We start from the raw sequence: 57,671 nt of genomic DNA on the forward strand, positions 1-57,671 counted from the left end.
GCGTGTATAGATGCAAGACAAATTTGTTAAAAAGTAAATCTAATGGCAAAACGTACAGACATAAAATCAATTCTTATCATCGGTGCAGGTCCAATTGTAATTGGCCAGGCTTGTGAATTCGACTACTCAGGTGCTCAGGCATGTAAAGCGCTGCGTGAAGAGGGTTACCGCGTAATCTTGGTGAACTCTAATCCGGCAACGATCATGACCGACCCGGAAATGGCCGATGCCACTTATATTGAGCCAGTGACTTGGCAAGTGGTTGAGAAGATTATTGAAAAAGAGCGCCCAGATGCATTGCTGCCTACCATGGGCGGTCAAACTGCATTAAATTGTGCTTTAGATTTAGACAAACACGGTGTGCTTGCTAAATTTAACGTTGAGTTAATTGGCGCATCTAAAGAAGCTATTGATAAAGCGGAAGATCGTCAAAAGTTTAAAGAAGCCATGACCAAAATTGGTTTGGGTTCAGCACGTTCTGCCATTGCACACAGCATGGAAGAAGCATTGCAAGTACAAGCTAGCATTGGCTACCCAGCGATTATTCGCCCATCATTCACTATGGGTGGTAGCGGCGGTGGTATTGCTTACAACCGCGAAGAATTCATCACTATTTGCGAACGTGGTTTAGATGCTTCACCTACTAATGAATTGTTAATCGAAGAATCTCTACTCGGCTGGAAAGAGTATGAGATGGAAGTGGTGCGTGACTCTGCTGACAACTGCATCATTATCTGCTCAATTGAAAACTTAGACCCAATGGGCGTGCATACCGGTGACTCTATCACTGTGGCGCCAGCACAAACATTGACTGATAAAGAATACCAAATCATGCGTAACGCCTCATTGGCGGTGTTACGTGAAATCGGTGTGGATACTGGCGGTTCAAACGTACAGTTTGCTATTAACCCAGATGATGGCCGTATGATTGTGATTGAGATGAACCCACGTGTGTCCCGTTCATCAGCGCTTGCTTCAAAAGCGACAGGTTTCCCAATTGCTAAAGTTGCAGCTAAATTGGCGGTAGGCTTTACCTTAGATGAACTGCGTAACGAGATTACTGGCGGCGCAACACCGGCATCATTTGAGCCAAGTATTGATTACGTTGTGACCAAAATCCCTAGATTCGCCTTTGAGAAATTCCCACAGGCTGACTCTCGTTTAACTACACAGATGAAATCTGTGGGTGAGGTAATGGCGATTGGCCGTACATTCCAAGAGTCATTCCAAAAAGCATTGCGCGGCCTTGAAGTAGGCGTGGATGGTTTGGACGAAAAGACAACAGATTTAGACACCATCACCAAAGAAATTGGTGTGCCGGGTCCTGAGCGTATTTGGTACGTAGGTGATGCATTCAGAATGGGCTTGAGTGTTGATGAAGTATTCAATATTTCTAAAATTGACCCATGGTTCTTAGTGCAGTTGAAAGATATTATTGACCGCGAGCAGGCGCTAAAAGGTAAGCATATTGCTGACTTAGACAAAGCTGCCTTGCTGCAACTGAAACGTCGTGGTTTTTCTGACAGACGCCTCGCTAAATTGTTAGATACTGATCAACATGCTGTGCGTGCTTATCGTCAGGCATTAAGTGTACGCCCTGTATACAAGCGTGTAGATACTTGTGCAGCAGAGTTTTCAACCAATACCGCTTACATGTATTCAACTTATGAAGAAGAGTGTGAAGCAGCGCCAACCAATAAAAAGAAAATTATGGTATTGGGTGGCGGGCCGAATCGTATTGGTCAAGGTATCGAGTTTGATTACTGTTGTGTACACGCTGCGTTTGCAATGCGTGAAGATGGTTATGAAACCATTATGGTGAACTGTAACCCTGAGACTGTTTCTACCGATTACGATACATCTGACCGCTTGTATTTCGAGCCAGTAACGTTAGAAGATGTATTAGAAATCGTTGCACTGGAAAAACCAGTAGGTGTGATTGTGCAATACGGTGGCCAAACGCCATTGAAATTAGCGCGTGATTTAGAAAAAGCTGGTGTGCCAATTATCGGTACAACACCAGACGCAATTGATAAAGCAGAAGACCGCGAACGCTTCCAAAAAATGTTGCAAGAGTTGGGGTTGAAGCAACCGCCAAACCGTACGGCAAGAACGCCGGAAGAGGCAATTCGCTTGGCAATGGAGATTGGTTACCCATTAGTAGTACGCCCTAGTTATGTACTAGGCGGCCGCGCGATGGAAATCGTACAAGAGCAGAGCCAGCTTGAGCGCTATATGCGCGAAGCTGTTAAAGTTTCTAACGAGTCACCAGTATTGTTGGACCGTTTCTTGAACGATGCGCTGGAAGTTGACGTAGATGCCTTGTCTGATGGCGAAGAGGTCATCATTGGCGGCATCATGGAACACGTAGAACAAGCCGGTGTACACTCAGGTGACTCAGCATGCTCATTGCCACCATATAGCTTATCTGCTGCGCTACAAGATGAGTTACGTGTACAAACCAAACAAATGGCAAAAGCCTTGGGTGTGGTTGGCTTAATGAATGTGCAGTTTGCGATTCAGGGCGAAACAGTTTATGTGCTGGAGGTAAACCCGCGCGCATCACGTACTGTGCCTTTCGTATCTAAAGCTTGTGGCTTGCAGTTAGCTAAAGTTGCAGCACGTTGTATGGCGGGCCAAACGCTTGCATCACAAAATGTGACGCGTGAAATCATTCCACCATTCTTCTCAGTAAAAGAAGCGGTATTCCCGTTTATCAAGTTCCCAGGCGTAGATACGATTCTTGGGCCTGAGATGAAGTCAACTGGTGAGGTGATGGGCGTAGGTAGTACTTTTGCTGAAGCGTTCCTAAAATCACAACTAGGTGCTTCTACCAAACTGCCAGCAGGTGGCCGTGCTTTTATTAGTGTACGTAAAGAAGACTATTTGAAAGTAGTGGAAATCGGCCAACAATTGCATCAACTAGGGTTTGAGTTGGTAGCTACCAAAGGCACTGCAGCAGCGTTAACTGAGCATGGCTTAAAAGTACAGGCTGTGAATAAAGTTGCTGAAGGCCGTCCACACATCGTTGATATGATTAAGAACGATGATATTAGCTTTATTGTGAATGTGACTGAAGATAAGCGTGCGGTTGCTGACTCTTATGAGATCCGCCGCTCAGCATTGCAAAATAAAGTGACTTACTACACAACAATTGCAGGTGCTAAAGCTGCATGTATTGGTATGGCACATATGCAAGAGATACAAGTAGAGTCACTACAGAACTTGCATAAACAATTAAGCTAAAATAAACTAAAGCTAGTTTACTAATATAATTTTACTTCTGGAACCACGCTCATGTGAGTGTGGTTTCTTTTTTATTTGAGGGTGTAGTATGGCATTGAGTCAATTTCCAGTAACTGTTCGTGGTGCAGAATTGTTAAAAGAGGAATTACAACGTTTGCGCGGTGTTGATCGTCCTAATATTATTCAGGCAATTGCTGAGGCGCGTGCGCAAGGTGATTTGTCTGAAAATGCAGAGTACGAATCAGCAAAAGAGCGTCAAAGTTTTATTGAGGGCCGCATTGCCGAGCTAGAGGCAAAGTTATCTAACTTGCAAATTATTGACCCGCAAACACTAAATGCAGAAGGTCGCGTGGTATTTGGTGCAACTGTGAACATTGAAGATTTGGATTCTGGTGACAATAAAACCTATCAAATCGTAGGTGAAGATGAAGCCGATATTAAAAATGGTAAGATTTCTGTGAGTTCACCAATTGCGCGTGGCTTGATTGGCAAGTCTGCTGGTGACATTGCTGAAGTATCTGCACCAGGTGGCGTTAAAGAGTATGAAGTGCTTGATGTACTGTATATCTAAATAATAAGGTGATGACCATGGCTTCCCGACTATCTTTGATTCTGATTGCCTTGTGGGCTGGTGCATTATGGAGCACTGGAATCAGTGCATATGTGCTGTTTGATGCGCTGCAAGATAAGCAGTTGGCGGGTAGTCTGGCTGGTAAGCTATTTAACGTAGTGACTTACATTGGTTTTGCAAGTGCATTTTACCTGTTGATTCATCGCTTAGCACAGTTTGGTACAGCGGCCTTGAAGCAAGGATTCTTTTGGGCGGTGTTTGTGATGCTGCTGTTGGTGCTGGCTGGGCATTTTGGTATACAGCCAATTTTAGAGGGCTTGAAGTCGCAAGCTTTCCCTGCGGATGTGATGCAAAGTGTATTTGCGGATAGATTCAGAAACTGGCATGGTGTTGCCAGTTTAGCTTATGTGTTCGAGTGCGTACTTGCTATAGTGATGGTGCTGAAAGCGCGTTAGTTGATAACAAGACTTTAAACGCTATTAGCAAGTTAAGCATTCGGCCTGGTGATAAAACGCAGGCCGAATGTTTTTTAAAGTTTAGGAATGATTACCTTGGCACTTTCTTTTACGGTGCTGCTTGCTCTGTAAAACACCAATTGTTTTCCAATGTGATGTACAGCAACAGCATTAGTAAGTTTGCAGATTTCATCAAACATGGCTTTGCGTGCCACGCGGTCATCACCTGCTACCTGTACTTTAATGAGTTCATGGACGTTTAAGTTAAGCTCGATTTCTTTAACTACATTTTCCGTTAAACCATTGTTGCCTATCATGACAACTGGGTTTAAGCTATGAGCAAGGCCTCGTAGGTGCGCGATTTGTTTAGTACTTAGTTTCATATTTTTTAACAGAATTAATTAGTTAACTATTTTAACACGAAGCAATGTTTATTTGATGGCAAAGTATCAACGATGAAACCTACACGTACCAGTAAAGCTTGGATGCAAGAGCATTTAAACGACCCATATGTAAAACTCGCACAAAAAGATGGCTATCGTGCGCGAGCAGCCTACAAGTTAATGGAAATTGACGATAAAGATAAGTTAATCAAGCCAGGCATGACGATTGTGGACTTGGGCTCGGCGCCTGGCAGCTGGTCGCAGGTGGCGGTGCAACGTTTGAAAGGCCAAGGTAAAGTGATTGCGCTGGATATTTTGGAGATGAGCCCTATTGGCGGTGTTACTTTTTTACAAGGTGATTTTCGTGAAGATTCAGTACTTAAATTATTGGAACAAACATTAAATAATGTGCAAGTGGACCTTGTAATTGCGGATATGGCCCCCAATATCAGTGGAGTGAAAGATGTTGACCAAGCCGGCGCTGCTTATTTAACAGAGCTGGCACTGGATTTTAGTAAAGAATGGTTGAAACCAAGTGGAAACTTTCTGGTCAAGGTATTTATCGGTGCTGGCTTCGAAGAGATCTTGCAAAATATGCGTCAGATGTTTGATAAAGTAGTGACGCGTAAGCCTAAGGCGTCACGCGATAGAAGCAGTGAAGTTTATTTGCTAGGAATAGGTCGTAAACCTTAAAAAATTGGGTTAAACTGCTTTTGTAAGATCGAAAATGCTTAAGAAATTTTAAGCGTGATTGTTGTTGATAAAGGAAAAGATTTTGAACAACGTGTTTAAGAATGTCGCTATTTGGATAGCAATCGGCATGATACTTGTGGCGGTATTTAACTTGTCCGGTGTTAAGGGTGGCGCGGACAACCAAATCGTATATTCGCAATTTATTCAAGATGTTAAAGGTGGGCGTGTTGCCAAGGTGCAGATTGATGGGCGAGTTCTGCACGGTACAACGCAAGATGGTAAGAAATTCAATACCTATGCACCTTCTGACCCATGGTTAGTATCTGACTTACTTAAATATAATGTTGCTGTAGAGTCAAAACCAGAAGAAGAGCAATCATTGCTCATGAGTATCTTTGTGTCATGGTTCCCGATGATTTTATTGATCGGCGTGTGGATTTTCTTTATGCGCCAAATGCAAGGCGGCGGCAAAGGCGGTGGTCCATTCTCATTTGGTAAGAGCAAAGCGCGTCAGCTAGATGAAGGTAACAACCATACTACCTTTGCTGATGTAGCTGGCTGCGATGAAGCTAAAGAAGAAGTATCTGAATTAGTAGAGTTTTTACGTGACCCATCTAAGTTCCAGAAACTAGGTGGCCGTATTCCACGTGGTGTATTAATGGTGGGTCCTCCAGGTACAGGTAAAACCTTGCTGGCACGTGCGATTGCAGGTGAGGCTAAGGTTCCATTCTTCACAATTTCAGGCTCTGACTTTGTAGAGATGTTTGTGGGTGTCGGTGCTTCACGTGTGCGTGATATGTTTGAAAATGCTAAAAAGAATGCACCTTGCATTATTTTTATCGATGAGATTGACGCGGTAGGCCGTAGTCGTGGTGCCGGTACTGGTGGCGGTAACGATGAGCGTGAGCAAACACTTAACCAAATGTTGGTGGAAATGGATGGCTTTGAGGCTAATTCAGGTGTGATTGTGATTGCAGCTACTAACCGTGCTGATGTGTTGGATAAAGCGTTGCTGCGTCCAGGCCGTTTTGACCGTCAAGTGATGGTAGGCTTGCCTGATATTAAAGGTCGCGAGCAGATTCTATTAGTTCATATGCGTAAAGTGCCGATTGATCCAGATGTGAAAGCGGATATCTTGGCACGTGGTACACCTGGTTTCAGCGGTGCGGATTTGGCAAATCTGGTGAATGAGTCTGCCTTGTTTGCAGCACGCCGTAACAAGCGTACTGTAGATATGCAGGATTTTGAAGATGCTAAAGATAAGATTTTCATGGGTCCTGAGCGTAAATCTATGGTGATGCGTGAAGATGAACGTCGCAATACCGCTTACCATGAATCTGGTCACGCAGTGGTTGCTAAGTTGCTACCTAAAGCTGACCCTGTGCATAAAGTAACGATTATGCCGCGTGGTTGGGCATTAGGTTTAACCTGGCAGTTGCCTGAGTTTGATCGCATCAGCAACTATAAAGACAAAATGTTGGAAGAGATTTCTATTTTGTTTGGTGGCCGTATCGCTGAAGAAATCTTTATGCATCAAATGTCGACTGGCGCATCAAACGACTTCGAGCGTGCGACAAAACTGGCACGTGACATGGTGACTCGTTATGGTATGAGCGATGCGATGGGTACGATGGTGTATACCGGTAACGAGCAGGATTCATTTTTTGGCAGCATGAGTTCTAAAACTGTTTCGGAAGCAACGCAGCAAAAAGTAGATGCTGAGATTCGTCGGATTTTAGATGAGCAATATGCAATCGCTCGCCATTTATTGGAAGATAACCGTGACAAAGTTGAGGCAATGACAGCAGCTTTGCTTGAGTATGAAACCATTGATGCTGATCAGATTAATGACATCATGGCTGGCAAGCCTGTGCGCGAGCCTAAGCCTAGACAGGCGCAGGTGCCACCAGCCTCTGGTTCATCAAACTCAGGTTCAAGTCCAGCAGCTACGGGCGAACCGCAGCACTCTGCCAATACTTAAATTGATTAGGTAGTTTTATTCTAAAAAGGCTAGCGCAAACTAGCCTTTTTTATTGCCAAAAAAATGCATGATTACTGCTATCTCGATGTGTGTACATACAAATGTCCTAAGATAGAGCTTTACTTCCTAACGACTTTAAGTCGGATTTAGTATAATTAACATATGCAGACTCAATATCAATTTAATTGCGGTAAATACCAGCTTTACCTAAACCGCCCACATGTAATGGGTATCGTTAACGTGACGCCTGATTCATTTTCAGATGGCGGCAAATATACCAGTATCGATTTAGCAGTGGCGCATGGCTTAGAGCTGATTGCAGAAGGTGCTGATATTTTGGATATCGGCGGCGAATCTACAAGGCCCGGTGCTGCACCTGTGAGCCTAGATGAAGAGTTGCGTCGCGTGATTCCTGTGATTGAGGCCTTGAGCGCAGTTTCTACTGTGCCGCTATCTATCGATACGTATAAACCAGAAGTGATGCGTCAATCAATTGCGGCGGGTATTGATATCGTGAATGATGTGCGAGCGCTACAAGAAGAGCACGCCGTTGAAATTGTTGCGAACAGCAATGTAGGCGTGTGCTTGATGCATATGCAAGGCATGCCGCAGACTATGCAGCTTGCGCCTAGTTATCAAGATGTAGTCGCCGAAGTGAAGCAGTTCTTACTCGAGCGGATGCAGGTAGTGATGTCGGCTGGCATCGCACAAGAGCGTATCGTGTTAGACCCAGGTTTTGGTTTTGGTAAAACGACAGAACATAATATTGCGTTGATACAGCATTTGGGTGAGATTGGCGAACTAGGTCCTTTGTTGGTTGGTTTATCTCGCAAGTCAGTATTGGGAAAAATTGCAGGCGGTGATGAGCTGCAGCGCTTGCACGCAGGGTTGGCTGCGTCCGTTATATCAGCCATGAAGGGTGCAAAAATTCTGCGTGTGCATGACGTTAAGGCCACGGTAGACGCGCTAAAGGTTGTGACAGCTGTACTGCCTGCTTAGCTTGCCTATGGGTAAGCTGCTAACGAACCTATAATTGTAATTAAACGCTTGAAAGAAACATGAATGAGTAAAAAATACTTTGGTACAGATGGAATTCGTGGTCGCGTAGGGGATGCACCGATTACGCCAGAATTTGTGATGCGTTTAGGTTATGCGGCAGGGCGAGTGCTGACCAGTATTGATAGCAACTTGGCGAAAGGCGCACACCCTGCGGTGTTAATTGGTAAAGATACGCGTATTTCTGGCTATATGCTGGAAGCTGCGTTAGAAGCCGGTTTGTCAGCGGCTGGTGTAGATGTTTTGCTCACGGGCCCTATGCCAACACCAGCAGTGGCGTATTTAACGCGAGCATTGCGTGCGCAGGCTGGCATTGTGATTTCTGCATCGCATAACCCTTATTATGATAACGGTATTAAGTTCTTCTCGAGCCTAGGTACCAAGTTACCAGATGACGTTGAGCATGCGATTGAAGCGGCATTAGATGAGCCTATGCAGGTGATGGAGTCTGCAAAATTAGGTAAGGCGCGTCGTATTGATGATGCAGCAGGACGTTATGTTGAGTTCTGTAAAAGCACCTTCCCTAACCATTTAGATTTACGTGGTTTGAAAATTGTGTTGGATTGCGCACATGGCGCTACTTACCATGTGGCACCACCAGTGTTTCATGAGTTAGGGGCGGAGATTGTCGTCATTGGTAACCACCCTGATGGTTTGAATATCAATGAACAAGTTGGCTCTACCCATCCGCAAGCATTACAGAAGGCGGTAGTCGAGCATCAGGCAGATTTAGGTATCGCTTTTGATGGCGATGGCGATCGCGTGATGATGGTGGATCATACTGGCCGCTTGTTAGATGGCGACCAACTGCTGTACATCATTGCCGCTGCGCGTCAGCAGGCTGGTTTGTTACAGGGCGGTGTAGCCGGGACGCTGATGACCAACTTAGCGTTGGAGCATAAATTGGCATCGATGAGTATTCCTTTTGCCCGTGCTAAGGTTGGGGATCGTTACGTGCTTGAATTATTGAATCAAAATAATTGGCAACTGGGCGGCGAAAACTCAGGCCATATTTTAACGCTGGACAAGCACAGCAGCGGTGATGGCATTATTGCGGCGTTGCAAGTGCTGCATGCAGTGATTCAGACTGGCAAAACTTTAAGTGAGTTAGGTGCGGACTTAACACTTTATCCGCAGGTGTTAATTAATGTCACTACCAAGCATAAGATTGATTTGAGCAACACCTTGATTCAAGCTGCGGTTAAACAGGCTGAAGCTGAGCTCAAAGACTCAGGGCGCGTGCTCTTGAGAGCCTCTGGCACTGAGCCAAAAATTCGCGTGATGGTGGAGGGTGAAAATCAATCACAAGTCACCACGTTGGCGCAAAGCATTGCGGATGTAGTCAAACAGGTTGCGTCTTAAGCACTTACGTATCAGGGTGATGTAGCTCACCAGATCACCTTACAGTCATTTGTAGGCGGCTCATAGTAATCCTGTGGCTGCCTATCTCAATAGCTTTAGTTGGATGAACATTTAGTTGCTTAAGTGTCTTCGATTCAACAAAGCTTCATCTCTGTTTCATCAATTGTTCACATTACGGTGACAAGCTAGCCTCACTTTAGCTAAGTTTTGGAACTAAACATTGGAGGTGAATGATGACATCTAGAACACGTTTATATCTGCACCGCATGCATCAGTTTGATAGCAATGTTTGCGTAGCAGTTAACCATACCAGCCGCTATCGCTTGGTTCGCGATAGCTTTAGATTAGCGAGCCGGCTGGGTGATGGCGTATTTTGGTATGTGTTAATGGCAACCGTATTACTGGTGTATGGCAGCGATGGCATGGTGCCGGTATTACACATGGGGTTGGCCGGGCTATCTGGTACTTTGTTTTATAAATGGTTGAAAGGAAAAACCCTGCGCCCACGCCCATACGAGGTGAGGCAAGATATATGGTTAACTGGTAAACCGCTTGATAAATTCAGCTTTCCATCTGGCCATACCTTGCATGCAGTGGTATTTAGCATGGTGGCTTTAAGCTATTATCCACAGCTAGCTTTTATACTGGTGCCGTTTACAGTGATGGTAGCGCTGTCACGTGTGGTGCTGGGTTTGCATTACCCAAGTGATGTGTTGGCTGGTGCGGCAATTGGTGCATCAATCGCAGGCTTGTCTTTCTTGATTGTATAAGGCTTTAATGGCTGTGTAGTGTTAAGCATGTGATGTAGCAATATGCTTACACTTAACTTAGTGTGCAATTGCTAGTTGTTAGTGTTTTTGGTGTGTGAAATATTGCACCGGCTGTGGGTGCATATGCTGTAAATGATTCAAGCACTGTTCACGCCAGCATTCTAATTGTTCTATGCTGATATTCTTTAATTCAGCGTCAAATTCTGGTTGATTCCCGTCCAATACCTTACCTATGTCCTCTAACGCAATTTGCGTTTTTGAGATGTAATACACAAAATTTTGGCTAAGGCTGCGATCAAACAAACGTGCAAAGCCATGAATAAACTGCGGTAGCTTCACCAGCCTTAATAATGCATCCCCTAATGCTAGGCGTTTAATCGCAGCACTGGTCATGTCTTCAGCACAATTAAAGTGGGTGCTGATGAAGCTGGTAATGATAATGTGGTGTTTGCTCAACAACCGATGCGGTGAGGTTTTGATGAGCGGCATTAAATACGCATCCATGGCCCACTCTGAGGTGATATGGGTGAACATCGTGCTTTTAAACCACATAGCTTCATGGGCGGGCACGAAGTGATGATGCGCAATGACATCAATATATAAATGACTGGCGTAACCAATTGCAATCGCTATTTCTTCATCAGTTTCTGCTGCATCAAGTAGCTGATGCGCACTTTTCCATGCGTGGGTATTGTTAAATGGTTGACTCACTATCGCTAGGTCAGGAATACATGCGCCGGCCATGACTAAGTCTGGAAACTTCTTGATGGCAGCTTGCAGCTTAGGGTCTAGCAGCGGCATGGCCCATAACAGTGATTGTGCAAAGTAGAGGTGGGTCATCAGCCCCCAGGCATTGGCATCCGCCGAGTATATGCAGCATGGCAGCCACCAGTAATATTGTTTGATTATTTTAGGTACTTGCATGCTAGCCACTGTGCTCGTGCCATATTAAATAAAAATGACAATATGATGATGTTTTATGGAAAACGCATCACACATTACCTGCATGTTAGTTAGTTGTTTTGGAGGTGTTGGCCGATTTTTTCTTTCATTAAAATGTCATAAAGCATGTTTATATTGTTAATAACGGATTGAATTTATTAACAGATGGGTGAACAGCACGCATGAAAATACTATTTATATCTGATGTATATTTCCCACGTATTAATGGCGTTTCAACCTCGATTAGAACTTTTGTCGAGCAGATGCAGGGCTTGGGGCATGAGGTGCACTTGATTGCGCCAGATTACGGTATTGCTACCGAAGATGAATCATGGATTAAGCGCATCCCGGCACGCAGTATTTATTTTGACCCAGAAGACAAGCTCATGAAGTATGGCGAAGTGCTGCAGCGTTTGCCAGGGCTACGCCGCGAAAGGTATGACCTTGTGCATATACATACCCCGTTTGTTGCGCATTATGTAGGCTTAAAGCTGGCGCGTGAGTTAAATGTGCCGTGTGTAGAAACCTACCATACGTTTTTTGAAGATTACTTACACCATTATTTACCGTGGATTCCTAAGACCATGGCACGAGGTGTTGCCAGAATGATCTCTAAGCGCCAATGTAATGCGGTTGATGCGATAGTGGCACCGTCGCAGCCTATGCTGGATGTTTTGCGTGGCTACGGCGTTAAGGTGAATGCAGAAGTTGTACCCACAGGCCTGCAAATGCACAGCTTTAAAAGTGCGGATGGTAAAGCGTTTAGGCAAAAGTACGAGATACCTTTAGAGCGACCTATGCTGTTGTATGTAGGCCGCGTTGCATTTGAAAAGAATATTGCTTTCTTGTTGGAAATGCTGAAAGTATTAGTGCAAGACGTGCCAGATGTACTACTGGTTATTACTGGTGAGGGCCCTGCTGAAGCAAGCTTGCATCGTTTAACTCATGAACTGGGGCTTAAACATAACGTGCAGTTTATTGGCTACCTAAATCGTGAGTTAGAACTTAATGCCTGCTATCAGGCGGCTGATGTATTTGTGTTCGCCTCAAAAAGTGAAACACAGGGCTTGGTGTTGCTCGAGGCTATGGCACAAGGCACACCGGTGGTTGCGATTGCCGAGCTTGGCACCGCCTCAATATTGGTAGATGGGCAAGGGGCTTTGATCGCACCAGATGATGTGGCGGGCTTCTCCGACAAAGTGAAACATTTGTTAATGTACCCAGAAGAGCGCTTTGATCTGGGGGTACAGGCTAGGTCTTATGTGCTTGCCAAGTGGACGGCCTCTATACAGGCCGAGCGTATGGTGCAGTTTTATGGGGCGCTAATTAATGCACGGCCTGCTGTCGATGGCGCGTATGTGTCAATCGCCTAACTGCTGCGGTACCAACTGTGAGTGAAGCGGCTACAGTTTCGTGTGGGAATCTGCGTTATTTTCTATCAAGAGTTGATGAAAGCAGATGATACGAACGCAATCTCTTTTATACTGTTAAGCAATACAACAAATCAAGTTATTGCTTAAATTATGGAAATAGAATCTAGCGCTACCCCAAAAACTATTTATCTAAGAGACTATACGGCTGCACCGTATCGGGTGGGGCATGTAAACCTCTCATTTACGTTGTTTGAAGACAAAACAATTGTGAGGTCTGAGGTGCAATATATTAAAAAGCCAGACGTTTTATCTGGCGACTTGGTTTTAAATGGGCAAGACCAAGTGATCACTGCTGTAGAGATGGATGGCGTTAGTTTTGATGCGTATACCATTAATCAACAGGAAATGACTATCAAAGATGCCGGTGAAAAATTCACCCTGACCATTATCTCCGAGATTGATCCTGCATCTAACACTGCGCTTGAGGGTTTATATAAGTCCCAAGGCAGCTATTGCACACAATGTGAGGCCGAAGGTTTCCGTCGCATTACTTACTTTCAAGATCGCCCAGATGTATTGAGCACGTTTTCAGTACGTATCGAGGCAGATAAAAACAAGTATCCTGTGTTGCTATCTAACGGCAATCTGGTCGATGCAGGTGAGCTTGCTAATGGGCGCCACTTTACTGCATGGAATGACCCATTTCCTAAGCCTTGTTACTTGTTTGCGCTGGTCGCTGGCAATTTAGTGCGAATTGAAGACTCGTTCCAAACCATGTCTGGACGCAAGGTGGCTTTGCATATTTATGTGCGCGCTGGTGATGAGCACCAGTGCGATCATGCCATGCAGTCGCTTAAAAAAGCGATGCAGTGGGATGAAGAAAAGTACGGCCGTGAATATCAGCTGGATTTGTTTAATATTGTCGCGGTGAGTGATTTTAATATGGGAGCGATGGAGAACACGTCACTCAATATTTTCAACACGAAGTTAGTACTAGCTCACCAGGAGACTGCGACTGATACAGACTTTGACAGTGTGGAAGCCGTAATCGGCCATGAGTACTTCCATAACTGGACCGGTAACCGTGTTACCTGTCGTGACTGGTTTCAACTATCGCTTAAAGAAGGCTTAACCGTATTCAGGGATCAAGAGTTTAGTGCTGATATGAGTTCGCGTGCGGTGAAGCGTATTGATGATGTGGATCAATTGCGCCGTCTACAATTCTCAGAAGATGCTAGTCCTTTGGCACATGCCGTGCAGCCTGATAACTTTATCGAGATCAGCAACTTCTACACGACGACCGTGTATGAAAAAGGCGCCGAGCTTATCCGCATGCAGCATACTTTGCTGGGCCCAGACACTTACCGTAAAGCGACTGACCTATATTTTGAGCGTTATGACGGGCATGCCGTTACTTGTAATGATTTTGTGCAGTGTATGGCAGATGCCTCCGGGCGCGATCTGTCACAGTTCTTCTTGTGGTACAAGCAAGCCGGTACTCCTACATTAAAGGCCTCTGGTCAATATAATGCAGCGCAGCAGCAATACACTTTAAGCTTAACGCAATCGCAACCTGATACCGCTGGACAAATCAATAAAAAACCATTGCATATACCTGTTGCGGTAGGGCTGCTAGATGCGCTGGGTAATGAAACACATGCAACACAGGTCCTTGAAATGACCGAGCGTGAACAAAGCTTCACTTTTGATCATGTGTCGTCACGTCCAGTGCCATCTATCTTGCGTGGCTTTTCTGCACCAGTAAAACTCACAACTGATTTAAGTGATGACGACCTACGTCTGCTACAGTTGAAAGATACGGATGGCTTCAATAAATGGGAGTCTGGCCAAACCCTTGCACTGCGCAATATTGAGCGTGTGATGGCTGACGCCACGGCTGATATCTCACAGTTTGTGAATGATTTTGGCATCATCATTGAGCAAGCGATCGCGGGTGCAGGTGATAAAGCGTTACTAGCCAGAGCACTCACTTTGCCTACAATCGCCGTGATTGCACAAACTCAAACCGTGATTGACCCTGCAGCGATTGATCAAGCGCGCACCCATATCCTTAAAAGCATTAAACGTGCACACAAAGATGCCTTAGCACGTTTATATGATGATAACGCTAACATGGGCGCTTTCTCAGTGACACCAGCGGCCATGGGACGTAGGGCATTGCAGAATGTTGCACTTGAGTTACTCACAGTGACTAATGGCACCGGATGCGCTGCTAGAGCCAAAGCGCACTATGATGGCGCTAATAATATGACCGACCGTGTTGCGGCACTGGCTTGCTTATCAGACAGCACGCAGCCTGAGCGTGAGTTAGTGTTTGCTGACTTTTACGAACGCTTTAAAGATTACCAACTGGTGGTTGATAAATGGTTTACGCTGCAAGCGATGGCGAATAGATCAGCCATTTTTGATGACTTTGCAAAACTGCGTCAGCACCATGAGTTTAATATTAAAAACCCAAATCGCGTGCGTTCACTGTACTCTGCCTTTGCGCTTAATAACCCTGTGCAATTCCACCATCCTAGTGGGCAGGGCTATGCCATCTTAAGGGATGCCATTATTGAGTTAAATGCGATTAACCCGCAAATTGCGTCACGCTTGGTAACACCTTTGCGTGAATGGAAGCGCTACACACCAGTGCTGCAAACGCAGATGCAAGAAGCCTTGCAAGCGATTATGAATACACCGAACCTATCGAATGATGTGTTCGAGTTAGTGAGTAAAAGTTTAAAAGGCTAGGGTGATTTGCTATGTTGGTTGTCGTCTAGTGTTCTGAACATCACTAGTGCATCAACATAGCCTTGTGATGGGTGCTTGAACGCTTGGGGCAGTTTGCCTACCACTTCAAAACCTTGAGATTGCCACAACAGCACTGCGCGGTGGTTAGTGCTGACCACAAAGTTGAATTGCATGGCAAGATAACCTGCTGACTTTGCATAATCAATCGAGTGCTGGCACATGGTACGCGCTACTCCTTTGCCAGTCGCGTGCGCTGAGGTCATGTAGCCGCAATTACAAACGTGGCTACCTCCCCCTGTTTGATTGGTGCGTATGTAATAGGTGCCCAGAATCTCTCCGTCGTTTTCTGCAACGAAGGTGGTTTTGTCTGCACCTAGCCAATAGTTAAGGGCGTCAGCACTGCCCATTTTTGAATCTAAGGCATAGGTTTCGCCCGCGCTGATAATGGGTTCAATAATGGCTAAAATGGAGGCGCGATCTTCATTGGTCGCTAGACGAATTTTCATACACTACCTGCTGATACTCTAAGTTATAAAACGGTGAAATGGGCTATCGCCTTATTATAGGTAATATTTCAGCACTGCACCTACGATTGTAGTGTTAGCTGGATTTTCGTATTCGCGCCACCCAAACAATAAAAGCCAACATTGTTGGCTTTTATTGTTTGGGTCTAGCAACTAAGGTTAAGCGTTAGCCGAACTTGCCCGTAATGTAGTCTTCAGTTTCTTTACGTGAAGGGCGGGTGAAAATGCGATCAGTCTCGCCATGCTCAATCAACTCACCTAAGTACATATACGCTGTGTAGTCAGAAACACGCGCAGCTTGTTGCATGTTGTGCGTCACCACCAGAATCGTAAGTTTATTGCGTAACTCACTCATCAGCTCTTCAATATTTGCGGTGGCGATTGGGTCCAGCGCTGATGTAGGTTCGTCAAACAACATGATTTCAGGGTCGGTTGCCAAGGCGCGTGCAATACATAAGCGTTGTTGCTGACCACCAGATAAATTAAAAGCTAGGTCTTGCAGGCGGTCTTTTACCTCATTCCAAAGTGCAGCACCTTTTAATGCTTCTTCTACCTTGTCATCCACAACGCGACGGTTTTTTTCACCACGTACGCGTAAGCCGTAAGCTACGTTTTCGTAAATAGATTTTGGAAATGGGTTCGGCTTCTGAAACACCATGCTAATACGCATGCGCACTTCAATCGGGTCTACATTTTTTTCTAAAATGTTTGTGTCATCCGGATGCATGATAATTTGACCGTCGTATTTATTACCAGGGTACAAGTCGTGCATACGATTAAAGCAGCGTAAAAATGTAGATTTACCGCAACCAGAAGGTCCAATCAATGCCGTGATTTTATTTTCATACAAAGGCATTGAAACATTTTTAACTGCGTTGTGGCCACCGTTATAAAAAAAACTGAGGTTACGTGCTTCAGCTTTTACTGGTGTAGTTGTCGTCATCATGAGAATTTAGATTCCTGTTGATAGATATATAGAGATAAGCCGTGAATTACCACTTGATGTTCTTACGCATTTTGTAACGCATTCTGATGGCAAAGCCGTTCATAATCAGGGTTACTAAAATGATGATCACACCTGCCGCCGCGGCGTTTACATGGAACGCTTCGCTTGGGCGAGATAGCCAGCTAAACATTTGAATCGGCAATACAGTAAAGCCAGATGATAGCCATTCAAAGTTAAGGAACGGTGCTGATGTAGTCACTGGCGATGGTGGTAAGAATGCAATGAACGTTAGCGCGCCAATCGTAATGATCGGTGCAGTTTCACCAATCGCACGTGCCATGCCGATAATCACGCCGGTTAGAATGCCACCAAAAGAGTATTTAATCACATGGTCGTACACAACTTGCCATTTGGTTGCGCCAACAGCGTAAGCTGCCTCGCGAATCGCAATTGGAATACTGCGTATTGATTCACGTGTAGCAACAATCACAACCGGCAGTATCAGTAAGCCCAGTGTCAGGCCTGCGGTAACGATACTTTGACCAAGGTCTAATATATAAACAAATAAGCCCAGTGCTAGCAAACCGTAAATAATTGAAGGCACAGCAGCTAAGTTAGAAACGTTAATCTCGATAAGATCCGAAAACCAGTTTTTAGGAGCGTACTCTTCCAAGTAAATAGCAGCCATAACACCGACCGGCACTGCTGAGATGAAAGTGACCAGCATCACCAGCGATGAGCCTACTAGCGCTGATAGCAAGCCGGCACTAGCAGCGCGGCGTGATGGGAAGTCGGTATAAAAACTTGCAGATAATAACTTTGGATAACCCTGAATGATTAAGTCAATAAACAGGGTTAATAAGGTAACTAAGCCAACCATTAGGCACAGTAGGCCAATGATAGAGAATATATAGTCATTGAGTTTGTGCCGATGAATCATGGCACGTACTTCGTCTAAATTCTTGTTAATGTTATTTGTAGATGAGTTGTTCATGTTTAGTATCTCTCGCTATATTTCTTGCGTGTGATGTGGCCGATAATGTTGAGCGTTAGTGTCATCAACATCAGCACCAGGCCTGCAGCAAAGATACTTTGATAACCGATGCTACCGTGCGGTAAATCACCCATCGCAACTTGCACAATGTAAGCGGTAATGGTGGCTGCTGCGTCCATTGGGTTAAATGTCAGGTTAGGTTGCTGACCTGCGGCAATAGCTACTACCATGGTTTCACCGATGGCGCGCGATATACCTAAAATGTAAGCGGCCACAATGCCTGAAACGGCAGCTGGCGTTACTACTCTAATAGCAGTTTGAAAACGTGTTGCACCCATTGCATAAGAGCCTTCGCGCATGCTCATAGGGACTGCGCGCATTGCATCTTCTGATAATGAGGCAATGTAAGGGATAATCATAATGCCAATCACAATGCCCGAACTCAGCATGTTAAAGGTTGGTAACTCTGGCATGATTTTTTGTAATAGTGGGGTAATAAACAGTAATGCAAAAAAACCAAACACAATGGTTGGCACACCTGCGAGCAACTCTAGAACTGGTTTTACTGTTTCACGCACTCTGTGCGATGCAAACTCAGACAGGTAAATAGCGCTAATCGTGCCAATCGGTACGGCAATCAATAGTGCCACGCCTGTCACAGTTAATGTGCCAGATACTAAAGGCAATATGCCGTAACGTGGGTTTTCAAATAGCGGGGTCCAGACCGTGTCGGTTAAAAAGTCGGACAAAGACACATATTCAAAAAAGCCGTAAGACTCATATAGCAAAATGCCAATAATGGCGGCGGTTGTTAATACCGCAGACAGTGCCGCTAGCATCAAAATAAACTCAATCACTCGCTCTTTTAAGTGGCGGGTGAAGTTCTTTGATAAGCGTGCGCTAATTTGAGGGGTTAATGATTTATTTAACACTTGGGTTGCCGTATTCACGTTATATATACCAGCTTGTTATCTTGGTTGGTAAAAGACACTTGTAAGAAAAGCAGTCATTAATGTGCTTTCAAACAAGTGTCAGTTAAACATACTACTTGATACGCGTTAGCAATTCTTCAATTTTTACACCAACTTCAGGTTTACCACCAAAGCCAGTACCTGGTTTAAGTGCTTTCCAGTGTGTAATCACTGCTTTTTGCTCTTTAGCAGGTAATGCAACGTATTTTACTTCTTCAATCAGCGGTTTGCTATTTTCAAGATAGTAGTTAACAAAGGCTTTAACTTCTGGTTTGAACGCTGCGGCTGTTGCATTAACGTAGATGAAGATAGGGCGTGCTAATGGTTGATAAGTACCATCTTCAATCGTTGCTTTTGAAGGCAATACACCTGGTTTACCTGGTTTATCAACAATTGAAACCGCTGTTAACTTGTCTTGATTCTCTTCATAGTAAGCATAACCGAAGTAAGCAAGACCACCTTTATCACCTACAACGCCTTTAACTAAGACGTTATCATCTTCTGATGCAGTAAAGTCACCACGGCTTGATTTTGCTTTACCAACAATTGCTTCTGTAAAGTAGTCAAAAGTACCTGAGTCAGCACCTGGGCCAAATAGTTTAACTGGCGTGTTTGGCCATGCTGGGTTTACTTGATTCCAAGTTTTTACTTTACCTTGCGCTGCAGGTTCCCATAATTTTTTAAGTTCTGCAGTGGTCATTTTCTTAGCAAAATCGTTAGCTGGGTTAATCACTACAGTTAACGCATCATAAGCCACTGGTAACTCAATAAACTGTACACCAGCTTCTTTACACGCATCAATTTCTTTTTGCAGAATAGGACGTGAAGCATTTTGCACATCTGTTTCACCGCGGCAGAATTTTTTAAAGCCGCCGCCTGTACCTGAAATACCTACGGTTACTTTAGTTTTTGTTGATTTTTGGAATTCTTCAGCAACCGCTTCAGTGATTGGGTATACCGTGCTTGAGCCGTCAATCTTGATGATTTTATCAGCAGCTACAGCAAAGTTTGGTAATGCAAATAATGATGTAACCAAACTAGCTATTGTTGAATATTTAGTAAACTGGTATTGCATTTGTTGCTCCTTAGAGTAGTCAGTTGTTGAACTGTACGTATCATATGAAGCTAATGTGACAATATAATGACAAAAATTAAATTAGTAAAATTGGCTAAATAAAAAAGGGCTCTAACTGAGCCCTTTTTTACGATTCCCCAATATTGCGGAGCTTATTACATAAAGCTGCGGCCTAAATGGTAACCAATTGCTGCCATTAAACCTGCACATGGAATGGTGAGTACCCATGCCCATACGATTCTTGAGGCAAGACCCCAGCGCACTGCAGACGCACGGCGAGATACACCCACGCCCACGATTGCACCCGTGATGGTATGTGTGGTTGAAACTGGAATACCAAGCGATGTTGCTAAAAATAATGCGATAGAACCAGAGGTTTGTGCACAGAACGCACCGGTTGGACGTACTTTAGTGATGCCCATACCCATCGTACGCACAATACGCCATCCGCCCATTAAAGTACCCAAGCCCATTGCTAGCTGGCATGAAATCACTACCCAAAATGGCACATGGAAATCGCCGTGCAGGTAGCCGTTTGCAAATAACAGCACAGTGATAATACCCATGGTTTTTTGCGCATCGTTGGCACCGTGACCTAAACTAAATAGAGAAGATGAAATAAATTGCATCTTGTTAAAGCGGTTCTCTGTTTTGTAAGGTGAGGATCTTTGAAATAGCCACAGCACAATCACTGAAAACAGCATAGCCAGTATCATGCCGAATAGTGGTGACAGCACAATGGCAACACCGGTAGTAATTAATTTGCTACCAATAATGATGCCCTGAGTACCTGCATGCGCAACGCCAGCACCGAGCAAGCCACCAATCAGTGCGTGTGATGATGATGACGGAATGCCGAACCACCAGGTGATGATGTTCCATGCAATTGCACCAGTCAGTGCGCCAAATATCACTGCATTAGTTACGATATTCGGGTCGATAATGCCTTTACCTACGGTGTCAGCCACATGTAAGCCGAAGAACAGGAATGCACTGAAATTGAAAAATGCTGCCCAAGCAACCGCGGCCTGCGGTGTGAGTAAGCGCGTTGAAACCATGAGTGCAATAGAGTTGGCAGCGTCATGGAAGCCGTTCATAAAGTCAAATATGAGGGCAACCACCACGAGAAACGCCATGATGAGAATTGCGTGATCCATTGTTTACCCCTTAGATGCGCTCAAGTACAACGCCATGGATTACATCTGCAACGTCTTCACAGCTATCAACTGCTTCTTCAAATAAATCGTAAAGCTCTTTTGAGCGAATTAAGGTGCGAGCATCTTCTTCTTCAGCAAATAAGCGATGCATGCCTGAGCGCATCACGTGGTCAGCTTCACCTTCAATACTGCTAATTTCTTCACAGGTTTGTAGAATGCGGCTAGAGTTTTTCATGTCTGACAACATGCTTACTGCTTCACGTACTTTTTCAGATGCACGTAACAGAATTTGACCCAGTGCTACCATTTCAGGTGTAAATGCGGTGTGGCCGTAAATTTTTGCACTTTGTGGAATGGCTTCCATGTAGTCGATGATGTCGTCTAGTGCCATTGCCAGTTCACGGATTTCACGGCGATCGAATGGTGTAATAAATGTTTTGTGTAGGGAGAGTAAAATTTCTTTTGTATATTCATCCGCTTCAGATTCGATTTTTCGAATTTCAGCAAAATGTTCATCAAATTTTTCGCTATCTCTTACTGCGGCCATCATGGCGAGTACTTTTGAGCCTTTGACAGCACAGTCTGCCAGGCTGTTGAAAAGTACGAAGTAATTGTCATTACGAGGTGAAATTGCAGCCATTAATCGACCAAGTGCAGCATTTGCCATAGTTTTTTAACTCCCTTATTTATTACTGTTTTGTTACTTTTAGATTAAAAATTCTTGAATATCGCAAGTTTAACCGTGTAGGCCAAAATCTGCGAGTATTTATATGTATTTAATGGAACTTTTTTCAATGATCTAAGTTGATTGTTATGCGCGATAAGATGCTTTCATCCGGCAATATGGCGCGATAAGCCTTTGCTGTATAATGGCGTTTTTTAGCAATACGTAAGCATTATGGAAGCAGAACAACTCAATATAATTGCTAATCGCTTAGGCGATTTAGGCGAGCGTAACCTAGCTCTTCGGGGGTATCTTTGACTTTGAATCTAAAAGTCAGCGTTTAGAAGAGGTTAATGGCCTACTAGAAGACCCTAAAATTTGGGATGACAACGCCAAAAGCCAGGCCTTAGGCAAAGAGAAGCGTGCGTTAGAGCTGGTGGTAAACACGCTCACCCATGTACAGGCAGGGCTAAAAGATGCGCAGGAGTTGTTTGACATGGCGCGAGAAGAGAATGATGACGATACATTAGTTAGTGTGGAGCATGATTCTTTGGCACTAGAGAAAGAAATCGCTGAGATGGAGTTCAGGCGCATGTTCTCTGGCGAGCTAGATTCTGCAAATTGCTTTATCGAGTTTCAATCAGGTAGCGGCGGTACTGAAGCGCAAGATTGGGCAAATATGCTGCTCCGTATGTATTTACGTTATTGCGAACGTAAAGGCTTTAAAGTTGAGGTGTTAGAAGAGTCTGAAGGTGATGTTGCTGGTATTAAAGGTGCGTCTATTAAAGTGTCTGGCGATTACGCCTACGGTACTTTACGTACAGAAAATGGCGTACATCGTTTAGTGCGTAAGTCGCCATTCGATTCTAATGCCAAGCGACATACCAGTTTCGCCAGTGTGCAGATATTCCCTGAGGTAGATGATTCGATTCAAATTGATATCAACCCTGCGGATTTACGTGTAGATACCTATCGTGCCAGTGGTGCGGGTGGTCAGCATATTAATAAGACAGATTCTGCGGTACGTATTACGCATATTCCGACTAATACTGTGGTGCAGTGTCAAAACGACCGCTCGCAACATCGTAACCGAGAGGAGGCGATGAATATGCTGAAGGGTGCTCTTTATAATCTTGAGTTGAATAAGCGCAATCAAGAAAAACAAGCACTTGAAGATGCCAAAACCGATATTGGTTGGGGCCATCAAATCAGGTCTTATGTGCTAGACCAGTCACGCATTAAGGATTTACGTACTGGCGTGGAAATTGGCAATACGCAAGGCGTGCTAGATGGCGACCTTGACCCATTTATTACCGAAAGTTTGAAGCAGGGAGTGTAGTGTGAGTAACGTGCAAAATAATGAACAAAATAATGAAGTGCCTGCAATCGATGAAAATCATGTGATTGCCGAGCGCCGCGAGAAATTAAAATCGATTCGTGAAAGTGCTAAATTAAATGGCACGGTTGCTTTCCCTAATGACTTCAAGCCAGACCATCAGGCAGTCGCTTTGCACGCTGAATTTGGCGGCTTTGATAATGAGGTGCTACAACCTAGAGCAGTGCATGTGAGCATTGCTGGCCGCATGATGTTAAAACGTGTCATGGGTAAAGCCAGTTTTGCTACTGTGCAAGATAGCACTGGCCGTATTCAATTATTTGTTTCTAAAGATAACTTTACCGATGAAAGCAGTAGTGATGCTGTTTACGAGGCTTTTAAGCACTGGGACTTAGGTGACATTGTTGCAGCTAAAGGCGTGTTGTTTAAAACTAAAACCGGTGAGCTTTCAATCAAGGTGTCTGAGCTACGTTTGTTGACTAAGTCATTGCGCCCATTACCTGAGAAGTTTCATGGCTTACAGGACCAAGAGGTTAAGTATCGTCAGCGCTATGTAGATTTAATGGTCTCTGAAGAAACCCGTGCAACCTTTATTGCACGCAGCAAAGTGGTATCGGCGATTCGCGGCTTTATGCTTGATAATCAATTCTTAGAAGTAGAAACGCCAATGCTGCACCCAATTCCAGGTGGCGCGTCAGCTAAACCGTTTATTACGCACCACAATGCGCTAGATATGCAAATGTACATGCGTATTGCGCCTGAGTTGTATTTAAAGCGTTTGGTTGTGGGCGGTTTTGAGCGCGTGTTTGAGGTGAACCGTAACTTCCGTAATGAGGGTTTGAGCGTACGCCATAATCCAGAATTCACCATGATGGAATTTTATGCGGCTTATACTGACTACCTATGGTTGATGGATTTCACCGAGCGCTGTATCCGCACTGCTGCGATTGCGGCGACAGGTTCAGCCGTATTGCAGTATCAAGGCCGTGAGTTGGATTTAAGTAAACCATTCCAACGCTTGACCATTGTGGGCGCAATTCAAAAATACGCACCGCAATATACGTTGGAGCAGCTGAACGATGCTGCCTTCTTGCGTGCAGAGATACTGAAATTTGGCACCAAACCATTTGATCATGCAGGTTTGGGTGCATTGCAGCTGGCCTTGTTTGAAGAAACTGCAGAAAGCCAATTGTGGGAGCCTACCTACATTATTGATTACCCAGTAGAAGTGTCGCCTTTAGCACGTTCATCTGACAAGAATCCTGAAATCACTGAACGTTTTGAGTTGTTTGTGACAGGACGTGAAATTGCAAACGGCTTTAGCGAGTTAAACGATGCCGAAGATCAGGCAGCGCGTTTCCATGCGCAAATGAAAGCAAAAGAAGCGGGTGATGCTGAAGCGATGTACTACGATGCTGACTTTATCCGTGCGCTAGAGTACGGCATGCCACCGACTGGCGGTTGTGGTATTGGTATTGACCGCTTGGTGATGATGATTACAGACAGTGCAAGTATCCGTGATGTGATTCTGTTCCCGCATATGCGCCCAGAAGCTTAAGCTTTAATCTGCATTGCTTGTTTTACCTAAGCCGTTACTAGTAAATGCTAGTAACGGCTTTTTGTTGTAAAAATACAACTAATAAAAAATAGTTTTTATAAAGTTTGATCTGTCATGAAACTGTAATACAGCTACCGCAAAATCCCCTCTGTCGAAAAACGCAGTAAATAATTATTAAATTAATAGAGGGAATGTAAATGAACTACAAATTACGTAGCTTGGTGGCTGCGAGTATCACAGGTGCATTAATGTTAGGTGTTGCACAACAGGCATCTGCAGATTCTACTATAGATATTGTGAATGCGTTGGTTGCAAAAGGCGTGTTAACAGAAGAAGAAGGCGCATTGCTCACTAAAGGCCGCAGTGGTGAACGTGATGCAGCTGAAGCAAAATCAAAAAAACAAATTAATGTAGTGAATAAAGACGGCCTACGTTTTGAGAACGAAGATAAATCAGTCAGCGTTGCTGTAGGTGGCCGTATACATGCAGACTATCGCAATTTTGACCACGGTAGCAATGATAAAAATACCAGTGGTAATACTGCAAATGAATCAGACACTTTTGATATGCGCCGTGCACGTATCAATATCAGTGGTCAGTTATTTAATAACTACACTTTCCAACTTTCTGGTGACTTTGCCGGCGGTACTACAGGTAACTCAGGTACAGGCAGCACCGCTATTCTTGACCAAGCTTGGTTCAACGTGAACTACTGGGCACCGTTGCAATTTAGAGTAGGTCAATTCAAGGTGCCTATCAGTATGGAGCGTAAAATGAGCTCTAACAGCTTAGACTTCTTAGAGCGCAGTTTGCATGACAGCTTAGGCAGCTACGAAGACCGCGGCGCCATGGTTTGGGGTGTGCCTAGAGACGGTATCACTTACGCGATTGCTGCAGTGAATGGCGAAGGTAACAAAAATAGAAACGATGCTGATAGCCGTGTAAGTAAACCAGAAATTCAAGCGAACGCAACCGTTAACTTTGCACAGTTAATGGAAAATAAAGATGCTGTGTATCACTTGGGTGTTGGTTTTGCGAATGGTGACATTTCAAAAAATAATAATGCATCTGGTACAGGTACAATTGCAGCAGCAGCTGATAACACATTCTGGCTAGCTGGTACCAACTCATTGCGTACTGAAGCGCGTGGTGTGAACTTCTTAAAACTACCAGGTTTGATTAGTGCGAATGGTGTGAGCAATGAAGTTAACCGCCAGCGCTTTGCGGTAGAAGGTGCTGCGGCATTTGGTCCGGTTAAAGTAGCGAGTGAGTGGATGCGTAACAGCTTTAGTGGTGATTTGACTGCAACTAAAGATTTTGACGCGGATATCGATGCTTGGTATGTTTCTGCTCTGTGGAATATTACTGGTGAGAAATTTGCTGACTTCTACAAGGAAGGTATTTTCACCGCAGTTAAGCCGGCAAATAATTTCGATTTGGGCAAAGGTGGTGGTACTTGGCAAGTGGGCTTACGTTACTCACACATTGATGCCAGTGACTTTAATAACTCAACGTTTGTAGGCACTAGCGTTTCTAACAACGTAGGTAGAATCACTGCGGCAAATACAGCCACAAGTACCAATACCTTTGAGGCTGGTGCATGGACAGTTGGTTTGAACTTTGTACCTAACCCAAACACACGCTTTATGCTGAACTTTATTCAAACCAATTTTGATACACCAATCTTGATTGAGAATAAATTGAAGGATAACGAGAAAGCAATTACAGCGCGTGCGCAGTTTACTTTCTAGTTAATACTCGCTGCATTTACATAAAAAAACCCGCGCAAGCGGGTTTTTTTATGGGCGCTTGCAACTTATCTTTTATTTGTCTTTTAAAAAGTGGTTAGGCATTTCAAACAGTGGGTTGTGTGCTTTTAACGCGCAAAACAGCATGCGGGTTTCTAGTAGGTTCCATACTCTTAGCATCGCCTCAATCGAGTCAAATGGCTTGGTGAGGAAGTCTTTGGCACCTAGCGATAATGCTTTTCTTCTGGCGGTAATCGTGCTGTCTGCGGTGAGTACTAACACTGGTAGGTATTCGTCCGGCGTGATACGCTTAGATAACTGTTCTAGCACGGCATAGCCGTCTAACTCTGGCATCATCAGGTCCAGCAGAATAATGTCTGGCTGCAGGGCGTTAAATAAGTCCATCGCGCGCGTTGGGTCTGTGGTGCTGAGCACTTGGGTGAAGCCCTCTCTGGCCAGTAGCTCTTCGAGCAGGCGTAAGTTAGCATCAGAGTCATCAACAATGAGAATTTTTGCGTTAAGAATCAGCTTTTCGTTCATTTTTTTCAATCGAATTGAGTAGTTTATTGAGCGTTTGGTTAAATGCTGCAATATCTAAAGGTTTAGTAAAATATTCGTGTATTCCCATTCTCTTTAGCCTGCCAATACTTGCGGGCGTGGCATCTGCAGATAAAATCAGGATAGGGATATGTGCATGCTTGGCATTGTTTTGAATATGCTCAACTAAATTGACGCCGGAGCCATCTGGTAGGTTCAAGTCAATTAAGGCAATATCGGGTGTGGATTTTACCAAGAAACTTTTTGCTTCTTGAATGGTGCTAACCGCATATAGGTGGAAGTTAGCATTTCTGGCAATAATTGCCTCAATAAGCGCTCGGTTACTAGGGTTGTCTTCTACATATAGAATTTTGGCCTGATGCCGTAATGAGATGCTATTTAGCGTAGACGGTTCATCAATCGCTGGTTCTGGTGTTTCCGCAAGTTGCTTGTAGGGCAGAGTGAGCTGGAATAAGCTCTTGTCGCTAGCGATATGAATCTCACCGCCAAGTGCTGCCATCATTTGGTTGCTGAGCGCCAGCCCTAAGCCTACACCTTCGACTTTAGTATTTTCTGCGCCCAAGCGTTCAAACGGGGTAAACACGCGATGATGCATGGATTTTGGGATACCTTTGCCTTCGTCCGCTATCTCGATAATGACTTTGTCATCTTTCTTGTAAGCCTGCACATATACTTTGGCATGGGCGGGACCATATTTCAGTGCGTTAGAAATTAAGTTAAGCACAATTTGCAACAGCCTTTGCCTATCGGTAGCAATGACGAGGTCAGGCGGGTAGTAGGTTTTAATCTGAATGTCACGCGCCTTGGCAAGCGGGTGCATAAAATGTGTTGCTTCATCTAGCAGTGTCGAGATGTCACATGCCTGAATATCAATCTGCATATCTCCAGACTCAATTCTGGCAATATCCAATACTTGATCTATCAGTTTAAGCAGGTGCTTGCCTGCGGCAGAAATCATAGACAGACTTTCCTTTTGCTTCAGGTCAGCTAAGTCGGTTTCCAGCAGGTGTGCAAAACCTAAAATGGCATTTAGGGGAGTTCTTAGCTCGTGGCTAGTTCTTGATAAGAAAATGCTTTTTTCTGCGTTGGCTTCCTGCGCTTGCAGTTTTGCCAAGTTTGCTTCATACATGCTGTTAGTGAGTAGTTGGGCGGCTTGGTCTAGCTCATGTGCTAATTGACCAAGCTCATCTTGGCTGATTGAGGGGAGTGCGAGCGCTTCGCCCCTTGCTAAGTGTGCGGCGCTGTCGCGGATAAGCTGCACACGTTTGACGATGGTTCTGGAAAACACCCATGCGCTGGCCAGCGTACCTAAAATACCCGCCAATGCTGAAATGATAGTGAGGTTGATATTGCGCTGGCGCTCATAGTTCACTTGCTTTTGGTCATCTGCAACGAGCTTTGCTTCACGCGTGCTCATTTCTTCAATTAACGTGCGTAGGTTGTTTAGGGTTTTCCCCTGCACGCTAAACTGTTTTACCAAGGCAGTGTTATCGATCTCCAAATTACTGCTCGCTAGTTTTGCTAAATCTGCCAAGTTTTGATTGACTAACGGCTTGATGCGGCTAAGCCTTGCTATTTGTTCTTCATCTTCCAGCTCTGCTTCCAGCTTGCTGAGTGTAGAGGCCAGCTTTTGATTGGCTTGGAAGTAAAAGTTGAGAAAAGACTTTTCTCCTGTAAGTAAATAGTCACGCACACCGGTCGAAGCCTCCACCAGCTGTGTATGCACCGCCTGAATATCACGTTGGTTTTGCAGGGCGACTCTTAGTTTATTTTCGAGTATGGCGGCTTGTTTTTCGTGCAAATACAATGAGAGCAGGGATAGCAGCAGAATCGTGAGTGGCAATGCAATCACAATCGGGCCTTTAATCCGTAATGGTAGATCTTGCCAAATGGATGATGGTGCTTGTAACTGCTGTATATATGCGTTTAGTTTCATCTGGATATTCATCATGCTCATGTGTATTGCTAGGCTCTATAACCAAGTTCGTAAGCCTTAACCGCGGCTTGCGTTCTATCGCGTAAATTGAGTTTGCTTAGAACCCTTTCTACATGAATTTTAACGGTCCCGGCTGAGATTCCTAGTTTTGCAGCTAATTCCCGATTGCTCAACCCTGACGGCAGTAAGGCGAATACTTCACGCTCTCGTGGGGTCAGTCGCTCAATAACGGTGAGGTCTTTATCTTCTGTGCTCATGCTTGATGCTTGTTTAAGTGCCAAGCCTAGAATGCCACTGATTGATTGCAGCGTGATAAGTTCATGTGGAGTGAGTTGCAGGTTCTGACCCGAGAGAACAATGAGCCCCATAGACTGTTGACCGATAGCAATGGGGATAAGGTACTCTTGGTCCATATCGCTAGGCGTGTAAGTCCAGAACATACTGCCCTGATACTGGTGGGCTTTGAATTTAACAGGATATTTTAATAGCGTGGCAAAAATACCCAGCATAGGCACACGCGTACCTTGCGGTAAAGTCTGACCTTTAGTTGCAACAATGTTGAGCTTTCCAGCTGACTCTGTAGCAATAATGCCATGTTCTGCTGCAATGTATGCTGCAATTAAATCTAAAAAATATTGTGGCGAATCTATTTTCCAGCCATCTTCAAACAGTGTTGCACCCAAGCCATTAAACAGCCGGACTTGGGCTTCCTTTGCCTGCGATTCGCGATTATTTAATCGAAACTCTCTAGCGCTTTCCATAATACCAGTATTTGGATGTTGTATATGCCGTTCAGTATATACTGATATACCTATATCGGTAGACTTTTGTTGCAATCTCTCTCTATACAATTGCTCTCGTTGCTAATGAATCAGCGCAGTTAGGTTTCAGATACAACACTTAGAAAGATAGATTAGGAGAAAAGAATGAAAGTATTGTCAGTATGGTTGCTAGGTTTGATGTTTGCGCTAAGTGCGTCTGCCAGTGAAAAACAGGACGTGGAAAAAGATAAAGCAGAACCAGCCACAGATACTAAGGCCGAGATAGTGGAAGAGAATAAGTCGGATAAGCATGACGTACTCAAAACTAAGTTTCTAGGTTCTAGGCCATTTATGGAAAGCAAGGTTAGATAGCATTAACTATATTAAGTCTATGTCACTTGTCAGTGACATAGTTTTCATCCTTGGCTCAAAAATAATATTGTAGAGATAGTAATAATGAAAATAGCTACATGGTTTAGTGAATTTAAAAATGATTTGCCTGCGAGTATTGTGGTATTTTTCGTCGCACTGCCTTTGTGTTTAGGTATTGCACTCGCATCAGGCGCACCATTATTTGCTGGAGTAATTGCCGGTATTGTCGGTGGTATTGTGGTGGGGATGTTTAGCGGCTCTCAGCTAGGTGTGAGTGGTCCGGCTGCGGGATTGGCTGTGATCGTGCTTACTGCAATCGGAACCTTAGGTTCATTTCAGTCTTTTTTACTGGCTGTTGTGATGGCTGGGGTGATTCAGTATTTGTTAGGTTATTTTAAGGCTGGTTTTATTGCGTACTTTGTACCTTCGTCTGTCATCAAAGGTATGTTAACCGGTATTGGTTTGTTAATTGTGCTGAAGCAAATACCGCATGCACTGGGCTATGATTTTGATTATCAAGGTAGCGAATCCTTTGTGCAGGCTGATGGTAGCAATACTTTTTCTGCCTTAGTTGATGCATGGTCTTTGTTAACGCCAGGTGCGCTATTAATTGCGGCAGTGTCTATGCTGATATTAGTACTATGGGATACAACACTTACAAAAAAGCATCGCCTATTTGAGTTACTGCAAGGGCCGATTGTAGTGGTGTTGGTTGGTATTTTGTTTAACTGGCTGTTTCAAAATGGTATTCTAAATTTCACTTTAGCAGACAGCCAAATTGTGCACCTGCCAGTAGCGCATAGCGTGAGCGATTTACTTGGGCAGTTTACAACCCCTGACTTTTCACAAATCACTAATATAGAGATTTATAAAGTTGCTGTGGTGATGGCAATTGTAGCAAGCTTGGAAACTTTGTTGTGCGTAGAAGCCACTGATAAGCTAGATCCACTAAAACGCATTACCCCAACGAATCAGGAGCTAAAAGCACAAGGGATTGGTAATGTGCTGTCTGGTCTGATTGGTGGCCTACCTATTACACAGGTGATTGTACGTAGCTCTGCCAATATCACGTTTGGCGCTAAAACTAAATTGTCAGCGATTTTGCACGGTATTTGGTTATTATTGAGTGCAGTCACCATCGCTAGCCTGTTAAATATGATACCTTTAGCCAGCTTGGCAGCTATCTTGATTATGGTGGGTTATAAGTTAGCTAAGCCATCGCTGTTTGCAAATATGTATAAATTAGGCTGGGAGCAATTTGCACCATTTATTGCAACGGTTGTGGCTATTTTATTAACGGATTTATTAACGGGCATTGCGATTGGTTTGGTGGTGGGTGTGTTTTATACCTTGCACCATAGTTACCGTAACTCGCACTATATGAAAGAGACCACAACTACGAAGGACGGTCGTGAGGTGCATCATATTGTGTTAGCCGAAGAGATTTCATTCTTTAATAAAGCAAGTATCTTAAAGGTGCTGGAATTGATTCCTGGCAATGCAAAGGTGATTATTGATTGTTCTAATTGCAAATCAATTGCATACGATGTTGTAGAATATATCCGTGATTACCCGCTTCATGCAAAATTAAAGAATATTGAAGTGGAGACGATTAAATTTATTCAACCTAAATATTAATCAACAGAATTAGTAGTTTGCTCATTATTATTAAAATAGGAAATAAGCATGTATAAACATCCATTACTTAACCGCGACCAAATGTCACCGAAAGAGGCTTTAGATATTTTAGTGGAAGGTAATCTTCGTTTTATGAATAACTACTCACACGATAAAGACTTTCAAAGCTTGCTGAATATTACTAGAGACAAACAGCATCCTTTCGCATCTTTTTTGAGCTGTAGTGATTCACGCGCGCCAGTAGAGCTGTTGTTTGATCAGGCGTTGGGCGATATTTTTAGTGTGCGCTTAGCTGGTAATATTGCGTCAGATAAAGCGATTGGTAGCTTGGAGTTCAGCTCTAAATACTTAGGTAGCAAGCTAATTGTGGTGATGGGGCATAGCAGCTGTGGCGCAGTAAAAGCAGCATGCGATGACTTTAAAGATGGTCATATCGGTGAAATTATCAACTTCATTAAGCCATCTATTCGTCATGAAAAAACGGTGTTAAATAAAGAAGAGAGAACTTCTAAAAACCCGGACTTTGTTGAGAAAATCAATGTGCTGAATGTAAAGCACCAGATTGATACCATTATCCGCCAAAGTGATATCGTTAACGATATGATTGAAGCGCGGCAGATTGCGATAGTAGGTTCCATTTATGACCTGACAACAGGCAAAGTGAACTTCCTAGAAGAAACTTACATTGGTTAATTACCATTTGTAAGTCCGCAGTAAGAAAGCCACCTGTTAAAGGTGGCTTTTTTACTGGCGGGGTATTTGTTTGTTTGGCAATGCTGCCTTTATATTTTTCTTAGCGATGGCCTTCTTTTGCCATGTTGATGCTGTATTTTGGAATTTCTACCACTAAATCTTCTGTGCCCACTACGGCTTGGCATGAGAGTCTAGAGTTTGGTTCCAAGCCCCAAGCTTTATCCAGTAAATCATCTTCCTGCTCGGTAGAGTCACTCAGAGATTTAAACCCTTCACGCACAATCACATGGCATGTGGTGCATGCACAGGCTTTGTCGCAAGCGTGATCAATATCAATATCGTTGTTTAACAAAACATCGCAAATAGACTCACCGGCTTGTGCTTCAATAGCTGCGCCATCTGGACAAAGTTCTACGTGAGGCAGGATAATAATTTGTGGCATATCGGTTTCTCAATAATACTGTAGTGCTAACGTCTGCTTTAAAATCATGCAACTCCCTGTGTTGGTGGTGCATGGATTTAATGGTTTGTTAGTACTACACTGTTTTTAAAGTTATAAATCCCAAGATTATAGATCTAACGATTATAAATCTAGGTTTTCTAAATGTTTACCAGCTAAGGCACGGCTCACGCTGGCATCCATACGTGCTGCGGCAAATGCCTCAGTTGCATGGTTAAGTGCATCCACAGCCTGATGAATTGCGGTTGCGTCTTCGCCTTCACTCAGTTGCTGCAGCTTTTGAATCTCCGCTTCAATTGCTTTTACTTCTTCGGCGCTAATCAGCTGGCTATCCGCCGCTAACGCTGCGCTGATAGAACCGATAATGGCACCTGCATCTACCCTTGCTTCTGCCAACATGCGAGCTTTTTTATCATCTTCTGCACTGTTGAAAGAAGCTTTCAACATATTGGTGATTTCATCTTCAGTGAGGCCGTAAGATGGCTTTACTGCAATGTGCGCTTCAATGCCTGTACTCTGTTCACGTGCTGATACTGAGAGTAAACCGTCGGCATCAACCGTGAAGGTCACGCGGATTCTGGCCGCACCAGCAGCCATTGGCGGTATGCCGCGTAGCTCAAAGCGAGCGAGGGAGCGGCAATCGCTCACTAAGTCGCGTTCACCTTGTACTACGTGTACGCTCATGGCAGTTTGTCCATCTTTATAAGTGGTGAACTCTTGCGCGCGCGCGATTGGCAATGTGCTATTGCGATGGATGACTTTTTCTACTAAACCGCCCATGGTTTCCAAGCCCAGCGATAGCGGGGTGACGTCCAGTAACAATAGGTCGTCATCGCTCTTATTACCAGCAAGAATGTTAGCTTGAATCGCAGCGCCTAAGGCAACCACTTTGTCTGGGTCTAAATTGGTGAGCGGTTCTTGTTTAAAGAATTCTTGTACCGCATGGCGAATATGCGGCATACGGGTAGCACCACCTACTAGCACTACACCGTTAATGTCCTCAATGCTTAGTTTGGCATCGCGCATGGCTTTACGTGTTGGTGATAAAGTTTTGCTGACTAAATGCTCAGTGACTTCGACAAGCTGCGGTGCCGTTAAGGTAACGTCTACTAAGATGCCATTACCTAATTTACAGACTATTTGTGCTTCAAAGTTGTCAGTGAGCCACTCTTTTGCTTGCCGCGCTTTGGTGAGCAGTAATCTGGTGTCTTCTTCGGTAAGCGGGGAGAAGTTTTCATTTGCTGCACGCACTTGATCCAGCACCCAGCAATAGATGCGGTGGTCAAAATCGTCACCGCCTAAGGCTGCGTCACCATTGGTGGCAAGTACTTCAAATACGCCTTTAGATAAACGTAGGATGGATACGTCAAATGTGCCACCACCTAAGTCGTAAATGACAAAAGTACCTTCTGCTGCGTTGTCTAAGCCATAGGCTACGGCGGCAGCGGTAGGCTCGTTCAGTAAACGTAATACATTTAAACCGGCTAAGCGCGCGGCATCTTTTGTTGCCTGGCGCTGTGCGTCATCAAAGTAGGCTGGTACTGTAATGACCGCACCCACGAGCTCGCCGCCTAGTGATTTCTCGGCACGGGCTTTCAGTGTTTTAAGAATTTCAGCTGAAATTTCAACCGGTGTTTTAAGGCCAGCACGGGTTTGTAGTTGCAAGCTGCGTGTTGTGGCTGCATCTGAGCCTTCAACAAATCGATACGGGATATGTGCCTTATTGGTAATGTCGTTTAAATTACGACCCATAAAGCGTTTGACCGAAATGACGGTGTTGACCGGGTCTTCACTTTGGTGTGCTTGTGCCTCATGCCCCACTACGATATCGCCATTAGGCATATAACGCACTACAGAGGGTAATAGCGCATGGCCAAAATCATCTTGTAATACGGTGCTCATGCCGCTACGCACAGTTGCAATCAGTGAGTTGGTTGTGCCTAAGTCTATGCCTACAGCCAGTCTGTGCTGATGAGGTGCGGCACTCATGCCTGGTTCTGAAATTTGGAGTAATGCCATAAGTTTACTAGTTGCTTATCTGTTAATTGCTACGCTAATGATCTAACTGTTCAATGACTTGGTCTATGTCTGCACAAACTTTATCGATAAAAATTAGTTTACGAGTGATTTCTGTAGCTGCGGCTAGGTCTTGTTTAATGTCAAATAACTCACACAAATCGCCAACTAATGCTTTGGCTTCCGTGGCTAACTCGTCAGCAATGTTATCTAGTTCTGAGATGTCGCGTGCCATTTTGGCATCTTCAATGCGCTCACGCCACTCCATCTGCTGCATTAAAAAATCCATTGGCATAACGGTGTTGGTATCTGCTATGGCATCGATGCCATGTTGCTCCAACATATATTTTGCACGCTTGGCCGGACTTTTTAATACGGAATATGCCTCATTGGCAGAGGTTGCCAAGTGCATGGCAGAAAGTCGTTCTGTGGCTGGTGCGGTGATAAATCGATCCGGGTGGGCCGCAGACTGAATTTTGCGATAGTTACTTTCCAGCGTGCTTGTATCGAGATTAAACTGTTCCGCAATAGAGAATAGTTCAAAGTGATTAGGTGGAGTGCTCTGCATGTGCATCAAAATTAAACAGTAAAGCTTTCACCGCAACCGCATTCATCTTTAACGTTAGGGTTGTTAAATTTAAAGCCTTCGTTCAGGCCTTCTTTGGTGAAGTCTAGCTCAGTGCCATCAAGGTAAACCAAGCTTTTTGGATCAATAATAACTTTAACGCCATGGCTCTCAAACGCGACATCCTCTGGCTGCATCTCATCTACAAACTCTAGGGTATACGCCATGCCTGAACAACCTGTGGTTTTAACGCCCAAGCGCAAACCTACGCCTTTACCGCGATTTGCAAGAAATTTTTCAACGCGGCTGGCCGCGGTTTCTGTGAGTGTAATTGCCATAGTTCTTTGTTTAATCCTTTTAGACTGCTATTTTATACTACAAAGCAACGCTAGTTTTCTTAGCGTGCTTTTGGATGCGGCATGAGCAGCACTAATGCATACCTACGCTTAATCCAGCTGTGCCAGAGCAATCATCCGATTGATGTTCTGGTTAGCCTCTTGTGTATGTAAGCTTAAGCGGCTTCTTTTGCTGCTTGCTTAGCTTTAATATCCGCCACCGCTGCTTTAATTGCATCTTCAGCCAGCACTGAGCAGTGAATTTTCACTGGCGGCAATGCAAGCTCTTCTGCAATTTCAGAGTTCTTAATTGCATATGCTTCTTCAATGGTTCTGCCTTTTAGCCATTCAGTTACTAATGAGCTAGAGGCAATAGCAGAGCCGCAGCCATAAGTTTTGAACTTAGCATCTTCAATAATGCCGCTGTCATTGACCTTGATCATTAGCTTCATCACGTCACCACAAGCTGGTGCGCCCACCATGCCAGTACCTACTTGCGGGTCATTTTTATCTAAAGAACCAACATTACGCGGGTTCTCGTAGTGATCTAATACTTTGTCTGAATATGCCATTTTCGTTCTCCTGTTATGTACTAGAAAGCTTTTTACGTAATTATTAGCAAGTATTGCTATGCTTTCCAGTACATCTAATAATGCAACTAAGTTAAGTGCCTATCTGCAACTTTGACCATGCCTGAGTGTATTCGTTTGTTATTGATAGCTGAATAGACTAAACACATTTTTAAGATGCAAATATGAATTTTTAATGTGCTGCCCATTCTACTTTTGATAAATCTACACCATCTTTAAACATTTCCCAAAGTGGTGATAGTTCTCTTAATTTATCAATTTTTCCCTTCATTAAACTGATGGTGTAATCAACATCGGCATCAGTTGTGAAACGGCCAATTGAGAAACGGATTGAGCTGTGTGCTAATTCGTCGCTGCGGCCAAGTGCGCGCAATACATAGCTAGGCTCCAAGCTGGCTGAGGTACACGCTGAGCCGCTAGATACTGCAATGCCTTTTACTGCCATGATGAGTGACTCACCCTCAACGTAGTTAAAGCTGATGTTCAGGTTGTGCGGTACGCGTTGCTCTAGATCGCCGTTAACGTACACTTCTTCAATGTCTTGCAAGCCATGCAGTAACTTGTCGCGTAAGCGGCGGATGCGTACGTTTTCTTCATCCATCTCTTCACGTGCGATGCGGAACGCCTCACCCATGCCAACAATTTGGTGTGTGGCTAATGTGCCTGAACGCATCCCGCGTTCATGACCGCCACCGTGCATTTGTGCTTCGATACGGATACGTGGCTTACGACGCACGTACAGTGCACCAACGCCTTTAGGGCCATATGTTTTATGCGCACTGAAGCTCATTAAATCTACAGGTAGCTTTTCTAAATCAATATGCACTTTACCGGTTGCTTGCGCTGCATCTACATGGAAAATCACGCCATTTTCACGGCAAATGTTGCCAATCGCAGTAATGTCCTGAATCACACCGATTTCATTATTCACAAACATCACAGAAGCCAGTACTGTATCAGGGCGGATAGCTGCTTTGAATTTTTCTAAATCCAGCAAACCGCTTGGCTCTGGGTCTAGGTAAGTTGCTTCAAAACCTTGGCGCTCCAGCTCACGCACAGTATCAATGACTGCTTTATGCTCAGTGGTAACGGTAATAATATGTTTACCTTTGGCTGAGTAAAAGTTGGCAGCACCTTTAATTGCAAGGTTGTTAGATTCTGTCGCACCAGAAGTCCATACGATTTCACGTGGGTCAGCACCTACTAGTTTGGCGACTTCTTCACGTGCGTTTTCTACTGCCTTTTCTGCGGTCCAGCCATATGGGTGGCTGCGTGAAGCAGGGTTGCCGAAATGTTCTGTAATGTACGGAATCATTTTTGCGGCAACGCGAGGATCTACAGGTGTAGTGGCTGAATAATCCAAATAAATTGGATGAAGGTCATCCCCAGAGCCTTTCAATACTTGCATTTCAATTGATGCTGACATTTCTTAATTATCCTTACCAGTTACGTTATATATATTCAGTGTTAGGCGTTGGCAACTTTAAGCTGCCACACCAGTGAGCTGTTTTAATCTCAAAATTTCATTTTTAAGCGCGGTTAAAAAATCTGTTACTTGCAATAAAGTGTTGTGGGCACCGAAGCTGACGCGTACTGCACCACGGGCCAGGTCTGGCTTAATGCCCATTGCCAATAATACATGGCTAGGTTCTGTACTGTCGCTCGAACATGCCGAGCCGCTCGCAACGGCAAACCCTTTACGGTCTAATGCTGTCACCAAAGTCTCGCCTTCAATCCCGTCTAAGGCAAAAAAGCTGGTATTCGGTATGCGTGTTACTTGCTGGCTAAATATCGTCACATTCAGCGACTTTAAGCCCAGCTCAAACGTGTTGCGTAGCATTTGTGTGTGGCTGGCAAAATGCGCCAAATTAGCAACTGCCAGTTCACATGCCGCGCCAAAACCAACGATGGCTGCTACATTTTCTGTACCGCTACGTAAGCCGCGCTCTTGGCCACCACCATGTAACAGTGGTTGTATATCCACGCGTTTATCTAAAATCAGTGCTGCTGCGCCTTGTGGGCCATGTATTTTATGGCTTGAGACTGTCATTGCGTGCACATTTAAATCTGTGAAACTCACAGGCACTTTGCCTAAGCCCTGCACCGCATCGGTATGCATAAATGCACCAGCTTTACGCGTAATCTCAGCAATCTCGGCAATATTTTGAATGACGCCGGTTTCATTGTTGGCGAGCATCACAGACACGATACTGGTCTGTTTCTGCAATTGTTGCTGTAACTGCGCAACTGAAAGTACGCCATGTTCATTTACCCCGATAGCATCGCTTAGCCATCCTGTTTGCTGCATTGCTTTAGCTGGGCGTGACACACAAGGGTGTTCAATTGCGCTATGTAAAATCTGGCTGCCGGATTGGCTGCCTGCGATGCCCTTGACTGCAAAGTTATTCGCTTCAGTGCCAGACGCGGTAAAAATTACTTGTGAGGCATATGCGCCGCAGGCTTCAGCCACTTGGGTTCTTGCATGCTCAATCGCGTCACGCGAGGATCTGCCAAATACGTGGCGGCTTGTAGGATTACCACTTTGCCTTTGGATCCACGGCAGCATGGTTTCTAACACGCGCGGGTCTAGCGCTGTAGTGGCGTTATGATCTAGATAAATGCTGGACATCGCTTAAACTTAATTAGATCGTCTAGTTAGCAATCGCTGCAGTATTAATGGCAACTGCTTTGTCATGCGCTGCTGTGCAGTTTCGTGGTGTGATTAATACTTTTTGACCACTTTTCTGCGACGCTACCATGTCAGCAAGGGTGATGCCTGCTAAATACTCTAAAATTTTTGTGTTCAATGCAGACCATAAGTCGTGCGTCATGCATCGACCTTCATCGCGGCAGTTTTCATGGCCGCCACATTGTGTTGCATCAATTTGTTCGTCTACCGCATTGATAATCTCAGCTACAGAAATTTCAGTGTGGTTTTTTGCTAAGTTATAGCCGCCGCCCGGCCCACGAATACTTTTGACTAAACCTTGTCTGCGTAAGCGGCTAAATAACTGTTCTAAGTATGAAAGTGAGATGTCTTGGCGCTCACTGATGCCAGCTAGTGTGACCGGCTTGGCTTCATGTGCATCTTTTGTTTCATTGATCGCTAGATCCAACATTGCCGTAACAGCAAATCGACCTTTAGTGGTTAATCGCATAGTGTTCTATATGTGTTTAAGTATCATGGATAGCTGAATTGTATAATTCCTTACAATTTTAGTCAACTATTATGCATATTGGTTCAGCCTTGTCCGGCTTGGTTTAAACTTAGCGTAGTTGCTTGTGGTTCGACGTTCGGCTTATGGTTTTTGGTTTGTAGTCGGCACCTTAAACGCCTCAGCCACCTCAGTGTCACTACGCTCATCGGTATTTAGGCGTGCTAACTGGGCTTGCAACTCAGTAATCGCGTGATCCTGTTTTGCTGCATGATCTAGTAATGAGTGTATCGCTTTAATCATGGGGTCATTTTCGTCATTACCCACGGCATAAGCCGCAAACCCGATTTTTTGCGCAGTTTCTTCGCGTTTTTTGGATTTTTCTTCTTCTAAAATGCGTGCAGGGATGCCTACTGCTGTTGCATTAGCCGGTACATCTTTTACTACCACCGCATTTGAGCCGATTTTTGCCCCTTCACCAATGGTGATAGGTCCCAATACTTTGGCACCTGCACCAATTACTACACCAGACTCCAGTGTAGGGTGGCGTTTGCCTTTGTTCCATGAGGTACCACCTAGCGTTACGCCGTGGTACAGGGTGCAGTCGTTACCAATAATCGCAGTTTCGCCAATTACAACACCCATACCGTGGTCGATAAAAACACGGCGGCCTATCGTGGCGCCCGGGTGAATTTCAATACCGGTAAACCAGCGTCCTATATGCGAACAGAAACGACCTAACCAGAAAAAGTTAGCTTTCCATAACCAATGGCTTAAACGATGCATCAATAGTGCATGTACGCCAGGGTAAGTGGTTAAAATTTCCCAATGCGTACGCGCAGCAGGGTCGCGCTCGAAAACAATAGAAATATCTTCTTTTATGTGGTCAAACATTTGGTTGGGCGTTGGTTTTAGATAGGGCGTAATTATGCCATAAACAACAATGGTTGACTAATTTACTAGGGCACTGGGTGCAGGCTTTGATTGATGGAGATGCGCGTGAATAAACTACGCACCTTAATACTAAGGCATACGTGGGTTGGCCAATCAGCACTGGCTGACTGAGCAGTCGTTACTGCTTTTGATGCCTAGCTTCTCGTTTAATTGCATGGCTGCGTCTTTATCCAGCTGATCAAGCAGTGCTGCTGTTTTAATCGCCTCATCTTTGTTGCCAGATTCTGCGGCAATCATGCCTAAATATAATAATGCGCTGGAGTGATGTTTATTTTGTGCGTAAAGCTGACTGAAGTGCTGTTCTGCATTTTTTGTTTCTTTTAGGTTGTACTCAGCAATGGCTAAATAGTTTATCGCTTCGCTGGTAGATGGTTCTGCTTGCACCCACTCTGTAGACACTTTTTTTAATGCTACCCAGTCATGGGTTTGGTAAGGTTGAATCACACGCATGAAATACGGGCGCTTTTCTTCGGGAGCGTCCCAAAAAGGTGATTCACCTTTAGTGTTAAGGCTGACTTCGGGTTGTTTCAGCAGGTTTTTAATCCACTCTACTGGCATGTTGTAGTAAAACGCGTTACGCCCCGGAGATTTTAGGGTAATGATGCCTACCAGTTTGCCGTCGTCGCTAAACATAGCGCCACCGCTGGCACCTAACCTAAAGTCGTTAGATGAACGAATAATGACGCTGTCATCCATGGGATAAAGTGCCTTCACTGCGCCATAGGTGGTAAGCGGTCTAGGTGAGTTGTTGGGGAAGCTAATGGTAAATACAGATTGTTCATATTGCAGGTTGGTGCTTTCCCCCAGCGTTGCAATTGTGGTGTTCAGACCATCAAACCCTGCGATGCAAAGGTCGTGCTCCCAGTCTGCTTTAAGGCTGGTAGCGCGATGGCTTTCGCCAAACTTGATAATATTAATCGCGTAGGCGTTAGCAATCACGTGGCAATTGGTCACTACTTGATCTTTCGCCACTACTACGCCAGACCCTACACCGTAACGGCCATCAGGTAGTACAACACGAATTTTTACCACGGTAGATTTTAGCGCATACACCAAGCTGTCGGGCGGAGCAGCAATGGCAGGGGTGTTGGTGAAAACACAACCAATGCTGAAAAGAAAACCAATGCCGAGTGTCAGTTTGCGCATCAAAGTATCTCCAAATGATGGATAAAACTTGATAGAACTATTTTGATAAGAAAATAGTGATTAAAAAAAGTTCTATTAATTCAATATAAAGCCTTTATTAACAATTAATTATTAGCGTTGCCTTGTTTAATATTTTTGGTGCTTTTTTGGCGTAACCGACAAGGTTAATATACCCCTTAGCAAGTTGACCTCTTCTTTTTCTAGCTTTGCGCGCGCATAAATACGGCGTATGCGTTCGCTAAGTTTTTTAGGTGCGGTAGGGTTGAGGTAGCCAATTTTAATCAGCGTGTCTTCCAGGTGGGTATAAAAGCCTTCAAGTGCTTCGTTGGTGGCAAGTTCTGGCTGGTTCTCGGCAGCATCCAACTTACCTTCTAATATCGCCATGCGGATTTCATAAGTCATGACTTGCACAGCGGCAGCAAGGTTGAGTGATGAATATTCCGGGTTAGCTGGAATCATGGCGAGCAGTTGGCAGCAATCTAACTCTGCATTGGAGAGGCCGCTCATTTCAGTGCCAAACACCAGAGCAATTGGTTGGTTTTGTGCGAGCGAGGCTGCACGGTGTGCGGCTTCACGCACGTTTACTAGCTCATGCGAGATTTGTCTTTTACGAGCACTCATGCCGATTGCCAATACGCAGCCGGTCAGGGCTTCCTGCAGGCTACTGCAAACCGTGGCTGACTCTAGTAAATCAGCCGCACCGGTGGCGAGTGAAGTGGCTTGCGGGTCTGGAAAGTGTAGTGGATTCACCAAGTATAGGTGATTTAAACCCATGGTTTTCATGGCGCGTGCGGTGGAGCCAATGTTACCAGGATGGCTGGTTTGGCATAAAACGACACGAATGTTATTGAAAATATTTTGTTTATCCACTTGGCTGACCTAATTTGTTAAAAATTATTTACTTAGCGAACCTTAATTGACCTAAATTGATATTAAGAATTTGGTATTAAGGTCGATAAAAGCTAAAATAGCATTTTATCAGCTCTTTAAGAAAATCTAGTCATGCATCCAATGCTATCTATTGCAGTAAAAGCCGCCCGTGAAGCGGGACGTATTATTAACCGGGCCTCACAAGACGTGGGTTCGATTGCCATTCAAACTAAAACGTACAATGACTTTGTTAGCGAAGTAGACAGGTCAGCCGAGCAGGCAATTATTGATATTTTGAAAGATGCTTATCCAGACCATGGTTTTTGGGGCGAGGAAAGTGGCCATGATAACCATGAAGCCGATAATATCTGGATTATTGACCCATTAGACGGCACGACTAATTTCTTACACGGCTTCCCGCAATACTGTATCTCAATTGCTTTGCAACAAAAGGGTGTGCTGACGCAAGCGGTGATTTATGACCCAGTGCGTAATGATTTGTTTACCGCAACTAAAGGTCGCGGCGCATTTTTAAACGACAAGCGTATTCGTGTGACCAACCGTAGCAAGCTGCAAGATTCATTGATTGCAACGGGTTTCCCATACCGTGACTTTACCCATTTAGATGCTTATATGGGTATGTTTAAAGACATGATTAAAAAGACCACCGGTCTTCGCCGTCCAGGCTCTGCTGCGCTGGATTTAGCATATGTGGCTGTGGGTTGGGTTGATGGTTTCTTTGAAATCAATTTATCTGCTTGGGACATTGCTGCAGGTGGCTTAATTGTGCAGGAGGCTGGCGGTATCGTAGGTGATTTTGAGGGTAACGAAAGCTGGTTAGAAACAGGTAATATTGTTGCGGCTAATCCAAAAGTGTTTGCGCAAATGTTGCAGGTTCTTAATCCACATCTAACCCCAGCACTTAAAACGCCTAAAAACGCTTAAGTTTGATTGTTGTGTTCAATACGTCTGCCACATGGGTAGATGTTTCTGAGGGCTCAGCACTATTGCTGAGCCATTCTCTCCGCTAGTTGTTTTCAGTTGTTGTCTTATGCAGGCTTAGACACGCCTGCACGATATTCACTTGCTAAAATTTGGATGGTATTGAATTTCGTGCTGGGGCATTTGTCTGCTCAACCATACGTTTTAGATGATTTCTCTGCATTAGGTTATGCTAAATTAAGTGGTGCTAGAAAACCCATTTTAGCTAACATATGCATGCAGCATAACTTTTAGTGTGTACACTAAACCTTGAGTGGCACATTCCTTTATTAAATAACACTGCCTCGTTTTACATGGAGCCATTTTAATATGAGTCAACAGGTGATTAGTCATACCAATTTGATGGAGCAGGCATTTGAACAGCATGCGCGGCAAGCGGATGCGCCCAAGTTGGTTGCAGACTTATTGGCACAGATTCGCCCGGCAAAGCCTGAGCAAACGGACGCTGCCGTTAAATCTATACAGGCACTTTGTTACTTGGTGAGCACCGATGCCGCAAAAGCCAGTCAGCTAAGAGATGCCCTTTTGCAGTTGTTAAGTGCTTACAATCCATTGTCCTTGTTTTTGATTGCACGTCACTCTGTATTTACCGGCTTCTTTTCTGAAATGCGCAGGCGCATCTCGCATAAAATTCTGCCTGAGGCGGTTGATGGCGCTTATCTGCTGGATTTGTTTTCAGTTTTCTTTACAAAAACTACGGATGAAATATGGGTCAATGCTGTGCCTGATATTGTTTGGGCTCAGTTGATTAGCGTCATGCGCTTTGATTTAGCTGATGAGGCGCTTAGTTTATCTTGCCAGCAAAACTTGTTTGCTGCGGCACAAGTGCTTTCGTATCGCACAGCGGCATTAGGGCTAGAGCCTGAGCTGTTAAAAAACTACCCTGAGCTTGAGCAGCATAGTTCACCTTTTATTATGCAGCAAGCTGAGTTGGCCGAGTTTATGGGTGCGCAAGATGTAGATGAAGCACACGTTGATATCAAGCATATATTGGTGATGCTGGATCAGTGTAAAGCGATAGTGGCAAAAGTGCGCAGGAATAGTGCGCTAACCGGGACTAGCATACATTTAACCCAACTATTGCAGCGTATATTAAAACAGATTGCACGCTTAGAGGAGTTGTTGACGATTTTGCATTGCTTTCAGCATAAGCAATCTGCTGATGCGGTGATTGTGCCCTTGTTCAAAGATTTGGTGTACAGCGAGTGCCATAAAAATGATTTACATGAGTACTGGCAGGAGAGCGTGGAGGTGATGGCGGTTCGTGTGACCGAAAATGCAAGCCGTGCTGGTGAGCACTACATCACAGAGAGCCGTAGTGAGTATTTTGCACTTATGCGTTCAGCCATGGGTGCCGGCGTTATTATTGCGCTGATGGCGATGTTTAAGCTGGTGTTAGCCAAGCAGCATTTTGCCCCGCTGGCTGAGGCAATTTTCTTTAGCTTGAATTATGGTATCGGCTTTATGCTGATTCATATCTTTCACTTCACGGTAGCGACTAAACAGCCGGCGATGACGGCCGCTGCGATTGCTGCCACTATAGATAATGCTTCGGATGGTAAAACTAAAGACATGCATAATTTAGTGGCTACCGTGACTAATACCATGCGCAGTCAGGCCGTTGCTATATTTGGTAATGTAGTAGTGGCGATTCCTATGGCAATGCTACTGTCTTGGGCTGTGTTTTATTTATCTGGCCATCATTTTGTAACGCCGGAGAAAGCGCATCAATTGTTGCGTGATATTCATCCTGTCACTAGCGGTGCTTTCTTTTATGCTGGAATTGCCGGTATCTGCCTGTTTTTAGCCGGCCTAATTTCTGGCTATCACGATAATCTGGCAATTTATAACAAAATTCCGCAGCGCCTGAAAGCTGTGCGCTGGTTGCAGCGGCTTTTGGGGGTAGAACGTTTAGCGCGTGTGGCGCATTATGTAGAGCATAATCTTGGTGCCTTGGCCGGTAACTTTTATTTCGGTTGTTTATTGGGTGGCATGGGTTCAGTGGGTGTGCTGTTGGGGTTGCCGATTGATATTAGGCATATTTCATTTTCTTCTGCGTTTGTGGGCTTTGCTAGCTTTAGTTTGGACTTTATGCTGACTTGGCAAACTGTGGCTTTTGCTGCGCTTGGGCTTGCGCTGATTGGCCTAGGTAATTTGATGGTGAGTTTTAGTCTGGCGCTGTATGTTGCCATGAAGTCTAGAAAGGTACGCTTTAACGACTGGCGTTTGTTGCTAAAAAATCTTGCTAGCCATTTAAATCAGCACCCGATACAGTTTATTTTGCCACCTAAAGATTTACCTCGTGAGGATCTGCCAACAAAAGAGCCGGCACAGCCAGGCTAAGTTCGTGTTGATTTGTGCATAGTGATGGCTGACAAGCAAAAATCTATTTTTTTGTAATGATGTGCACTCATTTGTCAGGCTCCATGGCGGCAATGCTCAAGAGGGTGCTGACGGTCATCTCACACTAAGCTTTTATGATCATAAGTAGCTTTTGGTTGCGGCTTACCTTGCCTAGCCATTGTCTTCGACTGTTTCTCTCTTGTAGTCAGTTATTTGCTGTAGTAATTTAGATTAATTCAGTATTGTTATTTTTATAAATTGTACTTGACATATAGTACGGAACCTTAATATCATTGTCCGTACTATGTTGCTACTAAAAGATTTGCCGACAATCAAGAGCTTAGAAAAGTTTGCGGAACGCTATCCCGACGCAGATACGCACGCTATTTCTGACTTTGCCAACCTATTACGAGCTTGCTCAGATATTTCAGATGCTTTAGATAAGTTACTCGGTCAGCATGGTTTGCTACAAGGGCGTTGGTGGATACTGGTGCTACTGATGCGTCAGGATGATTTAACCTCTTCACCATCTGAACTCGCGGAAAAAGTGGGTGTTACCAAAGCCACAATGACTGGGTTTATTGATAACCTGGAGCGTGAGGGCTTGATTACGCGCTTTATAGATAGCGTAGATCGCCGCAAGTATTTAATTAAGCTCACGCCAGCTGGGCAGCAAAAACTGGATGATGTGATGCCAGATTACCATAAAAAAGTGCATGCCTTAATGACGGTACTAGGCGATGCCGAGCGTGTGGCAATGCTTAACAGCTTAAAATCATTGGCAGCCAATCTAGATGTAATGAAGTAGCAATATTTTTTTGCCTAATTAGTTAGGGACCAAACAAAATTGAAATTTACATTTCTAAAATCTAATAGCACAATCAACACGGTGATGACCACAGTGATGCTTCCAGCTGTATTTAAATCCCTGCCTAAGTTAGGTTTAGGCCTTAGCCTGATTTTATTAGCCGGATGCGTGAGCATGTCTGGCATATCTCCGCAAGCCCAGCTAGTAACATCAGAAAAATTGGACGCAGGTAAAGTGATCACTACAGCTGCACATATAGCTTGGCCTAAAGAAGATTGGTGGAAAATCTATCATGATCCACAGTTAGATAGCCTGATTGCAAAAGCAGTAGAAGGCAGCCCTACAATCAATGCAGCAAAAGCTAGAGTGGCGCTTACGCAGGCCATTGCCGATAGTATGCATGCAGAAACGCTACCTAATATTAGCGGGAATATCTCTGTAGTACGCGAGCGTTTTACTGAGCTACAGTTTATACCGCCGCCATGGGGTGGGCATAGTGATTGGAACAACAAAGCGGCAATTTCTCTAGCGCACGATTTAGATTTATGGGGGCGCCAAGAAAGTATTTGGCAAGGCTCATTGGATGAATCCAAAGCGACAGCGGCAGAAATGCAGCAAGTTAAATTGGGGTTGGAGTCTGCAATTATCCGTAGCTATGTGCAATTAGCCATGGAGTTTGAGTTGCGCGACATTGCTGAAGAGCACCAAGCACAATTGAAGGAGCGAATAGCGATTGCGCGCCGTGCACTAGCTGCTGGTATCGGTACACAGATGGAAGTCCTTGAAACCGAGACGCCGCTACCAACGGCTCATGCTCATATAGAGGCAATAAACGCGCGTATTGATTTACTACGTCATCAACTGGCTGTGCTTTCTGGCCAAGGGCCTGGTGCGGGTGATGTGATACAGCGTCCGAGCATGTCTCTTGATAATTTAGTTGGTCTGCCAGATCAGTTACCGGCTAATTTAATAGGTCGTCGCCCAGATGTATTAGCGCAGAGATGGCACGTAGAGGCCGCATCGCACAATATTGAGGGGGCTAAAGCCGCATTCTACCCAAACATTAATCTGCTTGCCTTTGTCGGCTTTCAGGCACTTGGGTTTAGTCAGCTCTTGTCCAGTGCGGCAGGCATTGCTGGCGTAGGGCCAGCAATTTCTTTACCAATATTTGACGGTGGCCGCCGCCGTGGTAATTTATCCGCAAAAACTGCGGCTTATGACCTTGCGGTTGAAAACTATAATGAAGCTGTGATTCGCGCTTTGCAGGACGTTTCTGACCAATTAGTCATATTGCAATCCAACATTAAACAGCGCAAGGATGTAGCGCTTGCGCTGGCAACAGCACATAAAGCTCACACATTGGCGGAGAAAAGCTATCACGCGGGTTTGACTAACTATCAACATGTGCTCGACACCCATGCAATCGTGTTAAGGCAGCAGGAAATAGCGACGCAATTAGAGGCGGTATGGCTGGATGGTTATGCTAACCTGATGCGCGCACTTGGCGGTGGCACTATTGTAAATGGCACTGATGGCTATCACCTTGATGAGCAAGGCGTAGAGCAGCCTACTAACACAGGCGTGACGGAGCATCAGTAGCTGTGAGATTGATTCCTAACTTCATCACTAAACGCAAAGCACATGATCTGCTTGTGTTCCAAGCTGGGTGGCGTGAGTGGCAGACTGAAGATGCACCGATTATTGCCTATATCTTTAAGGTGCTACTGGCATGCATGCTGGCAATGTGGTTGTCGTTGCGTTTTGAGTTAGACCAACCACGCACCGCTATGATGACAGTGGCTATCGTGATGCAGTTTCGCTCTGGTATGGTGTTTGCAAAAAGCTATTATCGCTTTTTAGGGACTAGTGTAGGTATTTTGGTGTCATTTTTACTGGTGGCATTATTTGCACAGGAGCGAGTGCTGTTCTTGGTGTGTATGGGCCTATGGATAGGCTTGTGCACAGCAGGCTCCATGATATATCGTAACTTCCAGTCTTACGCCTTTGTGCTGGCTGGGTACACGTTATGTATTGTAGGTTTGCCTTCAGCCATTACCCCTGAGCTGACCTTTAATATAGGCGTCACCCGTATCTCTGAAATTTTGATAGGCCTGATTTGTGCAACGCTGGTCAGTGATTTGATTTTCCCCCAACGTATGTGGGATGTAATGCTGGCGGCTGTGCGTAGAAGATTTAAAGATTTCTCTGATTTGCTGCAGGCTACCGCAGTGAAACCAGTAGCGTCGACTACTTCAACGCCTACCTTACTACGTTTTCTTGGTGATATTTTCAGTTTAGAGACGTTTCAAGCCTCAACGGGCATGGAGAATGATAAATCACGCGTGCATAGACAAAAACTAAGCCGGATGAACCATGAGTTCATGGAAGTATCAACCAGCTTCCATGCCTTTGAGCAGTTATTGCGCCGTCAGCACGATAGTGCACAGCCTCAGGTTAGTCTGGCTTTGCAAAGAATTTATCAGTCTTTAAGTGCGGCCATCATGGTAGGGGGGCATAGCGCACAAAGTGAGCAGGAAGCGATGATTGTGAGCAGGCAGCTTACTGTTTTTCGCAATCAATTCTCTACCAATATTCATACTGAGCGTGCACAGCTAAGTGCTGATATAAGCCCAAGTGAACGCTTAGACTTTGAAACTGGCTGCGAATTATTACAACGCCTGACAGATGAACTTTATGTCTATACCAGTACTTATGCATCACTTGCGGTAGCCCAGAGCTGTAATGTTAGCCTGACGGAAACTGCACCTGCACCAAAACTGGAAATGCACTTTGACCCACTGGCCGTTACTTTAGCCGGCATACGTGGCACTTTGTCATTGGCGATTCTGTCTGCGTTGTGGATACTGACAGACTGGCGCTCTGGTGTAGAGGCCATCACGCTGGGCGTGATTTCGAGTACGCTATTTGCCACCACTCCGTCCCCCACACGCACTATCAAAAACTTTATGATAGGCGCCATTATCGGCACCTTGTTGGCGTATTTTTGCAATTTTCATTTATTAACGCAGGCCCATGGTTTTTGGATGCTGGCGGTAGCCGTTGCCCCCGGTATTATTATTGCCGCATGGTTCACAACCAGACCTGCTACTGCAATTGTAGGGGCAGGGGTGTTTATGGTGTATTTGATGCACATAGGTTTTAACAGCGCCTATAACAGTAACCCGGTAACGTTCATTAATGATGCGATTGCAGATTTATTAGCCGTGCTTATCTCCGGCATCATGTATGGGTTAATTGACCTGAGTAGTAGCCGCTGGTCACGCCAGCGCATTGCAAAATCTCTGCGTAACTTGGTGGTGGCGGCGTGTCGCGATACGGTAGCGCTACGCCGCAACCGTTTGGAAACAGGCGCACGTGAGCTGGTGCAACGCGCCGGCAGTGCGCAGCGTATTGGAGACAAAGAAGACCGTATCGTGATGGAGTGGCTGTTATCCACTTTAGAAATCGGCCATGCGGTGATTGCACTGCGTGAGTATATGCAAGTGGTGGAGCATCCGTACATCATTAAGATGTTGTCGCTTGGTCTGGAGTCTGTTGCGCAATTATATGACGCACCTTCTGAAGCGTACCGCATACAGGCGATTAACACGATTGATCATGCTATGGCAGAAATTAATCAGGCCAATATCGAATTTAATTTACCGCAAGCTAACCAGCACCAAATCAATGTGATGCTGCATTTTATTCGCAGTGCATTGCTGGATGAAGAGTCTGTTCTTGCAGTTGGTGCGCAGGCAACATTGGAGAAACATTAACTATGTCCGTAGAAATTGCACTGCCAGTTGAGGTTGCATTGTTAGATGCGTTGGTCCCCAGCCTGTTGTTTGCCTTTATCGCTGCGGGGATAGGCTCATTGATACTGGATTGGATATTTGTACGTTATGAAATTTACCGTTATCTATGGTACCCAGCTCTGTTTCGGCTCGCATTATTTATTTGCCTATTTGCCGTGCTTGGGCTTTGCATCTACTGAAAGGAAACACCATGAAAGGTCTGAATAAAACGCTAATTAGGGTCTCCATCACTTTGCTACTGGTGGTGGTTGCTATCGCCCTAGGGCGCATGCTGTGGGTGCGTTATATGGACTCACCGTGGACACGTGACGGCAGGGTGCGTGCAGATGTAGTGAATATTGCACCTGACGTTGCAGGCTTAGTCACTGAAGTTGCCGTGCACGACAACCAATTAGTGCGCCGGGGCGATGTGCTGTTTCGTATAGATAGTGAACACTATCAACATGCCCTGAATCAAGCAAAAGCAAACGTGAGTCAGCGTAAAGCCATGCTGGATATGAAGCGTGGTCAGGCATCGCGCCGTGCTGCGCTGGATGACCAAGTGATTTCGCGTGAAAACAAGGAAGATACCGATATGGTAGCCATCAGCGCCAAGGCTGAGTATGAGTCTGCATTGGCGCAACTGGATCAAGCTAAGCTAAACTTCGAACGTACCGTCGTACGCTCTCCCGTAGATGGTTGGGTATCCAACCTGTTGGTGCGCCCTGGTGATTTTGCACAGGTTGGCGCGGCAAAGTTGGCCGTGATTGATCAACACTCATTTTGGGTCTATGGCTACTTTGAAGAGCATAAATTAGCACTTATCAAAATCGGTGACCCTGCAGAAGTGAAATTACTAGGTTCAAATCGTGTGTTGCATGGGCGTGTTGAAAGTATTGCGCATGGGATTACCGATAGAGATAACCCAACTGACGTGCGTTTGTTAGCTAATGTGAACCCCAGTTTCAACTGGGTGCGTTTAGCGCAGCGGGTGCCGGTGCGTATTAGTTTGGACAGTATCCCTAAAGATTTAACACTGGTGGCTGGGATGACCTGTGCGGTGATTGTTCACCCCAGTACCAAAAAATAAGCGGGTTGCCTCTCGCTACCTACAACTGTAACCATTACAAGTTGCAGGTAGCGAGGCCGCGCATCTAGCAGTTAATAGTGGTCCCAATGTGCATTGCCATAATCTGCAACTTTTACTCTGGGCTCTTGCCTTGCAGCGCTGATAAACTGTGGTTTGGCGACGGGGTGCATTTTAATTACATTGTCTACAAACGTGGTATTTGCTTCATCTAATTTAAATACGCTGACGGCATCTGCCAAGGCGTTGGCTTGCTCTAGCAGTGATTCAGCCGCTGCAGTTGCTTCTTCTACCAAGGATGCATTTTGCTGTGTGGCTTCGTCCATCAAAGTCATCGCCGCGTTGACTTGATCGATGCCCGTGCTTTGCTCTACAGACGCCGTTGCGATTTCGCTAATAATATCAGCTACTTGCTGTACTGAGGATACGACTTCTTCCATGGTCTTGCCTGCATTTTCCACCTGTTTTGTGCCCTCATAGGTTTTGCTTACTGAGTCATTAATCAGCGCTTTGATTTCTTTGGCTGCACTGGCCGAACGCTGAGCCAAGCTCCTTACTTCACCGGCAACCACGGCAAAGCCACGGCCTTGCTCGCCTGCTCTGGCAGCTTCAACTGCGGCATTGAGGGCAAGAATATTGGTCTGAAAAGCAATGCTATCAATCACGCTGATAATGTCTTCAATTTTGCGTGCGCTTTCATTAATGGCGCTCATGGTAATCACCGCGTCTGAAACCACTGTGCCACCTTTGACTGCAACGCCTGAAGCGCTTAACGCCAATTGGTTAGCTCGCTTAGCGTTATCTGCATTACGTTTTACGGTTGATGCTAGTTCTTCCATGCTGGCCGCAGTTTCTTCTAGGCTGGATACTTGTTTTTCCGTACGTGCTGATAAGTCATTATTGCCTGAGGTGATTTCTGCGGCGGCGGTATTAATGGTTTCTACCGAGGCCTTAACTGTAGCAATAGGGCCAACAATCATTTCTAAGGTTTCATTCACGCCTTCTACAATTTTTCTAAAGTCACCCAAGTGTGTGCTTGCATCTACGCGCACGGAAACTCTGCCATCATGCGCCGCATTAGAAAGTATGTTCACATCACTGACCAAGGCATTAATAGAAGTAATGCAGGTGTTCAGGTTGTCTTTAATATTATTGAAGTCTCCATTGAAACTGGCGGTGATTTTTTCAGGAATCTCGCCACGTGCAATGTATTCCAAATTGTTGGCTGCCATGTTAAGTGGTGTAACGATAGCGTCCAATGTGGCGTTCAGGCCTTCAATTACTTTACGATATTCACCTAGGTGTTTTGATGCATCGGCACGGGTAGTTAGTGCGCCAGCTTCTGCATCTTTTGCTAGTAAGTTGGCATCTGCCACCAATGCTTTAATGGCAAGGCCGCAAGCGTTTAAGTTGTTTTTGATGATATTGAAATCACCGTGGTAGTTATCTGTGATTTCAGATGGAATGATGCCTTTAGATAAGTTATCTACATAATTTGCTGCCATAGTGAGAGGGGTGATAATGGCGTCTAGCAGTTGGTTAATGCCACTGCTGATATCTTTAATCACGCCGGTCGGCAAGGTGTTGGTATCAATGCGCTCGCTCAGTTTGCCAGCAACGGCCTGCTTAATAAGATCGGCAACGTTTTTCTCTGCAATCACTTCTGCAGTGCGGTTGCTCCACTGCGTCATCTGGCCTAATGCATAGCCATCTGTTTCATCATATACCGGGCTAATCACCAATTGCAGGTGGTGATCGGCCATTGTGGTATCGATAATCTTTTTGCTAGTTATCTCAGTAGCAAGCAGCTCACGGTCTGCTGCATTTTCAAGATACTGGCTTAGGTTCTCACCCATCATTTTATCTAAAGCGAATTCAGGCTGATATTTCTGAATGCCACTGCTCATTTGTTCAAACAAAGTTTTTGCCGCATTATTCATGTAGATGAGTCGGTTGTCTCGATTAGATAAAGTAACGGCAACCGATGCCTGGTCTAAAGTAGCTTTAATCCGCTGAATACTGCTGACTGCCTCTTTGTGGTCAAAATCCAGTCTGGTTTTGAGTGCGTGGTAAGCATCAACAACGTCTGTGAGCTCATCGCGGTGCTCCGACCTTGGCACCAGCTTGTTATTCATTTCTTCTGCACTTTCACGCAGGTTGCTGCCGATAGCACGTAAGCGCGGGATGATAGAACGGTTGAGGTTCCAGCCCAGTAAGCCGCATATCATGAGGGCGACAACAATAAATGCAATCGCGTAATTTCTATGTTTGATATAGTTGGCTTGCGTAACTTCGTATTCTGCGGCCACCCCTGCATAGTGCAGGCTGCTCAGTTTATTCAGGCTTTCAGTCAGTGGGTCTATCGCTTTATATACATCTGAGGTGTTAAATGTCATCAAGCGTTCAATATCATCGCTACGAATAATGCCTTGCAGTAACACCGCAGATTCCAGCGCGGTATCAAATAATGGCTGAATCTCAGTAGCTAATGCGGATTCAGTTTCTGCATGCGGGCTGGCTAAATAGGCTTTCCATTCTTTGTCTAATACCAGCAGTGCCTGGTCAACATTTGCGGCAGCCTCGCTTGAGGTAATAATGCCTCTTTGCAGTTTTTGGCCGGTGCTAACAATGTTGGTGCTGAACATATCGTTAATCACTTTCAATTGCTTTAATGGCAGCACTCTTTTCTTATAGACACTTTCTAGGCCAAGGTTACTTTCTTTAATGCCAGAAATGCCACTAAAACCAAGCATAGAGGTGGTTAATGCCACCATGATAAAAATGCAGGCAATTTTGTTGTTAATCGTAATGCGGTTGGTAAACTCTTTAAATCTTCTCAGTAATGCGGTATGCCAGCGCTCTTCATGCTTGATGGCGCGGTAATGCGCGCGTGCTTTTTCAATCTGTGCTTTGCTGGCTTTGGTGCTCACAGACATATAACCAACCACTTTTCCATGTTCACGCACTGTGGTGACGCATGAATATACCCAAAAATGATCACCGTTCTGGCATAAGCCTTGTTCCACACCTATCCACGGCTTTTTGCTTTGCAGCGTCATCCATATATCGGTGAGAATCTCTTTCGGCATCTCTGGGTGATGGATAACACTTTGCTTTTTGCCTATCAAGTCTTGTTCATTAAAACCGGTCACTTCAATAAAGTCGCGGTTTACGTAAGTAATTTTTCCTTCTAAATCAGTTTTTAAAACGATGGAAACTGATTCGTTAATCTCTCGTTCAATTTGCGTTAACGTGATATTTTCTTTCATTACACACCTTTTTTATTATTTGTATAACAAACATGGAATAGCGCTGATTGACGACAAACACATGCGCTATGTTCTGACTTCGTTTTGGGCTTTTCTAATCCTGTCATGACGTGTAGCTAATCACGCCGCCATTTCTACAACGGATTCGTGAGGGCTGCGACGCTCTATAAAGAGGCTATTGCCTGCAATTTCCTTGGCTTGTTTCTTGGCGTTGACACACGCGGTAGAAACTTCGTGGTGCGAGTGGTAAAGCGCAGAATTTACAATCAATGCGCCAATAGATAGACTGATAAAGGGGTGGAAGCGCTGTTCTCCCTGGCGGTCTTGCGTGGTGATGCCGCCGTTTTTTTGGTCAGTGCCTGAGTAAAACGTAGGGGATACTTTAGCAATCTGTGCTAACAGCGTATGGCAGCGGCTTTCCCAGTTTTTACTCTGAAACAGCAAGATAAAGTCATCACCGCCGATATGCCCGACAAAGTCATAAGGGCCGCAGGCATCCGCCAGTATTTGGCCGGTTCGCTGAATTACTTCATCGCCTTTTTTGTAGCCATATACATCGTTATATGGTTTGAAGTAATCAAGATCGCAGTAACATGCGACAAACTGTGTGCCTGATTGCAGCAAGCTATCAATTTGTTCACTAATCGGTACGTTGCCCGGCAGTAAAGTCAGCGGGTTAGCGTAGCGGGCGGTATCAATCTGCATTTTGGTGATGAGCCTGAGTAGATCATGCCCACTTGCCATGCCTACGTACTGGCCATTTTCTGTGACAATAAAGCCGGCCGAAAGGTGATGCGGTTTGCTTTGCAGGATTAAATCGCTCAGATTTTTTAGGCTGGTGTCTTTGTCTACAATCAGTGCAGACTTGTCCGTCATAATTTCACATGGGCGCTGCCCATATAGCTCCCTGCGGAACGGGCGCGCGTAATCGTTAATCATGATAGTGCGATTAATCAGGCCAATCGGCCTCCCATCCTGTACTACGGGGATGGAGTAAATTTCCTGATTCTCATCGAACATTTTAAATACATCTTCGTTCATGCAAGTCGGGCTGACTGGTGCTGAGTATTTCATAAGCTTTTCAACAGTCGCGCGATTTTGTAGCAGGTTTTCACGCTCACACTCAAATCTGACCAGTGTGTGGATAATGTCGGATGATGCCTCTAGTATGGGCGTTGGGTGTGGTCTGGCAATATGGTAGCCTTGGCTATAGGCAATGCCTAAGTCCCGGATTGCCATCAGCTGCTCATGGGTTTCAATCCCCTCAGCAATCACTTGTGCGCCAGACTTTTCGGCGATCTCCTGAATTGACCGTGCGAACTGCAGCTTTACCGGGTCCAAGTGAATGTTCTGGGTGAAATGCTTATCAATTTTAACGTAGTCAGGGCGTATCTCTGACCATAAACGCAAGCCGGAAAAGCCTTCGCCTAAGTCGTCGATAGCAATTTCAAATCCCATGTTCCGATAGTGATGCGTAGCATCACGCATTAACTGGTAGTCTAGCGTTTGTGCGTTCTCTGTTAGCTCAATAATGACCTGACTAGGCTTTAAACCTAGTGCATCCATATATTTAAGAGTTTCACCAGATTTTGAGTATTTTTGTAATAAGATATCTGGGCTGATGTTGAGAAATATTTTCCCCGGCAGGTTCTGCTTGGCAAATGACTCCAGCACCGTCTGGCGACAAAGATATTCCAGCTCAGTTACCAAGCCGCAGCTTCTGGCCATTGCAAATAAAGCCATGGGGGAGTGCAACATGCTGTTGATTGGCCCGCGGATTAAGCCTTCGTAGCCAATAAACTTGCCTTGCTGCATATTAAGTATTGGCTGGAAAGCCGCGGTGAGTTGCCTATTTTGAATAATATCGTGTAAATGCAAGCAAGCAGCTTCATTGGCGCATGGGCCGAGTTCCGTCATCCATGCCGGATTACTCACTGTACTCATTTAGACCTCATAGATCGTCTTATCATGGGTAGCAATATTGACGCGCCAATGTGACATGGGCGTGACAGTTTGATGACATTTAATAATTGGTCTTAGCGCTGTTTTTTAATGCGATATATATTTATCACTTAGATTCGCCACGAGTTTAATGCTGTCATTTGCGCGGCTTAGGTTAAAATCTAACTTACTTAAAATCCGTGAATTGTTGAATGACTACTGCACCACTTTCGCAGGCCGCTAACGCTTCAGTGCCCAATTTAGAAAGCCACACACCCATGATGCGCCAGTATCTGGGCTTAAAGGCACAGCATCCTGATATGTTGCTGTTCTATCGTATGGGCGATTTTTACGAGCTGTTTTTTGAAGACGCCGAAAAAGCCTCGCGATTGCTGGGCATCACCTTAACCCATCGCGGTAGCAGTAACGGGCAGCCGATTAAAATGGCTGGAGTGCCATACCACGCAGCTGAGCAGTATTTAGCCAAGCTCGCCAAAATGGGCGAGGCGGTAGCGATATGTGAGCAAGTGGGTGACCCAGCAACCACTAAAGGCCCGGTGGCACGTGAAGTGGCACGTATTCTTACCCCAGGCACGCTTACCGATGCCGCGCTGTTGGATGAATCACGTGATAATCAATTACTCAGTATTTTTCAGGCGGATGGCGTAGTTGGCTTGGCACGATTAAACCTAGCCTCTGGTAGTTTTATTCTTAGCGAAATTGCAGTAGGTTTGTTAGCACAGGAGATAGAACGCATTGCCCCTAGCGAGATGTTGCTTGCTGATGATTTTCAGCACCATGCATTAAATGCAAGCA

The 57,671-nt window shown here is 44.9% G+C and carries 49 protein-coding genes (1 of these 49 running past the window's edge); 24 read left to right on the plus strand and 25 right to left on the minus strand.

The genetic code is table 11. The annotated features are described in order from the left end of the window. Positions 1-42: 42 nt before the first annotated feature. The 3 genes from carB to VGD82_RS05820 all read left to right on the plus strand — a co-directional run bounded on the left by carB (position 43) and on the right by VGD82_RS05820 (position 4,272). Entirely contained in the window at positions 43-3,246 is a 3,204-nt protein-coding gene (gene carB, locus VGD82_RS05810) for a carbamoyl-phosphate synthase large subunit (RefSeq protein WP_331019503.1), read from the plus strand. Positions 3,247-3,334: 88 nt separating this feature from the next. After that, a complete protein-coding gene (greA, locus tag VGD82_RS05815; protein WP_135278396.1) occupies positions 3,335-3,817 on the plus strand; it encodes a transcription elongation factor GreA in 483 nt (160 codons plus the stop codon). A 17-nt stretch (positions 3,818-3,834) separates the two neighbouring features. Next, the gene (locus VGD82_RS05820; RefSeq protein ID WP_331019504.1) at positions 3,835-4,272 is read left to right on the plus strand and encodes a DUF4149 domain-containing protein; all 438 of its coding nucleotides are present in this window, start codon (positions 3,835-3,837) and stop codon (positions 4,270-4,272) included. Positions 4,273-4,346: 74 nt separating this feature from the next. On the opposite strand, the gene yhbY is transcribed toward VGD82_RS05820, so the two are convergent. Then, positions 4,347-4,655 carry a ribosome assembly RNA-binding protein YhbY gene (gene yhbY / locus VGD82_RS05825; RefSeq protein ID WP_331019505.1) on the minus strand — a complete coding sequence of 103 codons (309 nt, stop codon included), beginning with the start codon at positions 4,653-4,655 and terminating at the stop codon, positions 4,347-4,349. Positions 4,656-4,727: 72 nt separating this feature from the next. Here yhbY and rlmE point away from each other — a divergent pair, with 72 nt between their 5' ends. From rlmE to VGD82_RS05850, 5 genes are all read left to right on the plus strand, one after another. After that, positions 4,728-5,348, plus strand: coding sequence for a 23S rRNA (uridine(2552)-2'-O)-methyltransferase RlmE (gene rlmE, locus VGD82_RS05830; protein WP_331019506.1), 621 nt, complete (start codon positions 4,728-4,730; stop codon positions 5,346-5,348). 82 nt (positions 5,349-5,430) lie between these two features. Beyond that, entirely contained in the window at positions 5,431-7,329 is a 1,899-nt protein-coding gene (ftsH, locus tag VGD82_RS05835; protein ID WP_331019507.1) for an ATP-dependent zinc metalloprotease FtsH, read from the plus strand. A 162-nt stretch (positions 7,330-7,491) separates the two neighbouring features. Next, on the plus strand, positions 7,492-8,328 hold the full coding sequence (gene folP, locus VGD82_RS05840; RefSeq protein ID WP_331019508.1) for a dihydropteroate synthase: 837 nt from the start codon (positions 7,492-7,494) through the stop codon (positions 8,326-8,328). A 63-nt stretch (positions 8,329-8,391) separates the two neighbouring features. Continuing rightward, positions 8,392-9,747, plus strand: a complete 1,356-nt coding sequence (gene glmM / locus VGD82_RS05845; protein ID WP_331019509.1) for a phosphoglucosamine mutase — start codon at positions 8,392-8,394, stop codon at positions 9,745-9,747. Between the two features lie 233 nt (positions 9,748-9,980). Further along, positions 9,981-10,517: a phosphatase PAP2 family protein gene (locus VGD82_RS05850; protein WP_331019679.1), complete on the plus strand. Its 537-nt coding sequence runs from the start codon at positions 9,981-9,983 to the stop codon at positions 10,515-10,517. Positions 10,518-10,595: 78 nt separating this feature from the next. Here the strand turns inward: VGD82_RS05850 and VGD82_RS05855 are convergent, their stop codons facing one another. Next, positions 10,596-11,357, minus strand: a complete 762-nt coding sequence (locus VGD82_RS05855) for a zinc dependent phospholipase C family protein (RefSeq protein WP_331019510.1) — start codon at positions 11,355-11,357, stop codon at positions 10,596-10,598. 284 nt (positions 11,358-11,641) lie between these two features. On the opposite strand from VGD82_RS05855, the gene VGD82_RS05860 reads away from it, so the two are divergent. Next, the gene (locus VGD82_RS05860) at positions 11,642-12,832 is read left to right on the plus strand and encodes a glycosyltransferase (protein WP_331019511.1); all 1,191 of its coding nucleotides are present in this window, start codon (positions 11,642-11,644) and stop codon (positions 12,830-12,832) included. 150 nt (positions 12,833-12,982) lie between these two features. After that, a complete protein-coding gene (gene pepN, locus VGD82_RS05865; RefSeq protein ID WP_331019512.1) occupies positions 12,983-15,589 on the plus strand; it encodes an aminopeptidase N in 2,607 nt (868 codons plus the stop codon). Here the strand turns inward: pepN and VGD82_RS05870 are convergent. The 7 genes from VGD82_RS05870 to VGD82_RS05900 all read right to left on the minus strand — a co-directional run bounded on the left by VGD82_RS05870 (position 15,586) and on the right by VGD82_RS05900 (position 21,923). Beyond that, positions 15,586-16,095 (minus strand): GNAT family N-acetyltransferase, encoded by a 510-nt coding sequence (locus VGD82_RS05870; protein ID WP_331019513.1) that lies wholly within the window; start codon positions 16,093-16,095, stop codon positions 15,586-15,588. The two genes, pepN and VGD82_RS05870, sit on opposite strands and share 4 nt — an antisense overlap. A gap of 184 nt (positions 16,096-16,279) precedes the next feature. After that, positions 16,280-17,059 carry a phosphate ABC transporter ATP-binding protein PstB gene (gene pstB / locus VGD82_RS05875; protein WP_135278386.1) on the minus strand — a complete coding sequence of 260 codons (780 nt, stop codon included), beginning with the start codon at positions 17,057-17,059 and terminating at the stop codon, positions 16,280-16,282. A gap of 46 nt (positions 17,060-17,105) precedes the next feature. Next, positions 17,106-18,053 carry a phosphate ABC transporter permease PstA gene (gene pstA, locus VGD82_RS05880; protein WP_331019514.1) on the minus strand — a complete coding sequence of 316 codons (948 nt, stop codon included), beginning with the start codon at positions 18,051-18,053 and terminating at the stop codon, positions 17,106-17,108. A gap of 2 nt (positions 18,054-18,055) precedes the next feature. Then, positions 18,056-19,003, minus strand: a complete 948-nt coding sequence (pstC, locus tag VGD82_RS05885) for a phosphate ABC transporter permease subunit PstC (RefSeq protein WP_135278384.1) — start codon at positions 19,001-19,003, stop codon at positions 18,056-18,058. Between the two features lie 94 nt (positions 19,004-19,097). Then, entirely contained in the window at positions 19,098-20,099 is a 1,002-nt protein-coding gene (locus VGD82_RS05890; RefSeq protein ID WP_331019515.1) for a PstS family phosphate ABC transporter substrate-binding protein, read from the minus strand. A gap of 155 nt (positions 20,100-20,254) precedes the next feature. Further along, positions 20,255-21,256, minus strand: a complete 1,002-nt coding sequence (locus VGD82_RS05895) for an inorganic phosphate transporter (RefSeq protein ID WP_331019516.1) — start codon at positions 21,254-21,256, stop codon at positions 20,255-20,257. Between the two features lie 10 nt (positions 21,257-21,266). Further along, entirely contained in the window at positions 21,267-21,923 is a 657-nt protein-coding gene (locus VGD82_RS05900) for a DUF47 domain-containing protein (protein WP_331019517.1), read from the minus strand. A gap of 231 nt (positions 21,924-22,154) precedes the next feature. Between VGD82_RS05900 and prfB the strand changes: the two genes are divergently transcribed. From prfB to VGD82_RS05915, 3 genes are all read left to right on the plus strand, one after another. Further along, a protein-coding gene (prfB, locus tag VGD82_RS05905; protein ID WP_331019518.1) for a peptide chain release factor 2 occupies positions 22,155-23,259 on the plus strand; the annotation gives its coding sequence in 2 pieces (ribosomal slippage) (positions 22,155-22,235 and positions 22,237-23,259; 1,104 coding nt in all). A 1-nt stretch (position 23,260) separates the two neighbouring features. Then, positions 23,261-24,814: a lysine--tRNA ligase gene (lysS, locus tag VGD82_RS05910; RefSeq protein WP_331019519.1), complete on the plus strand. Its 1,554-nt coding sequence runs from the start codon at positions 23,261-23,263 to the stop codon at positions 24,812-24,814. A gap of 197 nt (positions 24,815-25,011) precedes the next feature. Beyond that, complete coding sequence (locus VGD82_RS05915) at positions 25,012-26,565, plus strand: OprO/OprP family phosphate-selective porin (RefSeq protein WP_331019520.1); 1,554 nt, start codon at positions 25,012-25,014, stop codon at positions 26,563-26,565. Between the two features lie 72 nt (positions 26,566-26,637). Here VGD82_RS05915 and VGD82_RS05920 read toward each other — a convergent pair whose 3' ends face one another. Genes VGD82_RS05920 through VGD82_RS05930 form a run of 3 tightly spaced genes read right to left on the minus strand, consistent with a single transcriptional unit; the run spans position 26,638 to position 29,892 of the window. Further along, the gene (locus tag VGD82_RS05920) at positions 26,638-27,102 is read right to left on the minus strand and encodes a response regulator (RefSeq protein ID WP_331019521.1); all 465 of its coding nucleotides are present in this window, start codon (positions 27,100-27,102) and stop codon (positions 26,638-26,640) included. Continuing rightward, positions 27,080-29,077, minus strand: a complete 1,998-nt coding sequence (locus VGD82_RS05925; protein ID WP_331019522.1) for a hybrid sensor histidine kinase/response regulator — start codon at positions 29,075-29,077, stop codon at positions 27,080-27,082. Before VGD82_RS05925 ends, VGD82_RS05920 begins: the two co-directional genes overlap by 23 nt. 8 nt (positions 29,078-29,085) lie before the next feature. Continuing rightward, the gene (locus VGD82_RS05930) at positions 29,086-29,892 is read right to left on the minus strand and encodes a response regulator transcription factor (RefSeq protein WP_331019523.1); all 807 of its coding nucleotides are present in this window, start codon (positions 29,890-29,892) and stop codon (positions 29,086-29,088) included. A 90-nt stretch (positions 29,893-29,982) separates the two neighbouring features. Here VGD82_RS05930 and VGD82_RS05935 point away from each other — a divergent pair, with 90 nt between their 5' ends. The 3 genes from VGD82_RS05935 (at position 29,983) to VGD82_RS05945 (ending at position 32,520) form a co-directional block, all read left to right on the plus strand. Then, the gene (locus tag VGD82_RS05935) at positions 29,983-30,189 is read left to right on the plus strand and encodes a hypothetical protein (RefSeq protein WP_331019524.1); all 207 of its coding nucleotides are present in this window, start codon (positions 29,983-29,985) and stop codon (positions 30,187-30,189) included. Positions 30,190-30,273: 84 nt separating this feature from the next. Next, entirely contained in the window at positions 30,274-31,827 is a 1,554-nt protein-coding gene (locus VGD82_RS05940) for a SulP family inorganic anion transporter (RefSeq protein ID WP_331019525.1), read from the plus strand. 48 nt (positions 31,828-31,875) lie between these two features. Beyond that, positions 31,876-32,520, plus strand: coding sequence for a carbonic anhydrase (locus VGD82_RS05945; protein WP_331019526.1), 645 nt, complete (start codon positions 31,876-31,878; stop codon positions 32,518-32,520). A 100-nt stretch (positions 32,521-32,620) separates the two neighbouring features. On the opposite strand, the gene fdx is transcribed toward VGD82_RS05945, so the two are convergent. The 11 genes from fdx to VGD82_RS06000 form a co-directional block, all read right to left on the minus strand. Continuing rightward, positions 32,621-32,962, minus strand: a complete 342-nt coding sequence (gene fdx, locus VGD82_RS05950) for an ISC system 2Fe-2S type ferredoxin (RefSeq protein ID WP_331019527.1) — start codon at positions 32,960-32,962, stop codon at positions 32,621-32,623. 141 nt (positions 32,963-33,103) lie between these two features. After that, the gene (hscA, locus tag VGD82_RS05955; RefSeq protein WP_331019528.1) at positions 33,104-34,999 is read right to left on the minus strand and encodes a Fe-S protein assembly chaperone HscA; all 1,896 of its coding nucleotides are present in this window, start codon (positions 34,997-34,999) and stop codon (positions 33,104-33,106) included. Positions 35,000-35,033: 34 nt separating this feature from the next. After that, positions 35,034-35,564, minus strand: a complete 531-nt coding sequence (gene hscB, locus VGD82_RS05960; protein ID WP_331019529.1) for a Fe-S protein assembly co-chaperone HscB — start codon at positions 35,562-35,564, stop codon at positions 35,034-35,036. An 11-nt stretch (positions 35,565-35,575) separates the two neighbouring features. Continuing rightward, positions 35,576-35,899 (minus strand): iron-sulfur cluster assembly protein IscA, encoded by a 324-nt coding sequence (iscA, locus tag VGD82_RS05965; RefSeq protein WP_135278369.1) that lies wholly within the window; start codon positions 35,897-35,899, stop codon positions 35,576-35,578. 173 nt (positions 35,900-36,072) lie between these two features. Continuing rightward, positions 36,073-36,468: a Fe-S cluster assembly scaffold IscU gene (gene iscU / locus VGD82_RS05970; protein WP_019897763.1), complete on the minus strand. Its 396-nt coding sequence runs from the start codon at positions 36,466-36,468 to the stop codon at positions 36,073-36,075. Positions 36,469-36,658: 190 nt separating this feature from the next. Then, positions 36,659-37,912, minus strand: a complete 1,254-nt coding sequence (locus tag VGD82_RS05975) for an IscS subfamily cysteine desulfurase (RefSeq protein ID WP_135278368.1) — start codon at positions 37,910-37,912, stop codon at positions 36,659-36,661. Positions 37,913-37,969: 57 nt separating this feature from the next. Further along, complete coding sequence (locus VGD82_RS05980) at positions 37,970-39,115, minus strand: cysteine desulfurase family protein (protein WP_331019530.1); 1,146 nt, start codon at positions 39,113-39,115, stop codon at positions 37,970-37,972. 22 nt (positions 39,116-39,137) lie between these two features. Continuing rightward, positions 39,138-39,644 (minus strand): Rrf2 family transcriptional regulator, encoded by a 507-nt coding sequence (locus tag VGD82_RS05985; RefSeq protein ID WP_331019531.1) that lies wholly within the window; start codon positions 39,642-39,644, stop codon positions 39,138-39,140. Positions 39,645-39,785: 141 nt separating this feature from the next. Then, the gene (gene cysE, locus VGD82_RS05990) at positions 39,786-40,535 is read right to left on the minus strand and encodes a serine O-acetyltransferase (protein ID WP_135278365.1); all 750 of its coding nucleotides are present in this window, start codon (positions 40,533-40,535) and stop codon (positions 39,786-39,788) included. 153 nt (positions 40,536-40,688) lie between these two features. Beyond that, positions 40,689-41,741: a trypsin-like peptidase domain-containing protein gene (locus VGD82_RS05995; RefSeq protein WP_331019532.1), complete on the minus strand. Its 1,053-nt coding sequence runs from the start codon at positions 41,739-41,741 to the stop codon at positions 40,689-40,691. Between the two features lie 126 nt (positions 41,742-41,867). Next, complete coding sequence (locus VGD82_RS06000) at positions 41,868-42,611, minus strand: RNA methyltransferase (RefSeq protein WP_331019533.1); 744 nt, start codon at positions 42,609-42,611, stop codon at positions 41,868-41,870. Positions 42,612-42,743: 132 nt separating this feature from the next. Between VGD82_RS06000 and VGD82_RS06005 the strand changes: the two genes are divergently transcribed. The 7 genes from VGD82_RS06005 to VGD82_RS06035 all read left to right on the plus strand — a co-directional run bounded on the left by VGD82_RS06005 (position 42,744) and on the right by VGD82_RS06035 (position 51,648). Beyond that, a complete protein-coding gene (locus VGD82_RS06005; protein ID WP_331019534.1) occupies positions 42,744-43,556 on the plus strand; it encodes an inositol monophosphatase family protein in 813 nt (270 codons plus the stop codon). Positions 43,557-43,922: 366 nt separating this feature from the next. Further along, the gene (locus VGD82_RS06010; protein ID WP_331019535.1) at positions 43,923-45,956 is read left to right on the plus strand and encodes a site-specific recombinase; all 2,034 of its coding nucleotides are present in this window, start codon (positions 43,923-43,925) and stop codon (positions 45,954-45,956) included. Between the two features lie 304 nt (positions 45,957-46,260). Further along, on the plus strand, positions 46,261-46,764 hold the full coding sequence (locus VGD82_RS06015) for a MarR family winged helix-turn-helix transcriptional regulator (RefSeq protein WP_331019536.1): 504 nt from the start codon (positions 46,261-46,263) through the stop codon (positions 46,762-46,764). A 39-nt stretch (positions 46,765-46,803) separates the two neighbouring features. Next, the gene (locus VGD82_RS06020; protein WP_331019537.1) at positions 46,804-48,363 is read left to right on the plus strand and encodes an efflux transporter outer membrane subunit; all 1,560 of its coding nucleotides are present in this window, start codon (positions 46,804-46,806) and stop codon (positions 48,361-48,363) included. Positions 48,364-48,365: 2 nt separating this feature from the next. Then, positions 48,366-50,540 carry an FUSC family protein gene (locus VGD82_RS06025; RefSeq protein WP_331019538.1) on the plus strand — a complete coding sequence of 725 codons (2,175 nt, stop codon included), beginning with the start codon at positions 48,366-48,368 and terminating at the stop codon, positions 50,538-50,540. A 2-nt stretch (positions 50,541-50,542) separates the two neighbouring features. Next, the gene (locus VGD82_RS06030) at positions 50,543-50,758 is read left to right on the plus strand and encodes a DUF1656 domain-containing protein (protein ID WP_331019539.1); all 216 of its coding nucleotides are present in this window, start codon (positions 50,543-50,545) and stop codon (positions 50,756-50,758) included. A gap of 11 nt (positions 50,759-50,769) precedes the next feature. After that, positions 50,770-51,648, plus strand: coding sequence for an efflux RND transporter periplasmic adaptor subunit (locus VGD82_RS06035; RefSeq protein ID WP_331019540.1), 879 nt, complete (start codon positions 50,770-50,772; stop codon positions 51,646-51,648). Positions 51,649-51,719: 71 nt separating this feature from the next. Here VGD82_RS06035 and VGD82_RS06040 read toward each other — a convergent pair whose 3' ends face one another. Together VGD82_RS06040 and VGD82_RS06045 are read right to left on the minus strand one after the other, a co-directional pair. Further along, a complete protein-coding gene (locus VGD82_RS06040; RefSeq protein ID WP_331019541.1) occupies positions 51,720-54,914 on the minus strand; it encodes a methyl-accepting chemotaxis protein in 3,195 nt (1,064 codons plus the stop codon). Between the two features lie 120 nt (positions 54,915-55,034). Beyond that, positions 55,035-56,858, minus strand: coding sequence for a GGDEF domain-containing protein (locus VGD82_RS06045; protein ID WP_331019542.1), 1,824 nt, complete (start codon positions 56,856-56,858; stop codon positions 55,035-55,037). 209 nt (positions 56,859-57,067) lie between these two features. Between VGD82_RS06045 and mutS the strand changes: the two genes are divergently transcribed. Continuing rightward, positions 57,068-57,671, plus strand: partial view of a DNA mismatch repair protein MutS gene (gene mutS / locus VGD82_RS06050; RefSeq protein WP_331019543.1) — the 5' end (the start) only. Its footprint extends 2,024 nt past the window's final position; the window shows 604 of its 2,628 coding nt (coding positions 1-604); the start codon lies at positions 57,068-57,070; its stop codon lies off the right edge, out of view.

Origin of the sequence: Methylotenera sp., from assembly GCF_036401095.1 — a bacterium.
Lineage (GTDB): Bacteria > Pseudomonadota > Gammaproteobacteria > Burkholderiales > Methylophilaceae > Methylotenera.

Excerpts from the sequence above, each read along its gene's own strand:
- VGD82_RS05985 (WP_331019531.1), bottom strand. The coding sequence starts at position 39,644 with ATGCGATTAACCACTAAAGGTCGATTTGCTGTTACGGCAATGTTGGAT.
- rlmE (WP_331019506.1), top strand. The coding sequence starts at position 4,728 with ATGAAACCTACACGTACCAGTAAAGCTTGGATGCAAGAGCATTTAAAC.
- VGD82_RS05925 (WP_331019522.1), bottom strand. The coding sequence starts at position 29,077 with ATGAGCATGATGAATATCCAGATGAAACTAAACGCATATATACAGCAG.
- cysE (WP_135278365.1), bottom strand. The coding sequence starts at position 40,535 with ATGTTTGACCACATAAAAGAAGATATTTCTATTGTTTTCGAGCGCGAC.
- iscA (WP_135278369.1), bottom strand. The coding sequence starts at position 35,899 with ATGGCAATTACACTCACAGAAACCGCGGCCAGCCGCGTTGAAAAATTT.
- fdx (WP_331019527.1), bottom strand. The coding sequence starts at position 32,962 with ATGCCACAAATTATTATCCTGCCTCACGTAGAACTTTGTCCAGATGGC.
- yhbY (WP_331019505.1), bottom strand. The coding sequence starts at position 4,655 with ATGAAACTAAGTACTAAACAAATCGCGCACCTACGAGGCCTTGCTCAT.
- VGD82_RS05855 (WP_331019510.1), bottom strand. The coding sequence starts at position 11,357 with ATGACCCACCTCTACTTTGCACAATCACTGTTATGGGCCATGCCGCTG.
- VGD82_RS06005 (WP_331019534.1), top strand. The coding sequence starts at position 42,744 with ATGCATCCAATGCTATCTATTGCAGTAAAAGCCGCCCGTGAAGCGGGA.
- VGD82_RS05900 (WP_331019517.1), bottom strand. The coding sequence starts at position 21,923 with ATGGCAAATGCTGCACTTGGTCGATTAATGGCTGCAATTTCACCTCGT.
- pstA (WP_331019514.1), bottom strand. The coding sequence starts at position 18,053 with ATGAACAACTCATCTACAAATAACATTAACAAGAATTTAGACGAAGTA.
- VGD82_RS06040 (WP_331019541.1), bottom strand. The coding sequence starts at position 54,914 with ATGAAAGAAAATATCACGTTAACGCAAATTGAACGAGAGATTAACGAA.
- VGD82_RS05975 (WP_135278368.1), bottom strand. The coding sequence starts at position 37,912 with ATGTCAGCATCAATTGAAATGCAAGTATTGAAAGGCTCTGGGGATGAC.
- VGD82_RS05890 (WP_331019515.1), bottom strand. The coding sequence starts at position 20,099 with ATGCAATACCAGTTTACTAAATATTCAACAATAGCTAGTTTGGTTACA.
- pepN (WP_331019512.1), top strand. The coding sequence starts at position 12,983 with ATGGAAATAGAATCTAGCGCTACCCCAAAAACTATTTATCTAAGAGAC.
- VGD82_RS05860 (WP_331019511.1), top strand. The coding sequence starts at position 11,642 with ATGAAAATACTATTTATATCTGATGTATATTTCCCACGTATTAATGGC.
- greA (WP_135278396.1), top strand. The coding sequence starts at position 3,335 with ATGGCATTGAGTCAATTTCCAGTAACTGTTCGTGGTGCAGAATTGTTA.
- VGD82_RS05820 (WP_331019504.1), top strand. The coding sequence starts at position 3,835 with ATGGCTTCCCGACTATCTTTGATTCTGATTGCCTTGTGGGCTGGTGCA.
- hscA (WP_331019528.1), bottom strand. The coding sequence starts at position 34,999 with ATGGCATTACTCCAAATTTCAGAACCAGGCATGAGTGCCGCACCTCAT.
- VGD82_RS05850 (WP_331019679.1), top strand. The coding sequence starts at position 9,981 with ATGACATCTAGAACACGTTTATATCTGCACCGCATGCATCAGTTTGAT.
- VGD82_RS06030 (WP_331019539.1), top strand. The coding sequence starts at position 50,543 with ATGTCCGTAGAAATTGCACTGCCAGTTGAGGTTGCATTGTTAGATGCG.
- VGD82_RS05870 (WP_331019513.1), bottom strand. The coding sequence starts at position 16,095 with ATGAAAATTCGTCTAGCGACCAATGAAGATCGCGCCTCCATTTTAGCC.
- carB (WP_331019503.1), top strand. The coding sequence starts at position 43 with ATGGCAAAACGTACAGACATAAAATCAATTCTTATCATCGGTGCAGGT.
- VGD82_RS06015 (WP_331019536.1), top strand. The coding sequence starts at position 46,261 with ATGTTGCTACTAAAAGATTTGCCGACAATCAAGAGCTTAGAAAAGTTT.
- VGD82_RS06035 (WP_331019540.1), top strand. The coding sequence starts at position 50,770 with ATGAAAGGTCTGAATAAAACGCTAATTAGGGTCTCCATCACTTTGCTA.
- glmM (WP_331019509.1), top strand. The coding sequence starts at position 8,392 with ATGAGTAAAAAATACTTTGGTACAGATGGAATTCGTGGTCGCGTAGGG.
- pstB (WP_135278386.1), bottom strand. The coding sequence starts at position 17,059 with ATGATGACGACAACTACACCAGTAAAAGCTGAAGCACGTAACCTCAGT.
- VGD82_RS05995 (WP_331019532.1), bottom strand. The coding sequence starts at position 41,741 with ATGCGCAAACTGACACTCGGCATTGGTTTTCTTTTCAGCATTGGTTGT.
- VGD82_RS06045 (WP_331019542.1), bottom strand. The coding sequence starts at position 56,858 with ATGAGTACAGTGAGTAATCCGGCATGGATGACGGAACTCGGCCCATGC.
- VGD82_RS05980 (WP_331019530.1), bottom strand. The coding sequence starts at position 39,115 with ATGTCCAGCATTTATCTAGATCATAACGCCACTACAGCGCTAGACCCG.
- VGD82_RS05935 (WP_331019524.1), top strand. The coding sequence starts at position 29,983 with ATGAAAGTATTGTCAGTATGGTTGCTAGGTTTGATGTTTGCGCTAAGT.
- VGD82_RS05920 (WP_331019521.1), bottom strand. The coding sequence starts at position 27,102 with ATGAACGAAAAGCTGATTCTTAACGCAAAAATTCTCATTGTTGATGAC.
- hscB (WP_331019529.1), bottom strand. The coding sequence starts at position 35,564 with ATGCAGAGCACTCCACCTAATCACTTTGAACTATTCTCTATTGCGGAA.
- VGD82_RS05915 (WP_331019520.1), top strand. The coding sequence starts at position 25,012 with ATGAACTACAAATTACGTAGCTTGGTGGCTGCGAGTATCACAGGTGCA.
- folP (WP_331019508.1), top strand. The coding sequence starts at position 7,492 with ATGCAGACTCAATATCAATTTAATTGCGGTAAATACCAGCTTTACCTA.
- VGD82_RS05895 (WP_331019516.1), bottom strand. The coding sequence starts at position 21,256 with ATGGATCACGCAATTCTCATCATGGCGTTTCTCGTGGTGGTTGCCCTC.
- iscU (WP_019897763.1), bottom strand. The coding sequence starts at position 36,468 with ATGGCATATTCAGACAAAGTATTAGATCACTACGAGAACCCGCGTAAT.
- VGD82_RS05940 (WP_331019525.1), top strand. The coding sequence starts at position 30,274 with ATGAAAATAGCTACATGGTTTAGTGAATTTAAAAATGATTTGCCTGCG.
- VGD82_RS06010 (WP_331019535.1), top strand. The coding sequence starts at position 43,923 with ATGAGTCAACAGGTGATTAGTCATACCAATTTGATGGAGCAGGCATTT.
- VGD82_RS05945 (WP_331019526.1), top strand. The coding sequence starts at position 31,876 with ATGTATAAACATCCATTACTTAACCGCGACCAAATGTCACCGAAAGAG.